Source organism: uncultured Reyranella sp., assembly GCF_945957355.1.
In the GTDB taxonomy this organism is placed as follows: Bacteria; Pseudomonadota; Alphaproteobacteria; order Reyranellales; family Reyranellaceae; genus Reyranella.
The window spans coordinates 1-55,514 of sequence record NZ_CAMFKM010000021.1 but is presented as its reverse complement, the minus strand read 5'-3'; the positions used below and the strand labels follow the sequence as shown (position 1 = coordinate 55,514).

At 67.6% G+C, this 55,514-nt stretch carries 54 protein-coding genes (1 of these 54 running past the window's edge); 19 read left to right on the top strand and 35 right to left on the bottom strand.

Annotated features, from left to right (window positions below):
• Nucleotides 1-248, bottom strand: the 5' end (the start) of a protein-coding gene (locus Q0Q48_RS24945; RefSeq protein WP_295144211.1) for a dienelactone hydrolase family protein. Its footprint begins 547 nt before the window's first position; 248 of the gene's 795 nt are visible here — the first part of the coding sequence; the start codon lies at nt 246-248; its stop codon lies beyond the left edge, outside the window.
• 63 nt (nt 249-311) lie between these two features.
• Here Q0Q48_RS24945 and Q0Q48_RS24940 point away from each other — a divergent pair, with 63 nt between their 5' ends.
• Nucleotides 312-1,019: a site-2 protease family protein gene (locus Q0Q48_RS24940; RefSeq protein WP_295144208.1), complete on the top strand. Its 708-nt coding sequence runs from the start codon at nt 312-314 to the stop codon at nt 1,017-1,019.
• Nucleotides 1,020-1,023: 4 nt separating this feature from the next.
• On the opposite strand, the gene Q0Q48_RS24935 is transcribed toward Q0Q48_RS24940, so the two are convergent.
• Nucleotides 1,024-2,772 carry a cation:proton antiporter gene (locus Q0Q48_RS24935; RefSeq protein ID WP_295144206.1) on the bottom strand — a complete coding sequence of 583 codons (1,749 nt, stop codon included), beginning with the start codon at nt 2,770-2,772 and terminating at the stop codon, nt 1,024-1,026.
• A 200-nt stretch (nt 2,773-2,972) separates the two neighbouring features.
• On the opposite strand from Q0Q48_RS24935, the gene Q0Q48_RS24930 reads away from it, so the two are divergent.
• Genes Q0Q48_RS24930 through Q0Q48_RS24920 form a run of 3 tightly spaced genes read left to right on the top strand, consistent with a single transcriptional unit; the run spans nt 2,973 to nt 4,710 of the window.
• Nucleotides 2,973-3,359, top strand: a complete 387-nt coding sequence (locus Q0Q48_RS24930) for a hypothetical protein (RefSeq protein ID WP_295144203.1) — start codon at nt 2,973-2,975, stop codon at nt 3,357-3,359.
• A gap of 56 nt (nt 3,360-3,415) precedes the next feature.
• On the top strand, nt 3,416-3,922 hold the full coding sequence (locus Q0Q48_RS24925) for a sigma-70 family RNA polymerase sigma factor (RefSeq protein WP_295144201.1): 507 nt from the start codon (nt 3,416-3,418) through the stop codon (nt 3,920-3,922).
• Nucleotides 3,919-4,710, top strand: a complete 792-nt coding sequence (locus Q0Q48_RS24920; protein WP_295144198.1) for an anti-sigma factor — start codon at nt 3,919-3,921, stop codon at nt 4,708-4,710. The genes Q0Q48_RS24925 and Q0Q48_RS24920 overlap by 4 nt, the downstream gene beginning before the upstream one ends.
• 60 nt (nt 4,711-4,770) lie before the next feature.
• Here the strand turns inward: Q0Q48_RS24920 and Q0Q48_RS24915 are convergent, their stop codons facing one another.
• From Q0Q48_RS24915 to zapE, 10 genes are all read right to left on the bottom strand, one after another.
• Nucleotides 4,771-5,037, bottom strand: coding sequence for a hypothetical protein (locus tag Q0Q48_RS24915; protein WP_295144195.1), 267 nt, complete (start codon nt 5,035-5,037; stop codon nt 4,771-4,773).
• 7 nt (nt 5,038-5,044) lie between these two features.
• Nucleotides 5,045-6,457 (bottom strand): dihydrolipoyl dehydrogenase, encoded by a 1,413-nt coding sequence (gene lpdA, locus Q0Q48_RS24910; protein ID WP_295144192.1) that lies wholly within the window; start codon nt 6,455-6,457, stop codon nt 5,045-5,047.
• Nucleotides 6,458-6,533: 76 nt separating this feature from the next.
• Nucleotides 6,534-7,769, bottom strand: a complete 1,236-nt coding sequence (gene odhB, locus Q0Q48_RS24905; protein ID WP_295144189.1) for a 2-oxoglutarate dehydrogenase complex dihydrolipoyllysine-residue succinyltransferase — start codon at nt 7,767-7,769, stop codon at nt 6,534-6,536.
• Between the two features lie 28 nt (nt 7,770-7,797).
• Nucleotides 7,798-10,710 (bottom strand): 2-oxoglutarate dehydrogenase E1 component, encoded by a 2,913-nt coding sequence (locus Q0Q48_RS24900; protein ID WP_295144186.1) that lies wholly within the window; start codon nt 10,708-10,710, stop codon nt 7,798-7,800.
• Nucleotides 10,711-10,775: 65 nt separating this feature from the next.
• Nucleotides 10,776-11,651 (bottom strand): succinate--CoA ligase subunit alpha, encoded by an 876-nt coding sequence (gene sucD / locus Q0Q48_RS24895; RefSeq protein WP_295144183.1) that lies wholly within the window; start codon nt 11,649-11,651, stop codon nt 10,776-10,778.
• Nucleotides 11,651-12,847 (bottom strand): ADP-forming succinate--CoA ligase subunit beta, encoded by a 1,197-nt coding sequence (gene sucC / locus Q0Q48_RS24890; protein WP_295144181.1) that lies wholly within the window; start codon nt 12,845-12,847, stop codon nt 11,651-11,653. The genes sucD and sucC overlap by 1 nt, the downstream gene beginning before the upstream one ends.
• A gap of 159 nt (nt 12,848-13,006) precedes the next feature.
• Nucleotides 13,007-13,972, bottom strand: coding sequence for a malate dehydrogenase (gene mdh, locus Q0Q48_RS24885; protein ID WP_295144179.1), 966 nt, complete (start codon nt 13,970-13,972; stop codon nt 13,007-13,009).
• 70 nt (nt 13,973-14,042) lie between these two features.
• Nucleotides 14,043-14,903 (bottom strand): alpha/beta hydrolase, encoded by an 861-nt coding sequence (locus Q0Q48_RS24880; RefSeq protein ID WP_295144177.1) that lies wholly within the window; start codon nt 14,901-14,903, stop codon nt 14,043-14,045.
• A 7-nt stretch (nt 14,904-14,910) separates the two neighbouring features.
• Complete coding sequence (locus Q0Q48_RS24875; RefSeq protein WP_295144175.1) at nt 14,911-15,801, bottom strand: dienelactone hydrolase family protein; 891 nt, start codon at nt 15,799-15,801, stop codon at nt 14,911-14,913.
• 73 nt (nt 15,802-15,874) lie between these two features.
• On the bottom strand, nt 15,875-17,035 hold the full coding sequence (zapE, locus tag Q0Q48_RS24870) for a cell division protein ZapE (protein WP_295144173.1): 1,161 nt from the start codon (nt 17,033-17,035) through the stop codon (nt 15,875-15,877).
• Between the two features lie 48 nt (nt 17,036-17,083).
• Here zapE and fmt point away from each other — a divergent pair, with 48 nt between their 5' ends.
• Complete coding sequence (gene fmt / locus Q0Q48_RS24865; protein WP_295144171.1) at nt 17,084-18,046, top strand: methionyl-tRNA formyltransferase; 963 nt, start codon at nt 17,084-17,086, stop codon at nt 18,044-18,046.
• 4 nt (nt 18,047-18,050) lie between these two features.
• The gene (gene truA, locus Q0Q48_RS24860; protein ID WP_295144169.1) at nt 18,051-18,839 is read left to right on the top strand and encodes a tRNA pseudouridine(38-40) synthase TruA; all 789 of its coding nucleotides are present in this window, start codon (nt 18,051-18,053) and stop codon (nt 18,837-18,839) included.
• Here the strand turns inward: truA and Q0Q48_RS24855 are convergent.
• The 5 genes from Q0Q48_RS24855 to Q0Q48_RS24835 all read right to left on the bottom strand — a co-directional run bounded on the left by Q0Q48_RS24855 (nt 18,789) and on the right by Q0Q48_RS24835 (nt 26,178).
• Nucleotides 18,789-19,343, bottom strand: coding sequence for a hypothetical protein (locus Q0Q48_RS24855; RefSeq protein ID WP_295144167.1), 555 nt, complete (start codon nt 19,341-19,343; stop codon nt 18,789-18,791). The two genes, truA and Q0Q48_RS24855, sit on opposite strands and share 51 nt — an antisense overlap.
• Nucleotides 19,344-19,377: 34 nt before the next feature.
• A complete protein-coding gene (dapE, locus tag Q0Q48_RS24850; protein WP_295144166.1) occupies nt 19,378-20,565 on the bottom strand; it encodes a succinyl-diaminopimelate desuccinylase in 1,188 nt (395 codons plus the stop codon).
• A 148-nt stretch (nt 20,566-20,713) separates the two neighbouring features.
• Nucleotides 20,714-24,370, bottom strand: coding sequence for an AAA family ATPase (locus tag Q0Q48_RS24845; RefSeq protein ID WP_295144165.1), 3,657 nt, complete (start codon nt 24,368-24,370; stop codon nt 20,714-20,716).
• A 34-nt stretch (nt 24,371-24,404) separates the two neighbouring features.
• A complete protein-coding gene (locus Q0Q48_RS24840) occupies nt 24,405-25,061 on the bottom strand; it encodes a DsbA family protein (RefSeq protein ID WP_295144163.1) in 657 nt (218 codons plus the stop codon).
• Nucleotides 25,062-25,116: 55 nt separating this feature from the next.
• A complete protein-coding gene (locus Q0Q48_RS24835) occupies nt 25,117-26,178 on the bottom strand; it encodes a DciA family protein (protein WP_295144162.1) in 1,062 nt (353 codons plus the stop codon).
• Between the two features lie 52 nt (nt 26,179-26,230).
• On the opposite strand from Q0Q48_RS24835, the gene mutY reads away from it, so the two are divergent.
• A complete protein-coding gene (gene mutY / locus Q0Q48_RS24830; RefSeq protein ID WP_295144160.1) occupies nt 26,231-27,280 on the top strand; it encodes an A/G-specific adenine glycosylase in 1,050 nt (349 codons plus the stop codon).
• A 247-nt stretch (nt 27,281-27,527) separates the two neighbouring features.
• Here the strand turns inward: mutY and Q0Q48_RS24825 are convergent, their stop codons facing one another.
• Entirely contained in the window at nt 27,528-28,640 is a 1,113-nt protein-coding gene (locus Q0Q48_RS24825) for a site-specific DNA-methyltransferase (protein ID WP_295144158.1), read from the bottom strand.
• A 129-nt stretch (nt 28,641-28,769) separates the two neighbouring features.
• On the bottom strand, nt 28,770-29,648 hold the full coding sequence (locus tag Q0Q48_RS24820) for an aldo/keto reductase family oxidoreductase (RefSeq protein ID WP_295144156.1): 879 nt from the start codon (nt 29,646-29,648) through the stop codon (nt 28,770-28,772).
• 94 nt (nt 29,649-29,742) lie between these two features.
• Between Q0Q48_RS24820 and Q0Q48_RS24815 the strand changes: the two genes are divergently transcribed.
• Nucleotides 29,743-30,639 carry a LysR family transcriptional regulator gene (locus Q0Q48_RS24815; RefSeq protein ID WP_295144155.1) on the top strand — a complete coding sequence of 299 codons (897 nt, stop codon included), beginning with the start codon at nt 29,743-29,745 and terminating at the stop codon, nt 30,637-30,639.
• Between the two features lie 173 nt (nt 30,640-30,812).
• On the top strand, nt 30,813-32,339 hold the full coding sequence (locus tag Q0Q48_RS24810; protein WP_295144154.1) for a GMC oxidoreductase: 1,527 nt from the start codon (nt 30,813-30,815) through the stop codon (nt 32,337-32,339).
• Here the strand turns inward: Q0Q48_RS24810 and Q0Q48_RS24805 are convergent.
• From Q0Q48_RS24805 to Q0Q48_RS24790, 4 genes are read right to left on the bottom strand one after another with little or no spacing between them, the layout of a single operon-like run.
• The gene (locus tag Q0Q48_RS24805; RefSeq protein ID WP_295144153.1) at nt 32,336-32,701 is read right to left on the bottom strand and encodes a hypothetical protein; all 366 of its coding nucleotides are present in this window, start codon (nt 32,699-32,701) and stop codon (nt 32,336-32,338) included. The genes Q0Q48_RS24810 and Q0Q48_RS24805 overlap by 4 nt on opposite strands.
• 17 nt (nt 32,702-32,718) lie before the next feature.
• Nucleotides 32,719-33,345, bottom strand: coding sequence for a glutathione S-transferase family protein (locus Q0Q48_RS24800; RefSeq protein WP_295144152.1), 627 nt, complete (start codon nt 33,343-33,345; stop codon nt 32,719-32,721).
• A gap of 16 nt (nt 33,346-33,361) precedes the next feature.
• Nucleotides 33,362-33,757 carry a VOC family protein gene (locus Q0Q48_RS24795; protein WP_295144151.1) on the bottom strand — a complete coding sequence of 132 codons (396 nt, stop codon included), beginning with the start codon at nt 33,755-33,757 and terminating at the stop codon, nt 33,362-33,364.
• Between the two features lie 3 nt (nt 33,758-33,760).
• The gene (locus Q0Q48_RS24790) at nt 33,761-34,369 is read right to left on the bottom strand and encodes a ribonuclease HII (protein WP_295144150.1); all 609 of its coding nucleotides are present in this window, start codon (nt 34,367-34,369) and stop codon (nt 33,761-33,763) included.
• Nucleotides 34,370-34,400: 31 nt separating this feature from the next.
• On the opposite strand from Q0Q48_RS24790, the gene Q0Q48_RS24785 reads away from it, so the two are divergent.
• Together Q0Q48_RS24785 and Q0Q48_RS24780 are read left to right on the top strand one after the other, a co-directional pair.
• Complete coding sequence (locus Q0Q48_RS24785; protein WP_295144149.1) at nt 34,401-34,943, top strand: nucleotidyltransferase family protein; 543 nt, start codon at nt 34,401-34,403, stop codon at nt 34,941-34,943.
• A 12-nt stretch (nt 34,944-34,955) separates the two neighbouring features.
• Nucleotides 34,956-35,870: an AEC family transporter gene (locus Q0Q48_RS24780; RefSeq protein ID WP_295144148.1), complete on the top strand. Its 915-nt coding sequence runs from the start codon at nt 34,956-34,958 to the stop codon at nt 35,868-35,870.
• 166 nt (nt 35,871-36,036) lie between these two features.
• On the opposite strand, the gene Q0Q48_RS24775 is transcribed toward Q0Q48_RS24780, so the two are convergent.
• Together Q0Q48_RS24775 and Q0Q48_RS24770 are read right to left on the bottom strand one after the other, a co-directional pair.
• Nucleotides 36,037-36,666, bottom strand: coding sequence for a glutathione S-transferase family protein (locus Q0Q48_RS24775; protein ID WP_295144147.1), 630 nt, complete (start codon nt 36,664-36,666; stop codon nt 36,037-36,039).
• Nucleotides 36,667-36,678: 12 nt separating this feature from the next.
• Nucleotides 36,679-37,812, bottom strand: a complete 1,134-nt coding sequence (locus Q0Q48_RS24770; protein ID WP_295144146.1) for a PA0069 family radical SAM protein — start codon at nt 37,810-37,812, stop codon at nt 36,679-36,681.
• A 91-nt stretch (nt 37,813-37,903) separates the two neighbouring features.
• Between Q0Q48_RS24770 and Q0Q48_RS24765 the strand changes: the two genes are divergently transcribed.
• The gene (locus tag Q0Q48_RS24765) at nt 37,904-38,371 is read left to right on the top strand and encodes a GNAT family N-acetyltransferase (RefSeq protein ID WP_295144145.1); all 468 of its coding nucleotides are present in this window, start codon (nt 37,904-37,906) and stop codon (nt 38,369-38,371) included.
• On the opposite strand, the gene Q0Q48_RS24760 is transcribed toward Q0Q48_RS24765, so the two are convergent.
• Together Q0Q48_RS24760 and moaB are read right to left on the bottom strand one after the other, a co-directional pair.
• Nucleotides 38,366-39,352, bottom strand: coding sequence for an aminoglycoside phosphotransferase family protein (locus tag Q0Q48_RS24760; protein WP_295144141.1), 987 nt, complete (start codon nt 39,350-39,352; stop codon nt 38,366-38,368). The two genes, Q0Q48_RS24765 and Q0Q48_RS24760, sit on opposite strands and share 6 nt — an antisense overlap.
• Nucleotides 39,353-39,480: 128 nt before the next feature.
• A complete protein-coding gene (moaB, locus tag Q0Q48_RS24755) occupies nt 39,481-40,029 on the bottom strand; it encodes a molybdenum cofactor biosynthesis protein B (protein WP_295144138.1) in 549 nt (182 codons plus the stop codon).
• Nucleotides 40,030-40,259: 230 nt separating this feature from the next.
• On the opposite strand from moaB, the gene Q0Q48_RS24750 reads away from it, so the two are divergent.
• Nucleotides 40,260-40,733 (top strand): cupin domain-containing protein, encoded by a 474-nt coding sequence (locus tag Q0Q48_RS24750; protein WP_295144135.1) that lies wholly within the window; start codon nt 40,260-40,262, stop codon nt 40,731-40,733.
• Nucleotides 40,734-40,816: 83 nt separating this feature from the next.
• On the opposite strand, the gene Q0Q48_RS24745 is transcribed toward Q0Q48_RS24750, so the two are convergent.
• The 6 genes from Q0Q48_RS24745 to Q0Q48_RS24720 form a co-directional block, all read right to left on the bottom strand.
• Nucleotides 40,817-42,304, bottom strand: a complete 1,488-nt coding sequence (locus Q0Q48_RS24745; protein ID WP_295144133.1) for a tripartite tricarboxylate transporter permease — start codon at nt 42,302-42,304, stop codon at nt 40,817-40,819.
• Between the two features lie 10 nt (nt 42,305-42,314).
• On the bottom strand, nt 42,315-42,803 hold the full coding sequence (locus Q0Q48_RS24740) for a tripartite tricarboxylate transporter TctB family protein (RefSeq protein WP_295144239.1): 489 nt from the start codon (nt 42,801-42,803) through the stop codon (nt 42,315-42,317).
• The gene (locus Q0Q48_RS24735; protein ID WP_295144130.1) at nt 42,803-43,771 is read right to left on the bottom strand and encodes a tripartite tricarboxylate transporter substrate binding protein; all 969 of its coding nucleotides are present in this window, start codon (nt 43,769-43,771) and stop codon (nt 42,803-42,805) included. Before Q0Q48_RS24735 ends, Q0Q48_RS24740 begins: the two co-directional genes overlap by 1 nt.
• A gap of 84 nt (nt 43,772-43,855) precedes the next feature.
• Nucleotides 43,856-44,479, bottom strand: coding sequence for a cysteine dioxygenase (locus Q0Q48_RS24730; RefSeq protein ID WP_295144128.1), 624 nt, complete (start codon nt 44,477-44,479; stop codon nt 43,856-43,858).
• Nucleotides 44,476-45,639 (bottom strand): CoA transferase, encoded by a 1,164-nt coding sequence (locus Q0Q48_RS24725; protein ID WP_295144126.1) that lies wholly within the window; start codon nt 45,637-45,639, stop codon nt 44,476-44,478. The genes Q0Q48_RS24730 and Q0Q48_RS24725 overlap by 4 nt, the downstream gene beginning before the upstream one ends.
• 2 nt (nt 45,640-45,641) lie before the next feature.
• On the bottom strand, nt 45,642-47,498 hold the full coding sequence (locus tag Q0Q48_RS24720; RefSeq protein WP_295144124.1) for a transglycosylase SLT domain-containing protein: 1,857 nt from the start codon (nt 47,496-47,498) through the stop codon (nt 45,642-45,644).
• 74 nt (nt 47,499-47,572) lie between these two features.
• Here Q0Q48_RS24720 and Q0Q48_RS24715 point away from each other — a divergent pair, with 74 nt between their 5' ends.
• The 6 genes from Q0Q48_RS24715 (at nt 47,573) to Q0Q48_RS24690 (ending at nt 52,396) form a co-directional block, all read left to right on the top strand.
• A complete protein-coding gene (locus tag Q0Q48_RS24715; protein WP_295144122.1) occupies nt 47,573-49,762 on the top strand; it encodes a rhodanese-like domain-containing protein in 2,190 nt (729 codons plus the stop codon).
• Nucleotides 49,763-49,915: 153 nt separating this feature from the next.
• On the top strand, nt 49,916-50,260 hold the full coding sequence (locus tag Q0Q48_RS24710) for an AtpZ/AtpI family protein (protein WP_295144120.1): 345 nt from the start codon (nt 49,916-49,918) through the stop codon (nt 50,258-50,260).
• A 17-nt stretch (nt 50,261-50,277) separates the two neighbouring features.
• Nucleotides 50,278-51,006: a F0F1 ATP synthase subunit A gene (locus Q0Q48_RS24705; protein WP_295144117.1), complete on the top strand. Its 729-nt coding sequence runs from the start codon at nt 50,278-50,280 to the stop codon at nt 51,004-51,006.
• Between the two features lie 60 nt (nt 51,007-51,066).
• On the top strand, nt 51,067-51,291 hold the full coding sequence (locus tag Q0Q48_RS24700; protein WP_020698011.1) for a F0F1 ATP synthase subunit C: 225 nt from the start codon (nt 51,067-51,069) through the stop codon (nt 51,289-51,291).
• Between the two features lie 8 nt (nt 51,292-51,299).
• On the top strand, nt 51,300-51,869 hold the full coding sequence (locus Q0Q48_RS24695; protein WP_295144110.1) for a hypothetical protein: 570 nt from the start codon (nt 51,300-51,302) through the stop codon (nt 51,867-51,869).
• Nucleotides 51,870-51,913: 44 nt separating this feature from the next.
• A complete protein-coding gene (locus Q0Q48_RS24690) occupies nt 51,914-52,396 on the top strand; it encodes a F0F1 ATP synthase subunit B (protein WP_295144107.1) in 483 nt (160 codons plus the stop codon).
• Between the two features lie 173 nt (nt 52,397-52,569).
• On the opposite strand, the gene gcvPB is transcribed toward Q0Q48_RS24690, so the two are convergent.
• Together gcvPB and gcvPA are read right to left on the bottom strand one after the other, a co-directional pair.
• Entirely contained in the window at nt 52,570-54,168 is a 1,599-nt protein-coding gene (gene gcvPB, locus Q0Q48_RS24685; RefSeq protein WP_295144104.1) for an aminomethyl-transferring glycine dehydrogenase subunit GcvPB, read from the bottom strand.
• Nucleotides 54,168-55,514, bottom strand: a 1,347-nt coding sequence (gene gcvPA, locus Q0Q48_RS24680; RefSeq protein WP_295144101.1) for an aminomethyl-transferring glycine dehydrogenase subunit GcvPA, incomplete at its 5' end; no start/stop codon positions are given. The genes gcvPA and gcvPB, both read right to left, overlap by 1 nt.

Genomic DNA, 55,514 nt, shown 5'->3' with positions numbered 1-55,514 from the left:
CGGCCGCAGACATCCTTGAGGCCGCGCGCCGAGAAACTGTCGACCACCAGTGCGGCATAGCCCCAGGAGGCAAGAAGTCCGGCCATGCGCGCCGTGTTCTGTCCCGGCCCGCCGCAGCCATGGAACAGCGCGACCGCCGGAACCGCCGCCGCGGCCTTGGCCGGACGAAACAGCTGCGCGGAAAGCTGGACGGTACGCCCGCCCTGCTCTACGGGAACGCGGACATTCTGCTGGGCCGATGCGGGCATTGCGCAGAGGAGAGCGAGCAGAACGATCAACCATGCCATCATCGCAGGACCGTAACCGATGCGATGAGAGAGACAACAGGTGGCTTCCCCGTGAACGACACGCTCTACACGATCTCCACCTGGGTCATCCCGGCCCTGCTGGCCATCACGCTGCATGAAGCGGCGCACGGCTTCGTCGCCCTGCGCTTCGGCGACAGGACGGCGTGGCAGCAGGGCCGCGTGACCTTGAATCCCTTCAAGCACATCGATCCGGTCGGCACGATCCTGCTGCCGGGGCTGCTGATCTTCATGCGTGCGCCGTTCCTGTTCGGCTATGCCAAGCCGGTGCCGGTGAACTTCCGGGCGCTGAACAATCCCAAACGCGACATGGTGTGGGTCGCCGCGGCCGGCCCGGCCACGAACATCCTCCTGGCCCTGGCGGCGGGCCTGCTGGCGCATCTCGCCGTTCTCCTGCCGCTGCCCGCCGCGAATTGGGCGATCCTCAACATCGAGAACGCGATCCTCATCAATGTCGTGCTGGCGCTCTTCAACATTATCCCGCTGCCGCCGCTGGACGGCGGGAGGGTCGCCGTCGGCCTGCTGCCCGACAGCCTGGCGCGGCCGTTCGCACGACTCGAGCCCTATGGCATGCCGATCCTGCTCGGCTTGATCTTCATCCTGCCCCTGATCGGCCGGCAGGTCGGCATGGACTTGAACGTCCTGGGCTGGGTCCTGGGTCAGCCGGTCGACTGGCTGGTCAACCTCGTCATCCGCCTGACCGGCAACGGCTGACGGCTCAGGTCCGAACGTCGTCCTGCAGGGCCGGCGCGTCCGTCTGCGGCGGCGCGATGTTCATCGCCTGCCGCTCCTCGGCGATGCTGGCGACGGCGGCGCGGACGCCGGGGTGGCGTGCCATGAACTGGTTGAAGTCACGCCGGTCGAGCACGAGGAACTGGCAGAAGTCGACCGCAATCACGTCGGCGGTGCGTCGTTCGCCGGTCAGTAGCGCCATCTCGCCGAAATAGGCGCCGGGCTCAAGGCGGATGACCCGGTCCGCGACATGCACTTCGACGGCGCCCGACGAGATGAAGTACATGCCGTCGGCCCGGTCGCCGCGACGGATGACACGGTCGCCCGGCGAGGCCGATTTCGGCCGGAACATCAGCAGCAGCGATTCCTGGTCCTGCCGCTCGACGAGCTGCAGCATCGGAAACAGTTCGAGCAGGCTGTTCAGCTTGAGGTCCTGGGCCTTCGACCGCTCTTCCTGGCGGGCCTTGATGATCGCAAGCTGACGTCCCAACGCCTCGTAGTGACGCTGGCCGTAGAAGGCGGCCCCGGCCGGCCGGGCGAGCCGCTTCTGCAGCATTCCGACGGCATGGAAGACCAGCGGGTTCAGCATGATCGAGAAGAGCGCGCCTCCGACGACCAGATCCCGGCCCTCGTTCGGCACCAGACCGGCCGAGATGCCCAGCGCGATCAGGATGAAGGAGAATTCGCCGATCTGCGCCAGGCTGGCCGACACCATGAGGCCGGTGCCGACCGGATAGCGCAGCAGCATGATGATGGCGAAGGCGATCAGCGACTTGCCGAAGATGATCAGCGCCAGCACCGACAGGACCGCACCGGGCGAGCGGTAGAGGATCGTCGGATCGAACAGCATGCCGACCGAGACGAAGAACAGCACCGAGAAGGCATCCTGCAACGGCAGCGAATCGGCAGCCGCCTTGTGGCTGAACGAGGATTCGCTCAGCACGACGCCCGCGAAGAAGGCGCCGAGCGCGAAGGAGACGCCGAATATGTGCGCCGAGCCGTAGGCGATACCGAGCGCCACGGCGAGGACCGACAGCGTGAACAGTTCGCGCGAGCCGGTGCGGGCAACGCGCGCGAGCATCCACGGCACCACCTTGGGCCCGATCAGGATGGCGATGACGGCGAAGGCCGCCACCTTGGACAGGGTGACCGCGAGCTCCAGCGCGATCGGCATGCCCGACGGCTCGTGGCCCTGGAGCGGCTTGCCGCCCAGCACTTCGGCGAAGGCCGGCAGCAGCACCAGCGCCAGCACCATCGCGAGATCCTCGACGATCAGCCAGCCCACGGCGACCCGCCCGTTGGGACTGTCGACCATGTTGCGCTCTTCCAGCGCCTTCAGCAGCACGACCGTACTGGCAACGGACAGGCTGAGGCCGACCACGAGGCCGGTCCCGAAGCTCCAGCCCCAGAGCGAGCACATGCCGATGCCCAGCAGGGTTGCCAGCACGATCTGCCCGATGGCGCCCGGGATGGCGATGCCTTTGACGGCCAGGAGGTCCGAGGCGGAGAAATGCAGGCCGACACCGAACATCAGCAGGATCACGCCCACTTCGGCGAGCTGGGCCGAGAGCCCGGCGTCAGCCACGAAGCCCGGCGTATAGGGGCCGATCAGGATGCCCGCCACGAGATAACCGACCAGCGGCGGGAGGCGCAGCCGGTCGGCGACGTAGCCGAAGCCGAACGCGAGAACGAAGCCGATGGCGATGGTGGAGATCAGTGCCGCTTCGTGATGCACGCGCAAAGCCCGTCGGTCGTTAAGGAGGAGCTCTGATTCTAGAGGGACGCGACAGGATTTGCACTTCTTGTGAAGTGCACGCCCTCTCCGCAGGCGCAGGTCGCGTGCGACGGCGTGAGAAATATCCAGACCCGTGCGGAATAATTCCGCCGGCGCGGCGTCTCTCTTCCTGCAGACCAACAGCTGCATGGAGCCAGAGAATGCTGAAGTCGATCCTCACCACCGCCGCCACCCTGGCGGTTCTCGCCGCCGGTAGCGCCTTCGCCGCCGAGCCCGCCTCCGCGACCCCGCCCACGATGAAGAACGGCATGTTCGTCACCGCCAGCGGCATGACGCTCTACACGTTCGACAAGGACGCGACGCCGGGCAAGTCGGTGTGCAACGGCCCGTGCGCCACCAACTGGCCGCCCGCCCTCGTCGCCGACGGCGCCAAGGCCTCGGGCGACTGGACGATCATCACCCGCGACGACGGGCTGAAGCAGTGGGCCTACAAGGGCAAGCCGGTCTACGCCTTTGCGAAGGACACCAAGGCCGGCGACAAGACGGGCGACGGCTTCCTGAACGGCGCCTGGCACATCGCCAAGTAACGACGGAGTGAATGGCGCCGGTCCCGGCCGGCGCCCTCCTCCTATAGAGTGATGCGATGGCCGATGCGGAAGCCCTGCTCGAACCGCTGATCCCGGCGTTGCGGCGCTACGCCTACGCGCTGGTGCGCGATCACGATGCGGCCGACGACCTGGTGCAGGACACGCTGGAACGCGCGCTGTCGCGCTGGACCCTGCGCCGGCGCGACGGCGACCTCAGGGCCTGGCTCTTCACCATCCAGCGCAATCTCCATGTCTCGGCGCTGCGGCAGAACCGGCGGCGCGGACCGCATGTCGAACTCGACGAGCAGACGACACCGAGGACCGCCGCCACGCAGGAGAGCGGCGCCGAAGTGCAGGACATCCTGGCGGCGCTCGACCAGTTGCCGGAAGAGCAGAAGTCGCTGCTGCTGCTGGTCGGCGTCGAGGATTTTTCATACGACGAGGCAGCGAGGATCATGGGCGTGCCGGCCGGCACGGTGATGTCGCGGCTGTCGCGCGGCCGGCAGCGGCTGCGCGCGCTGCTGGACACCGGTCGCGCCACGCTCCTGCGGAGAGTGAAATGACGGACAAGGCGTTTTCGATCGACGAGGACGAGTTGCAGGCGTTCGTCGACGGGCGACTGGACGGCGATCGACACGCCGCCGTCGAGGCGCATCTGGCCGCCTATCCCGAACTCGCCGAGCGCATCGCGCTGGAGCGCCGGCAGCGCGCCATGCTGCGCAGCCGCCTCGACGCCAAGTTCGCCGAGCCCATCCCGGCTCATCTACGGATCGCCACCTTGCGGGCCGCTCGACGCACTTTCTGGGCGCGCGGCTGGACCAGTGCCGCCGCTGCAGTCGCCCTCTTCGTGGCCGGCGCGACGGCCGGCTGGTTCGCCAACGCGATCGCCCCCGGGCCCGCACCCCTGTCGCCCGCACCGACCGCCAGCGTGGCGCAGGGCGCGCACGCCGCCTACCGCACGTTCGTGGTCGAAGTCGCCCATCCGGTCGAGGTCGGCGTGCAGCAGGAAGCGCACCTGCTGCAATGGCTCTCCAAGCGCCTCGGGCGCAAACTCGCCGCACCCGACCTCTCGCCTTTTGGCTACAGGCTCATGGGCGGCCGCCTGCTGCCAGGCGGCAACGGCGCTGCGGCCCAACTCATGTACGACGACGCCAGCGGCCGGCGGCTGACCATCTACGTGCGTGCCGCCGACGGCACGGAAACCGCCTTCCGGTTCCAGAAGGAGGGAGAGGCCGCGACCTTCGCCTGGATCGACCAGGGCTTCGGCTTCGCCGTGACGGCGACGGCAACCCGCGAGGAGCTGCTTCCGATCGCCGAGGCGGTCTATCGCGGCTTCGAAGGGAAGAGTTAGCCTTGGAGCGCGCCACTCCAGTGGCGCCCATGATTGCGCCACTGGAGTGGCGCGCTCCAACTACTTCGACGGGTCGGTGTGATCTTCGAACTTCTTGAGGTGGCGCGGCGCCCATTTGTGGTCGCGCGCCTTGACGATCCATTCGTCGAGCTTGGGCCAGCGGCGGCGCGCCGCCGTCACCCATCTGCGGCCGGTCTCGAATTCGGTGGCCAGAAGGTAGAGGGCGAGCACGAAGAAGATCCATCCCTGGAGGATCGGGATGAAGCCGCCCACCACCGACATCACGAGGCAGGCGGCGATCGCAAGCGCCATGAGGGGCTGGCGCATGGCGGGGCTAGAGATGGATCGGCTTGTCCCAAGCGGCAAGCGCGGCTTCCTTCAGCGCCTCGTTGACCGTGGGATGGGCGTGGCAGACGCGGCCGATATCCTCGGCCGAAGCGGAGAATTCCATTGCCATCGCGGCTTCCGCGATCATCGTTCCGGCCTCGGCGCCGAAGATGTGGACACCCAGCACCTTGTCGCTCGCCTTGTCGGCCAGAACCTTCACGAAACCCTCCGTGGCGCCATTCGCGCGGCTGCGCGGGTCGGCGGTGAACGGATACTTGCCGACCTTGTAGGCAACGCCGGCTGCCTTGAGTTGTTCCTCGGTCTTGCCCACCCAGGCCACCTCGGGCTGGGTGTAGATGATCGACGGCACGAGATCCCAGTTCACGTGGCCCTTCTGGCCCGCGAGGGTCTCCACGCAGGCGACGCCGTCCTCGCTTGCCTTGTGCGCCAGCATCGGTCCGTCGATCACGTCGCCGATCGCGTAGATGCCCGGAACGGAGGTCTGGAAATGGCCGTCGACGGCGATGCGGCCGCGTTCGGTCATCTGGACGCCGACCTTGTCGAGGCCGAGGCCCGCGACATAGGGCCGGCGGCCGATCGAGACCAGCACGACGTCGGCCTCGAGCGTCTCGGCATCGCCGCCTTTCGCGGGCTCCACCGTGAGCGTGACGCCCGCACCGGTCGTCTCGGCCTTGGTGACCTTGGCGCCGAGCTTGAACTTCAGGCCCTGCTTGGCGAGCGTGCGCTGCAGGAACTTGGTGACCTCGTCGTCGACGCCCGGCGTGATGCGGTCGAGGAACTCGACCACCGTCACCTCGGCGCCGAGACGGCGCCACACCGAACCGAGTTCGAGGCCGATGATGCCGGCCCCGACCACGACCAGGCGCTTCGGCACTTCCGAGAGTTCCAGCGCGCCCGTCGAGGAGACGATCTTCTTCTCGTCGATGGTCACGCCGGGCAGCGGCATCACTTCCGAGCCGGTGGCGATCAGGATGTTCTTCGCGGCCAGCGTTTCCTTGACCGCGCCGTCGTCGCCCAGCACCGCCACCGAACCCGGCGCCTCGATGCGGCCCGCGCCGGTGTATGAAGCGATCTTGTTCTTCTTGAAGAGGAAGGCGATGCCCTTGGTGGTGGCCTCGACGACCTCGCCCTTGCGCTTCATGAGCTGGGCGAAGTCGAGCTTCGGCGCCGCCACCACGACGCCGTGCGCGGCGAGATCGTGACCCGCTTCCTCGAACAGGTGCGAGGACTGGAGGAGCGCCTTCGACGGAATGCAGCCGACGTTGAGGCAGGTGCCGCCAAGGGTCGCGCGTTTCTCGACGACGGCGACCTTGAGCCCGAGCTGCGACGCGCGGATCGCGGCGACGTAGCCGCCGGGGCCGGCGCCGATCACGACCAGATCGAAGGATTCGTTTGCCATGTCTTCAACCCTCATGGCCGGGGGCGCGTTCATGACGCGCGACGGAAGTCGCGCGCCCCCGGCAATACCCTACCAATCAGACGCCGAGCAGCAGACGCTCGGGATCCTCGATGCATTCCTTGACCTTGACCAGGAACAGCACGGCCTCGCGGCCGTCGATGATGCGATGGTCGTAGGACAGTGCGAGGTACATCATCGGCCGCGCCTTGATCTCGCCGCCGACCACCATGGGCCGCTGCTGGATCTTGTGCATGCCCAGGATGCCCGACTGCGGCGGGTTCAGGATCGGCGTCGACATCAGCGAGCCGTAGACGCCGCCGTTCGAGATCGTGAAGGTGCCGCCCGTCAGGTCGGCGATCGACAGTTTGCCGTCGCGCGCCTTGCGGCCGAGATCGCCGATGCCCTTTTCGATGCCCGCGAAGTCCAGCGCGTCGGCATCGCGCAGCACCGGCACGACAAGGCCCTGCGGCGAGCCGACGGCGACACCGATGTCATAGTAGTTCTTGTAGACGATCTCCTCGCCCTCGATCTCGGCATTGACCGCCGGCAGCTCCTTGAGCCCCGCGATGCAGGCCTTCACGAAGAACGACATGAAGCCCAGCCGCGCACCGTGCTTCTTCTCGAAATCGTCCTTCAGCCGCTCGCGCAGCGCCATGACCGCGGTCATGTCCACCTCGTTGAAGGTGGTGAGCATGGCGGCGGTGTTCTGCGCGTCCTTGAGGCGGTTGGCGATGGTGCGGCGCAGCCGCGTCATCTTCACCCGCTCCTCGCGGTCGGCCTTCGCGCGCGGGCCGGACGGCGCGGCGGGCCTGGCGGCCGGCGCGGCAGCGGCCGGGATCGACGACAGTGCTGCCAGCACGTCTTCCTTGGTCGCGCGGCCGTCCTTGCCGGTCGGCTGGATGGCCGTGGCGGGCACGCCCTTCTCCTCGGCCAGCTTGCGCGCGGCAGGACCCGAAGCGGCGAGATTGGCGCCCGCAGGAGCCGCGGCCGGCGCCGGTGCGGGAGCAGCAGCAGGCGCGGGAGCCGGCTTCGGCGCGGCCGGCGCGACAGCCTTCGGTGCGGCTGCACCGGCACCGCCCGCCTCGATGTGGCAGAGCACGCCGCCCACCTGGACCGACGCGCCCTCCTCCACGGCGAGACCGGCGATGGTGCCGGCGACGCTGGCATTCACTTCGACGGTGACCTTGTCCGTTTCGAGCTCGCACAGGGGCTGGTCGACGGCGACCGTGTCGCCCGCCTTCACCAGCCACTTGGCGACGGTTGCCTCGGTGACCGATTCACCCAGAGCCGGAACCTTGATCTCGACGGCCATGACTACTCTTCCTCTTTTCTACCCGCGCTCAACCGACAGTGAGGGCGCGGTCGACCAGATCGGCCTGTTCCTTGAGATGATTGCGCGCCGAGCCGGTGGCGGGCGACGCGGCTTCCATGCGACCGACATAGATCGGCCTCCTGGCTTTGCCCTCGATGCTCGCCAGCGCGCGCTCGATGCGGCGGTCGACGAAATGCCAGGCGCCCATGTTCTCGGGCTCCTCCTGGCACCATACGACCTCGGCATTGGGATACTGTGAAAGCCTGACGCCGAGCCGCGTGAACGGGAACGGATAGAGCTGCTCGATGCGCAGGATGGCGATGTCGTCGATCTTGCGCTTGCGGCGCTCGGCGACGAGGTCGAAGTAGACCTTGCCCGAGCACAGCACGACGCGGCGCACCCTGGCGCCGTCGACGAGCTGGTCGGTCTCGGCGAGGATGCGGCGGAACGAGCTGCCCGGTCCGAAATCGGCCAGCGTCGAGACGCAATCCTTGTGACGCAGCAGCGACTTCGGCGTCATCACCACCAGCGGCTTGCGGAAGGTCCGGCGCATCTGCCGGCGCAGCGCGTGGAAGTAGTTGGCCGGAGTGGTCGGATTGATGACCTGCCAGTTGTCCTCGGCGGAAAGCTGGAGATAGCGTTCGAGACGCGCGGAGCTGTGCTCCGGCCCCTGGCCCTCGTAGCCGTGCGGCAGCAGCATCACCAGGCCCGACATGCGCAGCCACTTGCTCTCGGCCGAGCAGATGAACTGGTCGATGATGACCTGCGCGCCGTTGGCGAAGTCGCCGAACTGGGCTTCCCACAGGACCAGCGCGTTGGGTTCGGCCAGCGAGTAGCCGTACTCGAAGCCCAGCACGCCCGCCTCGTTCAGCGGGCTGTCGATCACCTCGTAGCGCGCCTGCCCTTCCGCGACATGGTTGAGCGGGACGTACTTGGCTTCGGTCAACTGGTCGACCAGCACCGAATGGCGTTGCGAGAAGGTACCTCGGCCGGAATCCTGGCCGCTGAGACGCACCGGCGTGCCTTCCGCGAGCAGCGTGCCGAAGGCCAGCGCCTCGCCGGTCGCCCAGTCGATGTTCTCGCCGGTATCGATCGTCTTCCGCTTCTCCTGAAGCTGTCGCACGATCTTGCGGTTGAGCTCGAAGTTCTTCGGCGCCTCGGAGATCGCCCGGCCGACGGCCTTCAGCCTGTCGAGCTCGACGGCGGTGACGCCCTTGCGATCCTCCTCGCCCGGCGCAACGGTGATGCCCGCCCACTTGCCTTCCAGCCAGTCGGCCTTGTTCGGCTTGTAGTTGGCCGCTGCCTCCAGCGCCTTGTCGAGCTTCTCGCGCAGGGCGTTGTCCATGGCGGCCACCTCGTCGGCCGTCACCACGCCCTCGGCCTCGAGCTTCGCCGCGTAGATCTCCTTAACCGAACGGTGCCCGCCGATCTCCTTGTACATCAGCGGCTGGGTGAACATCGGCTCGTCACCCTCGTTGTGACCGTGCCGGCGATAGCAGAACATGTCGATGACGATGTCGCGCTTGAAGTGCTGGCGGAACTCGGTCGCGATGCGCGCGACATGGACCACCGCCTCGGGGTCGTCGCCGTTCACGTGCAGGATCGGCGCCTGCACGATCTTGGCGACTTCCGTGCAATAGGGGCCGGAGCGCGACTCGGTCGGCAGGGTGGTGAAGCCGATCTGGTTGTTCACGATGAAATGGATGGTGCCGCCGATGCGGTAGCCCGCGAGATCCGACAGGTCGAGGCTCTCGGCCACCAGGCCCTGCCCTGCGAAGGCCGCGTCGCCGTGCATCAGGATGCACATGACCTGGCTGCGGTCGGTGTCGCCGCGCTGGTCTTCCTTGGCGCGCGCCTTGCCCAGGATGACCGGGTTCACCGCCTCGAGATGCGACGGGTTGGGCGACAGCGAGAGATGGATCACGTTGCCGTCGAACTCGCGATCGGCGGAGGCGCCGAGATGGTACTTCACGTCGCCCGAGCCGCGCATTTCCTCGGGCTGCGAGGAGCGGCCCTGGAACTCGGAGAAGAGCGCGGTGTAGCTCTTGTGCATGACGTGCACGAGCGTGTTCAGGCGGCCGCGATGCGGCATGCCGAGCATCACCTCCTTCACGCCGAGCTGGCCGCCACGCTTCAGGATCTGCTCGATGCCGGGGATCAGCGATTCGCCGCCGTCGAGGCCGAAGCGCTTGGTGCCGACGAACTTAACGTGCAGGTAGCGCTCGAGGCCCTCGGCCTCGCCGACCCTCTCGAGAATTCTCTTGCGGCCGATGACGGTGAACTCGGTCTGGTTCTCGATATGCTCGATGCGCTCCTGGATCCACGCCTTCTGGTCGGGATCGGAGATGTGCATGAACTCGACGCCGATCTTGCCGCAATAGGTCTTGCGCAGGCGCTCCATGATCTGGCGCAGCGTCGCGGATTCACCCAGCGCCAGCGAGCCGAAGATCAGGATGGGACGGTCCCAGTCTGCGTCGGTGAAGCCGTAGGTCGCGGGATCGAGTTCGCGATGCGGCGCCTGGCGCACGAGGCCGAGCGGATCGAGATCGGCCTCGAGGTGGCCGCGGATGCGGTAGGCGCGGATCATCATCAGCGCCCGCGCCGTGTCCTGGGCGGCGGCGCGGATCTCTTCCTGGGTCTTGCCCGCGAGCGCGGGGGCGGCGGGCGCCGCCTCGGTGGCGGTCTTGCCGCCCTTCACGTTGCGGTTGGCCGCGGCCGGGATGGCGTCGGGGTCGACCGCGCCGATCACCCGGGCGCCGTTGGGCGCCCAGGAGGCGCCGCGCACCTCCGCCAGAACGTCACCCTTCTGCTCGGCGAGCGCGCCGAAGAAGGTCTGCCATTCGCCATCGACCGAATTGGGGTCGGTGAGGAACCGCGCGTAGAGCTCCTCGATGAATGGCGCGTTGGCGCCGAACAGGAACGACGTCTGTTCTGCTCTCATGGCCCGATACTCCCTGGCCTGTCCTTGCTGGCCGCCCGGCAGAGGCCAGGCGGCAATCCCGCTTGTCAGCCCTTCATGGCCTTAAGCATTTCCTCGCCCAAAGCCGCGGGTGACTCCGCAACCCTGATGCCGGCCTCGCGCATGGCCGCGACCTTGAACTCCGCGGTGTCGTTGCCGCCGGAGATGACCGCACCGGCATGGCCCATGCGGCGGCCCGGAGGCGCCGTCCGACCGGCGATGAAACCGACGACCGGCTTCTTCGTTCCGGACGCCTTGAGGAATTCCGCACCCTTGACCTCGGCGTCGCCGCCGATCTCGCCGATCATCACGATGCCCTCGGTCTCGGGATCGCGGATGAACATGTCGAGGCACTCGATGAAGTTCGTGCCGTTCACCGGGTCGCCGCCGATGCCGATGCAGGTCGTCTGGCCGAGGCCCGCCGCCGTGGTCTGTGCGACGGCTTCGTAGGTGAGCGTGCCGGAGCGCGAGACGATGCCGATCTTGCCGCGCTTGTGGATGTGGCCCGGCATGATGCCGATCTTGCACTCGCCCGGCGTGATGACGCCGGGGCAGTTCGGGCCGATCAGCCGCGACTTGGAAGCGGTGAGCGCACGCTTCACCTTGACCATGTCGACCACCGGGATGCCCTCGGTGATACAGACGATCAGCGGGATCTCGGCGTCGATCGCCTCGAGGATCGAGTCGGCCGCAAAGGGCGGCGGCACGTAGATCACCGACGCGTTGCAGCCTGTCTTCTCGACAGCCTCGGCGACGGTGTCGAACACCGGCAGGTCGAGATGCTTGGTTCCGCCTTTGCCCGGCGTCACGCCGCCCACCATCTTGGTGCCGTAGGCGATCGCCTGCTCGGAGTGGAAGGTGCCCTGCGAGCCGGTGATGCCCTGGCAGATGACCTTGGTGTTCTTGTCGACCAGGACGGCCATCAGTTGTTCTCCTTGACGGCCTTGACGATCTTTTCGGCGGCGTCCGCGAGGTTCTCCGCCGAGGTGATCTTGAGGCCCGATTCCTTGAGGATCTTCTTGCCGAGTTCGACGTTCGTGCCTTCCAGCCGGACGACCAGCGGCACGTGCAGGTTGACCTCGCGCGCCGCGGCCACGACGCCTTCGGCGATCACGTCGCAGCGCATGATGCCGCCGAAGATGTTGACCAGGATGCCCTCGACGTTGGGATCCTTGAGGATGATCTTGAACGCCGCCGTCACCCGCTCCTTGGTGGCGCCGCCACCGACGTCGAGGAAGTTGGCGGGCTCCGATCCGTAGAGCTTGATGATGTCCATGGTGGCCATCGCGAGGCCCGCGCCGTTCACCATGCAGCCGATCTGGCCATCGAGCTTCACGTAGTTCAGCGCGTACTTGGCGGCCTCGGTCTCGGCCGGATCCTCCTCGTCGATATCGCGCAGTTCCTCGATGTCCTTGTGACGGTAGAGCGCGTTGTCGTCGAAGTTCATCTTGGCATCGAGGGCCACGATGTCGCCGGCGCCGGTCACGACCAGCGGGTTGATTTCGATCAGCGAGGCGTCGAGATCGACATAGGCGCGGTAGAGGTTGCCGAGCAGCGTCGTGAAGGTGCCGACCTGCTTGCCCGTGAGGCCGAGCGCGAACGCGATCTTGCGCCCCTGATAGGCCTGGTAGCCGGCCGCCGGGTCGATCGCCTGGGTCACGATCTTCTCGGGCGTCTCGTGCGCCACGGTCTCGATGTCCATGCCGCCCTCGGTCGAGGCGACGACGGCGATGCGGCCGACGGCACGATCCACCAGCATCGAGAGATACAGCTCGCGTTTGATGTCGCAGCCATCCTCGATGTAGAGGCGCTGCACGGTGCGACCAGCCGGGCCGGTCTGCTTCGTCACGAGATCCTGGCCCAGCATCGCGGCCGCCTGCGCGCCGACATCGTCGACCGACTTGGCGATGCGGACGCCGCCCTTGCCGCCCGGATCGGCCTTGAAGTGACCCTTGCCGCGCCCGCCGGCATGGATCTGCGCCTTCACCACCGTGACGGGGCCACCCAGTTTGCGGGCGACATCCATCGCCTCGTCTTTGGTGTAAGCGACGCCACCCTTCAAAATCGGGATGGCGAATTTGGCCAGGAGGGCCTTGGCCTGATACTCGTGGATATTCATGGGATCCTATCGTTCGGGACGGCGCGCAAGAAACGCGGTCCCTCAGTTTTCAAACGCAACTGACCAAGGGATGCGGCACTTTATGAGCGCCGCAGTCCCTTGGCAACGATGGACTGATGAACGTTTGGGGTCGCTCGACTAAAGTCGAAAGACCCTACTTTACGAACGGCCAACGATCTTGTTGGTAGCGTCGATCAGCGACTGCACGGCGGCGACCGACTTGTCGAACATCGCCTTTTCCTCGGCGTTGAATTCGACCTCGACGATGCGCTCGACACCCTTGGCGCCGATCACGACCGGCACGCCGATGTAGAGGCCCTTCACGCCGTACTCGCCGTTCAGCTTCGCCGCGCAGGGGATCATGCGCTTCTTGTCCTTGAGGTAGGACTCGGCCATGGCGATGGCCGACGCGGCCGGGGCGTAGAAGGCCGAGCCGGTCTTGAGATGGGCCACGATCTCGGCGCCGCCGTCACGGGTGCGCTGGACGATCTGCTCGAGGCGCTCCCTGGTGGTCCAGCCCATGTCGACCAGATCGTGCAGCGAAATGCCGCCCACCGTCGAGTAGCGCAGCAGCGGCACCATCGTGTCGCCGTGGCCGCCCAGCACGAAGGCCGTGACGTCCTCGACCGAGACGTTGAATTCCTCGGCCAGGAACAGGCGGAAGCGGGCGCTGTCGAGCACGCCGGCCATGCCGACGACCTTCTCGGGCGCGAAGCCGGTGACTTCCTGCATCAGGCCGACCATGGCGTCGAGCGGATTGGTGATGACGATGACGAAGGCGTTCGGGGCGTGCTGCTTGATGCCCTTGCCGACCGAATCGATGACCTTGGCATTGATGCCGACCAGGTCGTCGCGGGTCATGCCGGGCTTGCGCGGTACGCCGGCGGTGACGATCACGACGTCCGCGCCCTCGATGTCCTTGTAGTCCGAGGAGCCGCTGTACTTGGTGTCGAAGCCCTCGACCGGGCTGAGCTGTGCGATGTCGAGCGCCTTGCCCTTGGCAGTGCCCTCGGCAGCGGGAATGTCGAACAGGACGACGTCGCCCAGTTCCTTCTGGCCGGCGAGCAGCGCGAGCGTGCCGCCAATCTGTCCGGCGCCGATCAGCGCGATCTTCTTGCGAGCCATGCGAAAAACTCCCGTTCTTAAAAGCGCCGCGTGGTAGCGCGATTCGCCGGAGGCAGCAAGGCAGACGGGTTCAGACGGGGTGTTTCGCCAGGTGCGCCAGCAGCAGGTCGGTCGCCTTCGCCGGTGCCTGGTCCATCACGAAATGGCCGACACCCGGCAGCACTTCCATCGCGAACGAGGGCTTCACGAACTCCGTCGTGCCATAAGCGGCGTCCGGCCCCACCGTCGCATCGGCGTCGCCCCAGATGTAGAGCGTCGGCACGGTGATGGTGCCGATATCGGCCGCCAGCCCCTTGTTGGAGCGGTACCAAGCCAGGGCTGCTTCCAATGCCTCGGGATTGCCGAGCACGGAGAGATGTTCGTCGAGCGCCTCTGACGGCACGCCCTGGCCGAACAGCCCGTCGCGCAGGCGCTTGGCATTGTCCGCCAGGAGAAGCTTGCCGGTCTCCGGTTCGAGGAAGGCGCGATGATGACGCGAGCGATGCTTCTGGTCGCCGTCCTCCTTGAGCAGCGCCTGCCGGAACGACTGTGGATGCGGGCGTGAGAGAATCGTGAGCGAGGCGAGGCGTTCGGGATGGGCGCCGGCGACGCCCCATGAAACCTGACCGCCCCAATCGTGCCCGACGAGATGGAAGCGCTTGCCGTCGTAACCGGCCGCCGCCGCGATCTCGATCGCGTCGGTGATCAGCTTCTCGAACGCGTAGTTCGAGAGATCAGCCGGATCGGGACGCGCCCCCGGGGAATAGCCGCGCTGGTCGGGCGCCACGGCGCGGTAGCCGTGCGCCGCCAGCTCCGGCAGGGCGGCGCGCCAGCTATGCCTCGATTCGGGAAACCCGTGCAGCATCAGCACGAGCGGCCCGCCGACCGGGCCTGCGACATCCGTGGTGAATGCCAGGCCCGATCGGGTCTTGAGATTTATCGTCTCGGCCATGAGCCGATCAGACACCGTTGGCTTTGAACCAGGCAAGCGCCTTCTTCCACGCATCCTCCGCCTGCTCCTTGCGGAAGGACGGGCGGTAGTCGGCGTTGAAGCCGTGCGGCGTGTCCGGATAGGTGTCGATCTGCGACTTCTGGGCGGCCGGGCTGCCGGCCTTCAGTGCCGCGCGCATCTTGTCGACGCTTTCGTTCGGGATGCCGGTGTCGGCGCCGCCATAGAGGCCGAGCACCGGTGCCTTGAGATCCTTGGCGATGTCGATCGGATGCTTGGGGGTCATCGGCGTCGAATCGCCGACGACGCGGCCGTACCAGGCCACCCCCGCCTTGAGCGCTGCGCTGTGGGCGGCATAGAGCCAGACGATGCGGCCGCCCCAGCAGAAGCCGGTGATGCCAAGCTTCGCCACGTCGGCCTTGCCCTCGCCCTTGGCGAAGCCGACGGTCGCGTCGAGGTCGCCCATGACCTGCTCGTCCGGCACCTTCGAGACGATCTCGCGCAGCAGCGCCTGCATGTCGCTGACCGCCTTGGCATCGCCCTGGCGGAAGTAGAGTTCCGGCGCGATGGCGTAGTAGCCGGCCTTGGCGAAGCGGCGGCAGAGATCGGCGATGTGCGCGTGCACGCCGAAAATCTCCTGTACGACGAGAATCGTGGCGAACGCCTGGCCCGTCGCCGGCATGGCTCGATAGGCGTCCATCTCCTTGCCGTCCCGGGTCTTCACCTTGACGACGCCGGCGGTGAGGCCGTCCGCCGGCGTGGTGATCATCGTCTGCGCCTGAACCGGCTGCACCGACAAAGCGAAGGTGGTGCCGAGCGCCGCGCCCGTCGCCGTCGCCTTCAACGCATTGCGCCGCGACAGTCCCTGCTCGTTCAGGGAAATCATGCGATCGCCGTCCATGTCCTGCCTCCCGAATAACCTCTGAAAAACGGTGCAGAGCCTATGCTGCAGGCCGAATGGCCAACAATCACAATTAGGCGATGTGCTCGAGGTTCAGATACTCAGGGCTCTGCATTTCCATGAGACGCGAAACGGTGCGCTGGAACTCGAAGGAACCGTCGCCTTCGGGATAGAGACCACCCGGATTTGTCGCCGCCGAGCAGATGAACTTCACCTTCCTCTCGTAGAAGGTGTCGATCATCGTCACGAAGCGAACCGCCTTGTCCCGACTGTCCGGTCCCATCCTCGGGATCTCGGCCACGATGACCGTGTGGAAATGGTCGGCGATGCACAGGAAATCCGCCGCGCCCATCGGCCTGGCGCACCAGTCCATGAAATGCGCCATGGCGACACCGGGTGCCGCACGCGGCACATCAACATCGCGGCCTTGCGTGCGCAACACGCGCGGCTCGCCGTCGGAGCCGTTGGCCAAGGCGCGGAATGCCTCGTCGAGCTTCTTGGTCGCCCAGGCGCCGAGCGGCGTCAGGTAGAGGTCGAGCTCGCGCAGCCGGCCCATCCGGTAGTCCTGCGCACCGCCCAGCTCCAGCACTTCGAGCCGTTGCTTCACCAGTTCGATGAACGGCAGGAAGCGGTCGCGCTGGAGGCCGTTCTTGTAGAGATCGTCGGGCGCACGATTGGAGGTGGCGATCACGGTGATCCCCTCCTCGAACAGCGTCTCGAACAGGCGACCCAGGATCATCGCATCGGCGATGTTGGTGACCTGGAATTCGTCGAAGCAGAGCAGCCGCGTCTCAGCCGCGATCTCCCGGGCGATCGGCACGATCGTGTCGGATTCCGGCGGTGCGCCCCTGGCCGCGAGTTCCTCCCGGCGACGATGCAGCCGGGCCTGCACCTCGAGCATGAATTCGTGGAAGTGGACGCGGCGCTTCTTGGCCACCGGCGCGTCGGCGAAGAACAGGTCCATGAGCATGGACTTGCCGCGGCCGACCGAGCCCCAGATATAGAGGCCGTGCGGTCCCTCCGGCGGCTTGGGTGCATGGCCGAAGCCGAGACGGGCCAGGAATCCCGTCTTGACCGGCTGTGCGGCAGCCATCGCCGCCAGTTGGTCGTGGATCGCCTGCAATCGCAGGACGACTTTTTCCTGCACGGGATCGGCGTGGATCTCGCCTGCGGCGCGGCGCGCGGCAAGGTTGGCGAGCGGACCCTTGCCGGTCGAGGGGGGACTGGACTCCATTGCGGCATACCTAGCTCACCACCGCGCGGCTGCCTATAAGGTGCGGCGATGAAGATTGCGTTCCTCGGCACTTCCGCCTTCGCCGTGCCGGCCCTCCGCGCCCTGGTCGAGGCCGGCCATGACGTCGCTTGCGTCTATACGCGGGCGCCCAAGCCTGCCGGCCGCGGCCAGCAGGAGCGCAAGACGCCGGTGCATCAGCTGGCCGACGAGCTCGGCCTGCCGGTCCGCACGCCACGCACCCTGAAAACTGACGAGGAAGCCCAGGCCTTCAAGGCGCTCGACCTCGATGCCGCCGTGGTCGTCTCCTACGGGCACATCCTGCCCAGGAGCTTCCTCGATGCGCCGGTGCTGGGCTGCATCAACATCCACGGCTCGCTGCTGCCGCGCTGGCGTGGCGCCGCACCGATCCATCGCGCCATCCTGGCCGGCGACGCCGAGACGGGTGTCACCACCATGCGCATGGACGAAGGCCTCGACACCGGCCCGATGCTGCTGGCCGAAAGCACGCCGATCTCTGCCGCCGACACCGCCGAGAGCGTGCACGACCGGCTGGCCGATCTCGGCGCGCGGCTGATCGTGTCGACTCTCGACGGGCTGCTGCGGCGGAGCATCGAGGCGGTCGTCCAGCCGGCGGAGGGCGTCACCTATGCCCACAAGCTCGGCAAGGAAGAAGGCATGCTCGACTGGCGCCGGCCGGCCGCCGAGCTGGAGCGCAAGGTACGGGCTTTCCATCCCTGGCCCGGCACGTCTTTCGAAGCGCCGAAAGATGGCGGCGTCGAACGCATCAAGGTGCTGGCGGCGGCACTCACCCTGGCCGGCGGGGCCCCGGGCAGCGTGACCATCGCGCGCGACGGGTTTCCGGTCGTGACCTGCGGGGTCGGCGGACTGAAGCTCCTCAGGCTGCAGCGGCCCGGCAAGTCGGCACAATCGGCGGACGCCTTTCTGCGTGGCTTCTCGCTGGAAGCCGGCACCGTGCTGGCACCGCCGGCCATCCTGTCCTTGCCGACCTGAGATCGTGCCGCGCTACAAGCTCACCATCGAATATGACGGCGAGCCGTTCGTCGGCTGGCAGCGCCAGCCGAACGGACCGTCCGTCCAGGCCGCGCTCGAAGAGGCGGTGTTCGCCTTCACCGGCGAGCGCCCGCCGGTGCAGGCCGCCGGCCGCACCGATACCGGCGTGCATGCGCGCGGCCAGGTCGTGCATCTCGACCTGTCGAAAGAGCGGCCGGTCGAGACCATCCGCTCGGCGATCAACTTCCACCTGAAGCCGCAGCCGGTGTCGGTGCTCGTCGCGGAGCTCGCGCCGCCGGGTTTCCATGCGCGCTTCTCCGCGACGTGGCGGCGCTACCGCTACCGGATCATCAACCGGCGCGCGCCGCCCGCGCTCGATCGCGGCCAGCTCTGGCACGTGCCGGGCTCGCTCGACGTCGACCTGATGGCTGACGCGGCGACCGTGCTGGTCGGCCGGCACGACTTCAACAGCTTCCGTTCGACCGCCTGCCAGTCGCCCTCGGCCCTCAAGACGCTCGACCTGTTGAAGGTCACGCGCCACGGCGAGGAGATCCACGTCGATGTCGGCTCGCGCTCCTTCCTGCACAACCAGGTGCGCATCATGGTCGGAACGCTGCATCTCGTCGGACGCGGCCAGTGGACCCGCGGCGATGTCGAAGCAGCGCTCGCCGCCCGCGACCGCGCAAGCGCCGGCCCGACGGCGCCGCCGCACGGGCTCTGCCTGATGGAGGTGCTCTACGCGCTAGGCGCCGATCGCAACGGCGACGCCGAGGTAGCGATCGACGATCAGTGAAAGGAAGAGCGACGGCACCCAGTTGACGATCAGCAGGAGCCCCGCGATCGGCCAGGTGACGCCGAGCACGATCCGCGTCGTGACCAGGAACCAGTAGAAGAAGAGCGCCTGCAGGCCGACGCGGATCAACTCGCCGGGCAGCGGCGGCAGGACGATCGCCACCACCACGCCGATCACAGCCACGATCATCGCCGGCAGATTGACCCAGTTCAGCGCCGCGATGTAGCGCGGATACAGGCCGAGCCAGTTCCGACGCCGCGCGATCTCGTAGAACAGGACGGGGAACAGGGTCCATTCGACGACATAGCGCAACGCCTCGACCAGCACGATCTCGAGTTCGTCGGCCATGGCGGTCACGCCCGCATACCGGATCAACATGAGCGCGGCATGCAGCGGCGCGACCAGGATCATCACCTGGAAGGACCGCACGCAGGCTTCCCGCGTATTGTCGAAGTAGGACGGCGCCGCAGGGTCGCGTTTCAGGAGCCCGAGCGCACCCTGCATTCCCCGGGCGATTTCACCAGTGCCGAGCACGTCCTCAGGCCGCGAAGTAACGGTCGAGCACCGTTTCGTAGACCCGGGCCAGCGTCTTGAGGTCGGCAACGGCGCTCTTCTCGTCGACCTTGTGCATGCTCTCGCCGACCAGCCCGAATTCGAGGACAGGGCAGTAGCTGCGGATGAACCGCGCATCCGATGTGCCGCCGGTGGTCGAAAGCTCGACTTCCACACCGGCGACGTCGCGGATGGCGCCGGCGACGAGGTCGCTGAGCGGCCCCGGTGGCGTATAGAAGGATTCGCCCGAGACCTGGACGCTGTATTCGACGGTGCCGTTGCCGCCCAGCGCCTCGTTGGCGCGCTCGATGCGCTCCTTGAGGTGGGCGAACAGCGTCTTCGAGGTCCAGAGATCGTTGAACCGGGTATTGAAACGCGCCTTGGCGGTGCCCGGCGCGATGTTGGTCGCCGCATTGCCGACATCGACGGTCGTGAACTGCAGCGACGTCGGCTGGAAATGCGTGCTGCCCTTGTCGATCGGCTCGCGCACCAGCGCCTCGATGATCGCCGAGAGCCGATGGACGGCATTGTCGAGCCGCTCGGGGTACGCCACGTGCCCCTGCACGCCGCGCACGACCAGATCGACGGTCATGCTGCCGCGCCTGCCGATCTTCATCATGTCGCCGAAGCGCTTCGTGCTGGTGGGTTCGCCGACGACGCAGGCATCGATCGTCTCGCCGCGCTCGGCCAGCCGTTGGAGCATCTTCACGGTGCCGTTGACCGCGGGCCCCTCCTCGTCACCGGTGATCAACAGGCTGATCGAGCCGCCGAAGTCCCGGCCCCGCCGGCTGAGGAAACGCGCCGCGGCGTCGGTGAAGGCCGCGATGGCGCCCTTCATGTCGGCGGCGCCGCGGCCGAACAGGTAGCCGCCGGACAGTTCGGCGGCGAACGGCCCGATCGTCCAGGACGAGAGATCGCCCACCGGCACGACGTCGGAATGGCCGGCAAAGCAGAAGTGCTTCCCGCCGGTGCCGATACGGGCATAGAGGTTGGCGACGTCGTCGGTCCCGGCCTCGGTGAAATCCATGCGCTCGCATTTGAAGCCGAGCGGCGACAGTGTCTGTTCCAGCAGTTGCAGGGCACCGGCTTCGCGCGGCGTCACGCTCTCGCAGCGGACGAGCGTGCGCGTCAGTTCGATGACATCCGTGATGGTGGAGCTGAGCGTATCGGGCATGGGCCGGACACTACAGGCCCGCTCCTGCCCTGAGAAGGGCGGCCCCGGAAAGCAGGGCAAAGAAAAGGGCGCCGTCAGGCCAGCCGGCGCCCAGTTTTTTGAGAGGAAGATAGTCTTGCTTGTTTAGGTTGAACTCTGTCGGGTGGCGCTAGGCCACCATGCGATCGGCCTCCTGCAGGTTGACCGAGACCAGCTGTGAAACGCCGCGCTCGGCCATGGTCACGCCGTAGAGGCGGTCCATGCGCGCCATCGTGACGCGATGGTGGGTGATGATCAGGAAGCGCGTGTCGGTGCGGCCGGCGATGTCGTTCACCAGACCGCAGAAACGCTCCACGTTCAGGTCGTCCAGCGGCGCGTCCACCTCGTCCAGAACGCAGATCGGCGCCGGGTTCGTCATGAACACTGCGAACAGCAGCGACAGTGCCGTCAGCGCCTGCTCGCCGCCCGACAGCAGCGACATGACCTGCAGCTTCTTGCCCGGCGGGCTGGCATGGATCTCGAGGCCTGCCTCCAGCGGATCCTCCGACTCGGTGAGCCGCAGCTCGGCCTTGCCGCCACCGAACAGCTTGGTGAAGAGCTGCTGGAAGTGGCCGCTCACCTGCTCGAAGGCGGCGAGGAACCGCTCGCGGCCCTCGCGATTCAGGCTCTGGATGCCCTGACGCAGGCGGCCGATGGCGGCGATCAGGTCGTCGCGCTCGGTCGTCATGCCGGTGATCTGCTGCTCGAGTTCGTTGGCTTCTTCCTCGGCGCGCAGGTTGACCGCGCCCATCGTCTCGCGCTCGTGCACCAGACGCTCGAGCTTGTGCTCGGCCTTGTCGAGTTCCGGCAGCTCTTCCAGCGACTGGACCTCGGCCAGCGCCATCACGCCGTCGGGCTCGCAGCGCAGGCGCTCGACGATGCGCTCGACCACAGCCTCGCGATCCTTGGTGGCCTGCTCGACCTGACCCTCTCGGCGGACGCGCATCTCGCGCGCATTGCCCATCTCGGTCTCGGCCTGGCGCAGCGCCTTGTCGGCCTCGGACAGACGCGTCTCGCCGATCGCCAGACGGTCGGCCGCTTCCTGGCGGTTGAACTCGGCCTTCTCGATCTCCTCGCCGAGCACCATGCGCTTCTCTTCGATCTCGGCCGGCTTGGCGGCGAGTTCGGCGATGGCGGCCGCGGTCTGCTCGCGGCGGGCGTCGAGTTCGACGATCTGACCGTCGGCCTCGCGCAGTCGCTTGCTCCAGCCTTCATGGTCCTGCGCGATCTGCGCCAGACGCTCGACCCGCATCTTCGACTCGCGGGCAAGACGGTCGCACTGGCCCTCGGCCTCGACCAGCGCCGCCCGCAGCTCGGCGATGCGCACGCGCAGCGCGCCAGCCTCGGCGCGGTCGGCCTGCGTGTCGGAGATCGACGACAGGCGCGCCTCGCGGAAGGTGCGGCGCATCTCGACCTCGGCGATGTCGCCCAGCACTTCGGCGACCACCGTCTCGATGCCGGCGAGGCGGGTGCGCAGCTGGTCGGTGCGACGGGCAATCTCGACGTGACGGTCGCGGGCCTGGGTGGCGAGGCGCTCGGCGGTGCCGATGGCCGCCTGGGCGGCGCGCTCGGCAACCCGGGTCGCTTCGCCGGCCTCCTGGGTCTTGCGGCGTGCGGCGTCGGCCACGCTGCGCTCATGGGCGCGGGCCTGATCGACGCAGGTCTTCTCGGCATCGCGGGCGGCGGCGAGCCAGGTCTTCTCGGCATCGACGCGCGCCTGTTCGATCGTCTGCTCGGCGACGACGCCGTCGATCTGATGGCGGATCTCGGCCAGTCGGTTGCGCTGGCTCAGCCGCACGGCAGCGGTCGACGGTGCGCCGGCGCGCATCGTGTAGCCGTCCCAGCGCCAGACGGCGCCCTCGCGGGTGACGAGCTGCTGGCCGGGCTTGAGGGCGGCCTGCAGGGCCGCACCGGTCTCGTCGTTGGCCACGATGCCGATGAAGGCGAGGCGCCGCGCCAGTTCCGGCAAGGCACCGACATGCGCACCGAGCGGCGTCGCGCCTTCAGGCAGGGCCGGCGTCTCGGCCATCGTCTCGAGCGGCAGCCAGTGAACCGGCGCGCCACGATCCGACGAAGCTTCCAGTTCGTCGCCGAAAGCGGCACCCAGGGCCTTCTCGAAGCCCGGCTCGACGTTCAGCGCGTCGAGCAGCGGCGGCCACAGCGAGTCGGCGGCCGACTTCAGCGCGGCGGCGACGCCCGCTTCCTCGGCGCGCAGCTTGGTCAGGCGTGCGTTGGTCTTCTGCAGCGCCTCGACGGCGATGGCGTGGCTTGCCTCCGCAGCCTGTCGCTCGGCCGCGCGGGCCTTTTCCATATCGAGGCGTTCCGCTTCAGCCCTGGCGACCGCCTGGCGCGCGGCATCGGATTCGTAGCGCTCGGCCTCGCGCGCGGCTTCGATCGCCTCCTGGCCGCTGAAACGCGCTTCTTCCAGCGCGGCGCGGGCGGCTTCGAGTTCTGCCTCTACCTCAGGAAGGGCCGGCAGGTTGGACAGTTCGCTCTCAAGCTGTTGCTGCTGCGCCGTGACCTCGTCGCGGCGCGACGACAGGCGGCGCAGGCGATCCTGCAACTCCGCGATCTCACGCGAAACGCTCTGGCGCAATGCCTCGTCGTCGGCGATCTGGCGGGTCAGCCGATCGAGTTCGACCTCGGCCACGCCAGTCTCGCTGCGCGCGGTGTCGCGCGCCTCCTCGGCGGCGATGGCACGGTCTTCTTCGCCGAAACGCTCCTCTTCCAGCCGTTCGCGCTGGCCGCCGAGGTCGGCGATGGCGGCTTCGGCGTCGTTCTTGCGACCCTGCTCGCGCGCCAAATCCTGCTCGGTCTGCTGCAGCCGCCTCTCGGCCTCGAACTGCGCGGCGGCGACACGCTCGGCCTCCGCGGTCAGCGCATCGTGGGCAACGCGCAGGCGCTGCAACCCCGCAGCGGCGGCGGCTTCGTCATTGCGCAGCGGCGGCAGCGCCGTCGCGGCTTCGGCCTGCGCGGTGGTGGCGAGGCCGACCAGTCGGGTCAGGTCGGCGACCTGGGCCTCGGCTTCCTTCAGGCGCTCGGCCGACTCGGCCAGATCGCGCTCGGCATTGGCAAGCCTCAGCGCCAGCACCGCGGCCTCGGCGCGGCGGATATGGTCGGACAGGTTGCGATAGCGGCTGGCCTGGCGGGCCTGGCGCTTCAGCCCCTTGTGCTGCTCTTCCAGCGCGACGAGCACGTCCTGCACGCGGGCGAGGTTCTGCTCGGCGGCGCGCAGCCGCAGCTCGGCCTCGTGGCGGCGGGAATAGAGACCGGTGATCCCGGCCGCCTCGTCGATGACCGAGCGGCGATCGGCCGGCTTGGCGTTTATGAGCGTGCCGATGCGGCCCTGGCTGACCAGTGCCGTCGAACGGGAACCGGTCGCGGCGTCGGCGAACAGCGTCTGCACGTCACGGGCGCGGATTTCCTTGCCGTTCACCGAATAGGCCGAGCCGTGGCCGCGCTCGATGCGGCGCACGACGTCGAGCTGGTCGGTGTCGTTCACCATGGCCGGCGCGGTGCGGGTCTTGTTGTCCAGAGACAGCATCACCTCGGCGATGTTGCGCGCCGGCCGCTGCCCGGAGCCGGCGAAGATGACGTCCTCCATCTCGGAGCCGCGCATCTGCTTGGCGGAGGTCTCGCCCATCACCCACTTCAGCGCCTCGACGAGGTTCGACTTGCCGCAGCCGTTCGGCCCCACGATCCCGGTCATGCCGGGCTCGATCACGAGCTCCGTCGGGTCGACGAAGGACTTGAAGCCGGAGAGCCGGAGCTTGTCGAACTGGACCATTACACCACGCCTGTCTGGGTTCTTGCCGGTTTGCTTACTTGGCGAGCTTGGAGAAAACGCCGTCGAGTTCGTCGACGGAGCGGGACCCGCGATAGAGCTGGCCGTTGATAAACAGGGTCGGCGTCGAGTTGACGCCCATCGCCTCGCCGCCCTGGTAGTCCTTGATCACCGCATTGCTCATCGCGTCGTTGGCGAGGCAGGCCTTGATCTCGTTCTCGCCCATGCCGGCGATGCGCAGCGGCTTGGCGAGTTCGGCCAGCGGATCGGCCGCCGTGGCCCACTGCGGCTGGCCGCGGAAGATGATGTCCACCACGCCGAAATACTTGTCGTTGCCGGCGCATTCCGCGATCTGCGCCGCCTTGGCGGCGATCTGATCGAGCGGGAAGTCGCGATAGACCAGCTTCACCTTGCCGGTATCGATCCACTTCTTCTTGATCTCGGGCAGGATCTGGGTGTGGAAATGTGCACAGTGCGAGCAGGTCAGGGAGGCATACTCGATGACCGTGATCGGCGCCTTCGGGTCGCCCAGCACATGATCGCCGGCCTGTACGCTCTCCAGGGCCGCCTTGTTGGGGGCGGAAACGGCCGCAACCGGCGGCGGGGACGAGGGCGCGCGGGCGCCGAAATACACGCCGGCCGCAATCGCTGCCACCGCCACGACTCCGCCGGCGACGATCAAGATATTCCGCATTTTCCTCTGTCCTCTCCACTACATCTTGGGAATTCCGCCTGTGGGGAGTCAAACGTTAACGGCCCACCTGACGTAAAATCGCTGCGATGGCGTCGATTCCGCCCGGATTGCCGTAGCCCTGCTCGTTGATGAACACGGTCGGGGTGGAATTGACGCCCAGCGCCTGGCCCGACTGCACGTCGGCGATCACTTTGTCCAAAAGCCGGTCGTTGGCGACGCAGGCCTGGGCCTGGGCCTCGCTGACCCCCTGCCCGACCAGAACGGTCATCAGCTCAGCCGCCGGGTCGGACGCCGTCAGCCACTGGACCTGCGTCCGGAACAACGTGTCGACCGCGGCAAAGAACCCCTCCGGGCCGGCGCATTCGGCCAGCAGGCTGGCGCGCGTCGCGAGCGCGTCCGATGGGAAGTGGCGATGCACCAGCTTCAGCTTGCCGGTGTCGATCCAGTCGCGCCGCAGGGCCGGCATGACCGCATTGTTGAAAGTGGCGCAGTGCGGACAGGTGAAGGAGGCGTAGTCGATCAGCACGTTGGGGGCGTCGGGACGGCCGAGGACGTGATCGCCGGGCAACGGATCGAGGAACCTGGCCGGCGATCGCGATTGGGCCCGCAGATCGTCCGCGACACACAGCGCCCCCAGGCCGCCCAGCAGGACGCCACGGCGCCCGGCGGTGATGCGGGCCCCCAGTCGGGTCAGCGCAGCGCGCAGGTCTGGATCCTCGACGGCCGCCGTGCGGCTGGCCACCGCCTGCTCGACGACGGGATCGGGACGCGGCGTCCTGGGGGCCGGGCGCGGTGCCGAGATCACCCCCTGCACGATCCGCACGTCGTCGATCACCTTGTGCCCGAAATAGGCATTCACCCGTTCCACGATCTGGCCGCTCCTGTGCTGGACCTCTAGGGCTGCGGCGCCCGAAACCTTCAGCCGCAACGCCTTGCCGGCACGCGCTCCGCGGCCGGCCAGCAGCGCGTCGGGCCGCGTGGTGCGCGCAAGCTCCGGCCCGACGACCGCCGGCCAGTCGGCCTTCAGTCGCACGAGGGACGCGCCGCGGCCTTTCGCCATGCCGGACGTGAGCTTCTGGGCCAGACCGCCGATCGCACGGAAGCCGTTTTCGCGCATGGACCCTTTCAAACTCCGCTCCGTATGGTAGGCCACGCTCCCTCGACTGACCATGACACACGCCGACCGACTCCTCGCCTGGTATGATCGACATCGTCGCACCCTCCCCTGGCGCGCAGCCCCGGGAGAGCGCACGCCGCCTTACCGTGTCTGGCTGTCGGAGATCATGCTGCAGCAGACCACCGTCGCCACGGTGGGCGAATATTTCCGCCGCTTCGTCGAGCGCTGGCCCACCGTCGAGGCGCTGGCCGAAGCGCCGCTCGACGACGTGCTCTCGGCGTGGGCCGGCCTCGGCTACTACGCTCGCGCCCGCAACCTGCACGCCTGCGCCCAGGCCGTCGCCAACGACCATGACGGCCGCTTCCCGGAAGAGGAGGCGGGCCTGCTCGCCCTGCCCGGCATCGGCCGCTACACGGCGGCGGCGATCCAGGCCATCGCCTTCGACCGTCCCGCCTCGGCGGTCGACGGCAACGTCGAGCGGGTGATCGCCCGCCTCTACGCCATCGAGACGCCGCTGCCCGACGCCAAGCCCGACATCCAGGTCCGCGCCGCGCGGCTGGTACCGCAGCAGCGCGCCGGCGATTACGCCCAGGCGATGATGGATCTCGGCGCCACCGTCTGCATCCCGCGCAACCCGCGCTGCGTCATCTGCCCGCTGATGCAGGGCTGCAAGGGCCGCAAGCAAGGCATCGCCGAGGAGCTGCCGCGACGCGCGCCGAAGGCCGAGAAGCCGACCCGCCGCGGCCTCGCCTTCGTGCTGCTGCGCAAGGACGGGGCCGTCCTGCTGCGCAAGCGGCCGGCCAAGGGCCTGCTGGGCGGCATGGACGAGGTGCCGTCGAGCGCGTGGCGCGAGGGACCCTTCGTCGAAGCGGCGGCGCTCGCCGAAGCCCCGGTCCCGGCGCGCTGGAGCGTGATGGACGGGCTCGTGCGTCACACCTTCACGCACTTCCACCTGGAACTCACCATCGCGCGCGCCATCGCCACGACCGGCCGGCTTGCCGCGCTGGCCCCCGGCACCAGCTGGTCGGCGCTCGACAAACTGGACGAACGGGCCCTGCCGACGGTCATGCGCAAGGTGATCGAGCACGCCGTGAAGGCCTAGAGTCTTTCCGAGTACGATCGAATCACCAACACCAACCTCATGCTGAGGAGCGCTCCGACGGAGCGCGTCTCGAAGCATGGGCACGAGCACCCCGTCTGTTGCCGATCCTTCGAGACGCGGCCGGTGGCCGCTCCTCAGGATGAGGGGGTGCGGTACTGCACTACCGCAACGCCGGAATCGCCTTTCCCGATTCGTTCGTTTCGTTTGTTTCGTTTGAACGCCGGAAATCCGGCTTTTCGACAGCCGGCTAGAGCCCGGCGCGGACCTGCTGGCGGAGATGGTCGATCGGCAGGCGGGCACCCGCGACATCGACGTGCCAGAAGGTCCAGCCGTTGCAGGCGGGCGCCCCCTGCACCGCCGCCCCCACCTGATGGATCGAGCCGCGATGCTCGCCCAGTGCGTTGGCGGCCGACAGCGAGCCGTCGGCCCGCACCCGCGCATGCAGGCGGCCGCTGGGATCGCTCAGCAGCGCACCGGGCTGCACCAGCCCCGCCTCGATCAGCACGCCGAAGGGCACGCGCGGCTCGGCCCGCTTGCTGGGCTTGGGCGTCACGTCCTCGCGCGCCAGCGGCTCGATCTCGGCGATGCGCTTGCGGGCGATGGCGGCGTAGTCGGGATCCCGCTCGAGGCCGATGAAGCGCCGGCCGAGGCGGCGTGCGACCGCGCCGGTCGTGCCGGTGCCGAAGAACGGGTCGAGGATGACGTCGCCCGGGTTGGACGCCGCCATGATGCAGCGGAACAGCAGCGCCTCGGGCTTCTGTGTCGGATGGGCCTTCTTGCCGTCCTCGCCCTTCAGCCGCTCGCCGCCGGTGCACAACGGCAGCAGCCAGTCGGAGCGCATCTGGGTGCCCTCGTTCAGCTCCTTCATCGAATCGTAGTTGAAGGTGTATTTCTTGTTGGCGCGATCGCGGGCCGCCCAGATCAGCGTCTCGTGGGCATTGGTGAAGCGCTTGCCGCGGAAGTTCGGCATCGGGTTCGACTTGCGCCAGACGATGTCGTTCAGCAGCCAGAAGCCCTGGTCCTGCAGCGCCGTGCCGATGCGGAAGATGTTGTGGTAGCTGCCGATCACCCACAGCGTGCCGCCGGGCTTCAGCGCCCGCCGCGCCGCCTTCAGCCAGGCGTTGGTGAACTTGTCGTAGAGCGCGAAGCTCGTCCCGGCGGAATCGGAGGCCTCTCCGAACTTGTCCCAGTCGTCGTCGACCGCGTCGACCTTGCTGTTGTCGGGACGCAGCAGGTCGCCGCCCAGCTGGAGATTGTAGGGCGGGTCGGCGAAGACCATGTCGACGGAAGCTTCGGGCAGGGCCCGCATCAGTTCGATGCAGTCGCCGACGAGCACGCGATCAAGTTTATCCACAGGCATCGGTGGAACATGAGTCCACAGCGATTTCCGGTCAAGAATCTAATTGAATCAATTGCTTAGCCACTAGATCGAGTCGGGAAATCCCCACCCGACCACTATAGCTGGGACGGCCGCGGTCGCCGCCGTTCGTCACCCCTCGGCGGCGATGCCGATTGCGTCGAGTCGCCGGACCGCGGCGTCTGGAAGTTCGAGCGAGCCAGCCCGCAGATTCTCGTGCAGATGCGCGACGGAAGAAGTGCCGGGGATCAGGAGGATGTTGGGCGCGCGACGCAGCAGCCAGGCGAGCGCCACCTGCTTCGGCGTCGCCGCCAGTTCCCCCGCCACGTCCGACAGGATCGAGGACTGCAGCGGCGTGAAGCCGCCCAGCGGGAAGAAGGGCACGTAGGCGATGCCCAGCGTCGCGAGCTCGTCGATCAGGGCATCGTCGGCGCGATGGACGACGTTGTAGTGATTTTGCACGCAGACGATCTCGGCGATGCCGCGCGCCTCGGCGACCTGCGCCGCGGTGGCGTTGCTGACGCCGAGATGGCGGATCAACCCCTGCCGCTGCAGCTCCGCCAGCGCGGTGAAAGGCGCCTCGATCGACCCTTCGGCCGGCCCGTGCTCGTTTCCCATGATCACCCGGAAATTGACGACGTCGAGCACCGGAACGCCGAGATTGCGCAGGTTGTCGTGGACCGCGCGCGTGAGATCGGCTGCGGTGAAGGCCGGGTTCCACGAGGCGTCGTCGCCGCGCACGGCGCCGACCTTGGTCACGATCACCAGCCCGTCCGGATAGGGATGCAGCGCCTCGCGTATGAGCTGGTTGGTGATGTGGGGACCGTAGAAGTCGCTGGTGTCGATGTGATCGACGCCGCAGGCCACCGCCTCGCGCAGCACGGCGAGTGCGGCCGCGCGATCCCGCGGCGGACCGAAGACTCCCGGCCCGGCGAGCTGCATCGCCCCATACCCCAGGCGATTTACGGATCGATTGCCGAGGCGGAAGGCGCCGGAGGGGGCTTGGGTCATGAGAACTCTCCTGTGGGGACCGCCGACATATGGACCTTGTCTCTCTGAGCGATAATCCTGCCCAATCGCAACGGCCTGTGCGAAATTACGCACAATGGCGATGGACGACCTGAACGATCTCTCCGCTTTCGCTTCCGTCGCCCAGGCCGGCGGATTCCGGGAGGCGGCACGGCTGGGCCGCGTGTCGGCGTCGAGTCTCAGCGAGGCCGTGCGGCGGGTGGAGGCCAGGCTCGGCGTGCGCCTGCTCAATCGGACGACGCGCAGCGTCGCCCCGACCGAAGCGGGCGCCCGACTCCTCGAGCGACTGACGCCGGCGCTGGGCGAAGTCGAGGCGGCGCTGGACGTCGTGAACAGCTTTCGCGACCGGCCGGTCGGAACGCTACGCCTCAACGTGCCGGGCGTGGCGGCGCGTCTGGTGCTGCCCCCGATCGTGGCACCGTTCCTGAAGGCCTACCCTGACATCCGCCTGGAGGTCGTCGTCGAGGACAGCTTCGTCGATGTGCTGACGGCCGGCTGCGACGCCGGGATCCGCTACGACGAACGGCTCGAGCAGGACATGATCGCAGTCCCGATCGGCCCGCACGTCCAGCGCTTCGCCACGGCCGCCTCCCCCGACTATATCGCCGCGCGCGGCCGGCCGCAGCATCCGCGCGATCTGCTGACGCACGCCTGCCTGCGCGGCCAGTTCGCCAGCGGCGCGTCGCCGCCCTGGGAATTCGAGCGCGATGGCGAAATAGTGAGGGTCGACCCCACCGGACCGCTGGTGGTGCGGATCGGCGCCGCGGCGGACCTCGCGGTCAGCGCCGGCATCGCCGGCCTCGGCATCGTCCACCTCTTCGAAGAATGGCTGCGCCCGCATCTCGACAGCGGTGCCCTCGAACCCGTGCTCATGCCCTGGTGGCAGAGCTTCCCGGGCCCCTTCCTCTACTATCCCGGCCGCCGCCACCTGCCCGCACCGCTGCGCGCCTTCGTCGATTTCATCAAGACTTGAACATAGGATTGCCGCGGCGCGGGGACTTTCTTGGGGGCGGGATGAACGGGACACGATCCCTTGTAGACAGTGACGGCAGGGGCGGACTGAAGCGCCGTGAAGCGCTTGGCGCGGCGATGGCCGGGGGCGTTGCACTTGCCGGTCTTTCGTCGCCGGCGAGGGCGGCCAGCGGCGTGCGTAGCCTGACGTCGTCCGAACAACTCCGCGCGACCTATGATCATGTGGTCGTGGGCGCGGGATCGGCGGGCTGCGTGCTGGCGCATCGACTCGCGCGGGCGGGGCGGCGCGTGCTGCTGATCGAAGCGGGCTTGCGCGCCGACCTGCCGGCCGTCACGGCCCCACCGGCTTGGCCCAGCCTCCAGGAGAGCGCGCTGGACTGGCGATACATGACGACGCCGCAGCCCGGGCTGGGCGGTCGCGCGATCACGTGTCCGCGCGGCAAGGCGGTGGGCGGATCGAGCATCATCAATGCGCTGGCCTACCAGCGCGGCCATGCGGCGGCCTACGACCGCTGGCCGGCGGGCTGGCGTCACGCCGACCTGCTGCCCTACTTCAGGCGCGCCGAGACCTTCTCGGGCGGCGCCAATGCCTGGCGCGGCGGCGACGGCCCCCTGCACGTCCTGTCGCTGGCCGACGTCACGGACCGCACGCCGGTCGCGGAGGCCTTCATGGCGGCGGCGCAGCAAGCGGGCTTCCCGGTGACGCCCGACCTCGGCGGCGAAGTCACGGTCGGCGTCGGCTGGAACCAGCTCAGCATCGAGGGCCACAGTCGCGACGATGCCGCGACGGCCTATCTCGACAGTCTCGAGAGCGGTCCCGCCGGGGCACCGGTCGACCTGCTCGCCGGCACCGAAGTGCTCGGCCTCGAAATCGAGCGCGGCCGGTGCATCGGCGTGCGCCTGGCCGGATGGGTCGTGCGGCCCGAGGGCGACGTGCTGCTCTGCGCCGGGGCTATCGATTCGCCACGCCTGCTGATGCTGTCGGGCATCGGCCCGGCCGACGAGCTGCGCGCACTGGGCATCGCGAGCGCCGCCGACCTGCCCGATGTCGGCCGCCATCTGGAGGATCACCCGCTGCTGGCCGGCGTGGCCTACCAGGCGCGCCGCCCGGTCCCGCCCTCGCACTACAATCACTGCGACTCGCTCCTCTACGTGCCGCACGCGACCGCCGGCCGGAGCCCCGACATCCTCGTCATGTGCCTGTCGGTGCCGTTCGTGCGCCCGACCGTCGGTCCTCTCGCCGCGCCAGCCTACGTCCTCGTGCCCTGCCACCTGCAGCCGCGCAGCCGCGGCAGCGTGAGGCTCGCCTCGAGCGATCCGCGGGCGGCGGCGATCATCGATCCGAACTACCTGGGCGACTCCGACGATCTCGCGGTGCTGGCGAAGGGCGTCGAGATCGCGCGCGAGATCGGCGCGGCGAAAGCCTTCGACGACTGGCGCGCGAAGGAGGTCTATCCCGGACCGGCCTGGACGACGGAAGCCGGCCGCACCGACTTCATCCGCCGGGCGACGGATTCGTTCCACCATCCCGTCGGCACTTGCCGCATCGGTGCCGTCGTCGACGAGGCCTTGCGCGTAAAAGGCGTCGCGGGATTGCGCGTCATCGACGCCTCGGTCCTGCCCGGCCTGCCCGCGGCGATGATCAACGCGGCCGTGACCGCAGTCGCCGAGAAGGCGAGCGACCTGGTGCTGGCGGGCTAGGCGCGACTGCGCCGCAACAGCAGCGCCACGATCACCCCGCCCAGCACCGAGGCGAGGACCATCAGCGCGAAGAAGCCCACGGCGCCCCAGATCGCAACGGTCATCGCCTTGTGGCCGGCTTCATCGACCTTCCGGTCGACCATTGCCCGCAGTTCACCGACCTGCGCCGTCATCTCGTCCCGCAGCGCCTTGAGTTCCGGCCCCATCGCACGGGCCCTCTCCGCCGCGGACTCCTTGCTCTTCTCGATCGCTTCCCGTGGAGACGGCGGCGTCTGGACCTGCGCCTGCTGGGCGACGACCGACGATACGCTGGCTACCGTGAGGCCCAGTACGAGCATCAGTGACGTGACGAGTCTGGACATGACGCGACCTCCCTCTTTCAGGCAGTTTCCTCGGCGATCGCCTTCTTGACGCCCGGCCGCTCCGACATACGTCGGCGGTGATCGACCACGCGGGGGATGCGCGCCGGATCGACGCCGTCCTTCTCCAGCCACTGGGCGAGCGTGAAGAGATAGGGGTCGCAGATCGTGTACTGGTCGCCCATCACCCACGGGCCCTTCAGCATCTCGCGCTCGATCATCTCGAAGGCGCCGCCGACCGATTCCGGCACCTTGCGCTGCATGGCGGCGATCGCCGCCGCATCGTCGGCATCGACCCAGCGATGACCGCGCATGCGATGGGCGTGCGCCACGTGGAGGTGCGAACAGAGATAGGAATTGAACGACTGGATCTGCGCGAAGAAGAACGGATCGTCCATCGGCGCGAGCCGCGCCTTCGGGAAGCGCTGCGCGACATAGACCAGCATCGCCGGCGTCTCGGTGAGGATGCCCTCGTCGGTCACCAGCGCCGGCACGCGGCCCTTGGGATTGATCTTCAGGTATTCGGGCGACGTCTGCTGCGCCGTGGCGAAGTCGATGCGTACTGTCGAATAGTCGGCGCCGACCTCCTCCAGCACGATGTGCGTGGCGAGCGAGCAGGTACTGGCCGTGTAATAGAGCTTGAGCATGATGGGTCTCCTGCCGTCAGACTTCGGCGTAGATCTCGATGACGTTGCCTTCGGGGTCGCGGAAGAAGAGCGCGCGATGGCCCCAGGCCGGGATGTCGCGCGGCGGGCCCATGAGGTCGACGCCGGCGGCCGCCAACTCGGCCTGGATCTCGTCGATCTCGGGCGGGGCGACCCTGAAGGCGAGTTGCACCGAGGCCGAGCCCGCAGGCGCACCCGACCCGTCCCGGAAGGCGCCGTCGAGACTGCGCGGCCGCAGGCAGAGCAGGCCCGACCCGACATGGAAGCTCACCCAGCGCGGCGTCTCGCGCTCGATCCGGAACTTCATCACGTCGAGATAGAACTGCCGCGCGCGGGCCATGTCCTCGCAGAGCAGGACCACGTAGTCGATGTTGCGGATCGAGCCGAGGCCCATGCCTCATACCAGCCGCGTGACGGGCGCGAAGCTGCGCCGGTGGTGTGGCGTGGGCCCCAGCAGCGACAGCGCTTCGAGATGCTGCTGGCTGCCATAGCCGCGATTGGTCTCCCAGCCATAGCCGGGATAGGTCCGCGCGAGCGCGTGCATGTAGCGGTCGCGCGTCACCTTGGCGAAGATCGAGGCGGCGGCGATCGAGTAGGAATGCGCATCGCCGCCGACGATGGTCTCGGCGCGGCATCCCAGTTGTGGCGGCACGCGGTTGCCGTCGATCAGTACGACCTCGGGCTGCTCGGTCAGCGCCTGCACGGCGCGGCGCATGGCGAGATATGTGGCCTGAAGGATGTTGACCCTGTCGATTTCCTCGACGCTGGCCTCGGCCACCGCGAACTGCACGACGCCCGAGGCGATCATGGCCTCATAGGCTTCTTCGCGCTGTTCGAGAGTGAGCTTCTTGGAATCGTCGATCATGCGCAGCAGCTTGCGTGCCGCCCGCGCGCGGTCGATCACGGCCGCCGCCGCATAGACGGGTCCAGCCAAAGGCCCGCGCCCGGCCTCGTCGACGCCGGCAACACGTCCTTCGCAACGCAGTTCGAATCGAAAGCTCGGCATTATCCCCATCGAGGCCGGCTAGACTGAGCCCATGTCCCTCGTCGCCCGCATCATCGCAGAAGACGCCATCGCGATGGAACAGCTTCGTGCGGTCCGCGAACTCGATCTGCCAGACTGGTGCATTGCCGCGGGATTCGTGCGCAATCGCGTCTGGGACCATCTGCACGGCATCGTGCCGGCGCGTCTGCCTGTGGATATCGACGTCATCTATTTCGACGCGGGCGACGTTTCGCGCGAGAGCGAGGCAGAATTCGAGAGACGGCTCGACGGGCTGCTCCCCGGCCAGCCCTGGCAGGTGCGCAACCAGGCGCGCATGCATGTCTGGAAGGAGCTGCCGCCGCATCGCGACACCGCGGACGCGATGATCCACTGGCTGGAGTCGGTGACAGGGATCGGCGTGCGCCTCGAAGCCTGCGACACGCTCACCGTCATCGCGCCGCTCGGCACCGACGATCTCCTGAACCTGCGCTGCCGTCCGACCCCGTACGGCCGCACGCGCCGTCATGAGTACGACGCCCGTGTCGAGGCCAAGCGCTGGCGCGAACTGTGGCCCAAGGTCGAGTTTCTCGATTAGACTCCCGCTCCGATGATCGCTGCTTTCCTGCCTCTGGCCGCCATCGCCTTCCTGGGCGCCCTGCTCCGACACTTCATTCCCGGCATGGAGCAGACGCGCCAGTCGATGAATAAGCTGGTGCTCTACGTCTTCCTGCCGGCGCTGGTGTTCCGCACGGTCATGGACGGCACGATCAGCCGCCTGTTCTTCGAAATCCCCGCTTTGGCCGCGATCGGCACGCTGTCCTGCCTCGTCGTGGGCTTCCTGGTGTTCCACTTCCTGCCGATCCCCGGCCCGACCAAGGGCGCGATGATGTTGGGCGCGGCGTTCGGCAACGTCACCTATCTCGGCCTGCCGGTGCTGCTGGGCGTCTTTCCCGGCCAGGCCGACCAGGTCTCCGAGGTCTCGGTCCTGTTCGAGGTCACCAAGTCCTCGCTCAACCTGACGATCGGGGCCATGATCGCCATCGCCTATGGCAGCCAGGAGCCGATCACCTTCCGCCGCACCGCGCTCGAGGCGCTGAAGCTGCCGCCGATCTGGGCGCTCGTCGTCGCGGTCCTGTGGAAGCTCTCGGGCATTCCCTGCCCGGCGATGGTCATGGATGCGGCGTCGATCCTCGCCGTGGCGGTGAGCGGCATCATGATGCTGTCGCTCGGTATGGCGCTGCGCTTCTCGGCCACGAAGCTGATGGCGCTCGCACTTCCGGTCGCCGCCATCAAGCTCGCCTTCGCGCCGCTGGTGGTCTCCAGCGCCGTGGGCCCGTTTGGACTGACGGGCGTCTATGCCAATGCCGCCATCCTCGAAGCGGCAATGCCCAGCCAGCTCCTGTCCTTCATCATCGCCGGCAAGTTCAAGCTCGACGAGGAGACGCTGGCCTTCGTCATCATGGTCGACACGGTGCTGGCCTTCGTGACCCTGCCGCTCGTGCGGACGCTGCTCCTGTCGTGACGACCTGAATCATTGGAGCGCGCAACTCCAGTTGCGCTCAAGCTCTGTCGACAGGCAAGACATGAGCGCAACTGGAGTTGCGCGCTCCGTTGAGGCTGCTTGCCAACTCGGCCTGAACGCTTCTCGCCTGGAAAAGCTTCATCTGCCGTGCGTCGCGCCTGCCTCGTCAGCTCGACGGGGCCAGGGAGGCCATGATCTTCGCCCCCTGTTCCTGTGCCCGCAGCGCTGCCGGCCGTCCGACATGGCGCTCGGCATACTCCTCGAACACCGGCCGCTTCTCGATGCCGCCGAACATCATGCCCCAGTGCAGGAACGACGCCATGTAGAGATCGGCCGCGGTGAAGTGGTCGGCGGCAATGGTCGGGCGCTCCGCAACCGCCTGGGCCACGGTCTCAAGGGTGCGGTCATAGGAGCCGTAGCCGAACATCACCTGCAGCTTGGTGTCGGGACTCCAGCCGGCGGCCTTGTTGGCCAGGGCCGGCTCGCCGCAACCGGCGACGAAGAACAGCCAGCGATAGTAGGCGCCACGCTCGGCAGGCGGCGGCGCGAGCTTCGCCTCGGGAAAGAGGTCGGCGAGATAGCAGAGGATGGCGGCGCTCTCCGTGACGACCGTCTTGCCGTGGCGCAGCGCCGGCACCTTGCCCATCGGATTGATGGCGAGATACTCGGGCGACTTCATGTCGGGCCCGAATTGCTTCACCTCGAGCCGGTAGGGACAGCCGATCTCCTCCAGCATCCAGTGGATCATCGCTCCGCGCGACTGCGGATGGGTAAACAGGATCAGTTCGTCGGCCATGGTTCCACTCCTCTAGAACAATCTCATCTGCCTTGCGTCGCGCCGGGCATCGACCAATGCCGTGCGGGCGGCGGCGGGCACGGCGAAGCGCATCGTATCGAGGCGGTAGCGGACCCTGTTGAGCTCGAGGCGCTTCACCGCCGCCGCGAACCGCTTGCTCAAAAGCTGCGCGATCGGACCCTCGCCCCTCATGCGCGTGCCGAACTCCGCCTTGTAGAGCTCACCGCCGCGGATCTGGCGGATCAGCGACAGGACTCGATCGGCGCGGTCGGGCCGGTTGGCGCGCAACCACTCCTCGAACAGCTCCTTGATCTCGAGCGGCAGGCGCAGGGCCGTGTAGCCCGCGCGCGTGGCGCCTGCTGCGGCGGCCGCATCGAGAATGGACTCCATCTCGTGATCGTTGAGGCCGGGGATCATCGGCGCCGTCATCACGCCCACCGGAATGCCGGCCGACGCCAGTTCGCGGATCGCGTCGAGCCTGCGATGCGGTGCCGAGGCGCGCGGCTCCATGGTGCGTGCGAGGTCGCGGTCGAGCGTGGTCACCGACAGGAACACTTCGGCCAGGTTGCGTTTGGCCATGTCGCCCAGGATGTCGATGTCGCGCGTGATCAGGTGGTTCTTGGTGACGATCCCGACAGGATTGTTGAAGTCGCTGAGCACGCGCAGGATCTGCCGCGTGATCTTGAGGTCGCGTTCGACCGGCTGGTAGGGATCGGTGTTGGTGCCCATCGCCACCACGTCGCAGCGATATTTCGGCGAGGCGAGCTCGGCGGTCAGAAGCGCCGCGGCTTCCGGCTTGAACAGGATCCTGGTCTCGAAATCGAGGCCGGGCGACAGGCCGAGATAGGCATGGGTCGGCCGCGCGAAGCAGTAGATGCAGCCATGCTCGCAGCCACGATAGGGATTGATCGAACGATCGAACGGCACGTCCGGCGAGCTGTTGCGCGCGATGATGGTGCGGGTGGCGTCCTTCGTCAGCGTGGTGCGCAGCGGCGGCAGCTCGTCCTCGATGTCCCAGCCGTCGTTGGTGCGGATGCGCTTCTCGTCGTCGTAGCGGCTCGACGCGTTGCTGAGCGCGCCCCGTCCGTTGTGCTGCGGCTCGGCGATCTGGTCGTCCGGATAGAGCGGCGGGATGGGCTCTTTCATGGGTCGACTCTTAGAACAAAAAGGGAACGAGTCAAGCCACTGTCTCTGGGGGTTCATTGTCTCCGGATAGGACCACCCCTAGAGAGGGACCATGATCGCCATCGAGTTACGCCCTGCCCGCCCCGAAGACACTGACTTCCTGCACAGCCTGTCGCCGCGCCTGTCCGGCGTGCCCGGCCCCGCCTGGCATGACCTGGCCGCCATGGAAGGCTTCCAGGACCGCTACATGAAGGCGACCTTTGCTGCCGTCGATCCCACCGCGCAGACGCTCGTCGCCTGGTCGGCCGACGGCCAGCGCCTCGGTTACATCCACATGCGCCCGTTCAAGGACGGGGTGACCGACGAGCCCTGCGGCTATGTCTCGCTGCTGGCGCTCAGCGAGGAGGCCGAGGGCCAGGGCATCGCTCACCTGATGATGCAGGCGGCCGAGACCTGGGCGCGCGCGCAGGGCTACCGCTTCCTGTGCCTCGACGTGTTCGCCGACAATCGCCGCGCCGTGGAATTCTACGAGCGCCGCGGCTTCCAGACCGAGACGCTGCGCATGGTGAAGCCGCTATAACCACTCGGCGCGGATCGCGCGGATCGTCTCGCGTTTGAACGAGAGCGCGATCCGCGAGCGCAGATGGTCCCTCATCGCAGGCGACAGGCCGGCGTCGCTCCATTGCGAGGGATCGGATGGATCGCGCGGCGCTTCCGTCTGAACTTTCCAGCGCGCCATGAACATCGTCGTGCGCAGCCAGGTGAGGCGGCGCATCGGCTGCAGCCACGGTTGCAGTTCAGCGGCGCGTATCTTGCCGATCCTCTTGAGATAGGACTCGTAGAAGCCTTCCACCTCGGCGAGGGAGAGAACCTTGCCGACATCGGGATGCCACACGGTCGACGTCGGCAAGGTCGCGTGCGCGAGGTCGATCGCCGGCGAGCCGACATGGACCTTTTCCAGATCGACAAACCAGGCGATGCCGGCGCGATCGACGATGAAGTTGCCGGGATGGGTGTCGGCCAGGGCGATCGACAGCGGCTGCGGGCGATCCACCAGCGTCTTCGCCATCGTGCGCATGAGTTCGAGCTCTTCGACGATCTCGGCGCGTGCGCCAGGGTCCGCGACGGCCTTATCGAGGAAACGTCGGACGCCCTCCTCCACGACATCGAGCGTCGTACGGAACGGATTGTTCTGATGCGGGATCCGGGCGCCCGCGCCGGGCAGCGGCAGCGAATGGAGGCGCGCCAGCGTGTCGGCCATCGCGTCGAGTTCGTCCGGCAGCCGCGGCGCCCGTCCCTCGATGAAATCGACGATCAGCGCACCGCCGGGCAGGCCGGGCCGCGGCTCGATCACCTCGTGAAGTCTCGGCGTGCGCCCGGCAGGTGCGAGGTGGCGAAAGGCTTCGGCCTGCTGATGCAGTCGCGCGCCCGCCGTCGGATCGTCCTCGTAGGCATAGGCGATGCGCGCGAGCCGCCCGTCCTTCAGACGAACATGTCCGTGCGCCGTTCCCGTCGCCGGCAGCGCCTCGCCCTCGCGAATCTCATCGAGCATATCAGCCATGACAGCCCTCACCCTGAGGAGGCCGCATAGCGGCCGTCTCGAAGGGTGGGAACGAGCACCGTATGTGTGGCCCATCCTTCGAGACGCGTGCCTGCGGCACGCTCCTCAGGATGAGGGAAATTGGAACCTCAGCCACTGCGTGGCAGCTTGCCTTCGTTGAGGCGCGGCATCAGCTCGGCGAAGTTGCAGGGACGGAAGCGGATGTCGAGCTGCTGGCGCAGGATGTCGTCCCAGCCGTCCTTGCAGGCGCCGGTCGAGCCCGGCAGCGCGAAGATGTAGGTCGCGTTGGCGACGCCCGCGGTGGCGCGGCTCTGCATGGTCGAGGTGCCGATCTTCTGGAAGCTGATCCAGCGGAAGGTCTCGCCGAAGCCTTCGATCTTCTTCTCGAACAGGGCTTCGAGCGCCTCCGGAGTCACGTCGCGACCGGTGACGCCGGTGCCGCCGGTCGAGATCACGACCTCGACGCGCGGATCGTCGATCCACTTCTGCACCTGGGCGCGGATCAGCGCGATGTCGTCGGTGACGATGGCGCGGTCGGCCAGGACATGGCCGTCGCGCGCGATGCGTTCGACCAGCGTGTCGCCCGACTTGTCGGTCTCGAGCGTGCGCGTGTCGGAAACCGTGAGAACGGCGATGTTCACCGGCTTGAAGGGCTTGGTTTCGTCGATGCGGGTCATGGCTTCACTATACCTCAGGGGTCGGCAATCTGGATGTTCGCGCGGCAGGCGCCGCCGGAGAAGGTCGCCGAAGGATTTTTCCTTTCAGGACCCGAAAGGCATCAGGACTTTCCATTGACTCTCCACGATGGGGATTTAGTCATCTCCCCTCTGGAAATCAGCCGCACAATCCTTTCATTGCTTCCGAAGCACCGCCCCACGGAAGCTGACATTCAAAGCTTGGAGACACAATGACCGGCCCCACCGACTGGAAGCATGACGGCGTGCGGGTCATTCCCGCCGGATCGCTCGACACCAACACCGCCCAGACCCCGGGCATGAACCGGGCCGCGGCCATCAATTTCGCCCGCGTCGGCGCCCAGAAGCTGTGGGCCGGCACGGTGACCATCCATGCCCACGCCAAGACCGGCGCCCATCATCACGGGCACCTGGAGAGCGTGATCTACGTCGTGAAGGGCCGCGCCCGCATGCGCTGGGGCGAGCAACTCCAGTTCGTCGCCGAGGCCGGCCCCGGCGACTTCATCTACGTGCCGCCCTACGTGCCGCACCAGGAGATCAACGCCTCGGACACCGAGCCGCTGGAATGCGTGCTGGTCCGCTCCGACAACGAGGCGGTCGCCATCAACATCGACATCACCCCGGCCGAGAAGGTCGAGGAAGTGTATTGGGTCGACCCGACACATCCTCATCCTCACAAGCATTAGCTTGTGAGGATGGGCGGGCGGCAGCGCATTCATATGCGCGAGAGCCCGCTCCGTGCAGAACAGACAAGAATTCGAAGGCGGCCCTAACCGGCCGCCTTCTTCTTCTTCTTCGGCCACAGTCCCGCCAGCAGCAGCAGGACCGCGACGATCGCAAAGCCCGTCGAGAGGGTGCTGTGGAAGAAGATCGTCGGATCGCCGTCGGAGATCGCCAGCGCCTGGCGCACCGAGCGCTCGAAGATCGGGCCCAGCACGTAGGCCAGGATGACGATGCCCAAGTCGAAGCCGTGGCGGCGCAGGCCGTAGCCGATGAACCCGAAGATCACGGCGATCACCACGTCGGCCGGATTGCCGTTCGACGAATAGACGCCGATCAGGCAGACCGCGAGGATCATCGGCGTGAGATAGGCGCGCGGGATGTCTAGGATGCGCACGAACAGGCCGATCAGCGGCAGGTTCAGGATCAGCAGCATCACGTTGCCGATATACATGCTGGCCACGACGCCCCAGAAGATCTCGGGCTGGCGCTCCAGTATGGTCGGGCCCGGCGTGACGCCGTGGATGATGAAGGCGCCGAGCAGCAGCGCCGTCACCGCGTTCGCGGGGATGCCCATGCAGAGCAGCGGCACGAAGGCGCCGGCGGTGCCGGCATTGTTGGCCGATTCCGGCCCGGCCAGTCCCTCGACGGCGCCCTTGCCGAATTCCTCGGGATGCTTCGAGAGCTTGCGCTCCATGCCGTAGGACAGGAACGAGGCCAGCACCGCGCCGCCGCCGGGCAGCAGTCCCACCAGGAAGCCCATAAACGTGCCACGCACGACGGGGCCCACCGACCGTCTCGCCTCCTCGCGCGAAGGCATGAAGCCCAGCAGGTGCGAGGGCGGCGGCAGGACCTTCATGTCGTCGGGCTTTTGGCGCGCCATGAACAGCACCTCGGAGAGACCAAACAGGCCGATCGCCAACGGCACGAGGTTCACGCCGTCGCCCAGCGCCAGGATGCCGAAGGTGAGACGCGGTGTCATGTTGAGCGGGTCGCTGCCGATCGTGCCGAGCAGCAGGCCAAAGGCCGCCATCAGCAGCGCCCGCGGCAGCGAGCCGCTCGACATGTAGGTGACCATGGTGAGGCCCGCGAGCATCAGCATGGCGTACTCGGCGGGCCCGAACTTGATGACCAGCTCGGCGAGCGGCGGCGACAGGAAGGAGATGCCGATGACGCCCACCGTGCCCGCGAAGAACGAGCCCAGTCCGGCGATGCCAAGGGCGGAGCCGGCGCGGCCCCTGCGCGCCATCTCATAGCCGTCGAGGCAGGTCACGACCGAGGAGGCCTCGCCCGGGATGCGCATCAGCACCGAGGTCACCGTGCCGCCATAGGCCACGCCGTAATAGATGCCCGAGAGCATGATGATGGCCGAGGTCACGTCCATCTTGAACGTGATCGGCAGCAGGATGGCGATGGTGGTGAGCGGCCCCAGTCCCGGCAGGATGCCTACGACGGTGCCGAGGAAGGCGCCGACGAAGCAGTAGAACAGGTTGTCGAGAGTCAGCGTGGTGGCGAAGCCACCCAGCAGCGCTTCCATGCTCCGGGCCTCAGCGAACGTAGGTGTAGAAGGTGCGCTCGATCGGCCCTTCCGGCAGATCGACGCGCAGCAGCCAGCCGAAGCAGACGAGGCCGACGACGGCACAGGCGATGCCGTAGCCGATCGCGGAGAACCACGAGCGGCGTTCGGCGAAGCGCATGATGACGACGGTCACCGCCACTGTCGTGACGACGAAGCCGGCATACATCGCGCCCAGCGCGAACACCGCGAAGGTGGCGATATAGATCGCGAAGGTGCGGTTCGACTCCCTCGTCGCCTCCACGTCGTCGGTGTCGCCGCCCTCGGTCTCGCCGGCCTGTCCCGGGAAGAACAGGACGACGAGGGCGAGCGCCACGCAGATGCCGGCCATGAGTTGCGGGAAGAAGCCGGGGCCGGGGCCGTCGAAGCCCCAGCTGTCCAGCTCCAGCGCCTTCCAGAGGCCGACCAGCGCCGCGGCCAGCAGGCCGAGCGTGGCGATCCGCGTGCCGCCGAGCTGCATCACGCCGGCTTCTTGGCCATGCCGGTTTCCTTGAGGATCGGGACGAGCTCGGTCTCGATCTTCTTCAGGAGCGCGCCGTACTCCTTGCCGTCGCGATAGATCGGCTGGATGCCGAGCTTGGCGATCTGGCTGGTCACCGATTCGTCCTTCATGACGTCGGCCAGCGCCTTGCTCATGCGCTCCTGGATGGCCGGATCGACGCCCTTGGGAAAGGCATAACCGAACGGCCCGTTGCTCACGGCATCGTAGCCGAGCTCGCGCAGCGTCTTCACGTCGGGATAGTCGGGCCAGCGCGCCTCGGCCGCGGACGCGAGGAAGCGCAGCTTGCCGGCCTCGATCTGCGGCCGCATCTCGGCGACTGTCTGGATGACCGCGTCGACATGTCCCCCGATCGCCGCCGTCACCGATTCGACTCCGCCCGGGAACACGACCCAGCGGAACTTCGCGCCGCTCAGCTTGGCGAGCTGGAACATCGCCACGACGTTGGTGACGTTGTTGGAGCTGTAGGTGAGCTGCTTCTGCTTGCCCTGGCTGACGAGATCCTCGATCGACTTGATCGGACCGTCGGCCCGCGCGCCGATGCCGTAGCGCAGCGCTGCGACCTGGCCGATGATGTCGAACGCCGTCCACGGATTGTAGGGGACGTTCATCATGTTCGGGATGGCAACGTGGCTCGAGATCGCCACCAGGCCGATCGTGTGGCCGTCCGGCGCCGACTGGGCGAGCGTCGTCGGTCCCAGCGCGCCCGCGCCACCCACCACGTTCTTCACGATGACGGTCGCGTTCAGCCGCTTCTCGAGCGCCTGCGCGATGATGCGCGCGGTGAGGTCGGTCGAGGCGCCCGGGGCATTGGGGTTGATCAGCGAGATCTCGCGGGCCGGCCACTTGGTGGACTGGGCGATGGCTGGCGCGGCGACCGAAACGGCCGCCAGCGCGGTTCCGCCCTTCAGCAAAGCTCTACGTTGCATCCTGTCTGCCTCCCCTTTTTGTGGGGCAGGACAGTGCTTGTGCAGCTGCCGGCCGGTCAAGACGGCCGTACCGGTACGCGAACCTCAGGAGGCGGCGCGGACCTCGGCCGAGCGATCCCAGATGTTGGGCTGCTCGCGGTTGGTGTAGCCCGACACGAAGAGGTTGGGCTGGCCCGTCTTCACGTCGAAGGTGTGACGACGCACCGCGCCGATGTTGCCGCCATACACGTGAATGCTGATCGACCCGCGGTCGTCGAGCGCGTTGGTGACCTGATGGATGTCGCCCTTCGGATTGCGCGGCGCCGGCACCAGCACCTCGACGTCGCCCGGTTCCAGCTTGGCGAGCTCGCCCGGCACCAGCACGCCGGTCTCGGGATCGCGCGTGAAGGCAAGCGAGGTCTCGGAGCCGCGCAGCATGCCGACCAGGCCCCACATCTCGTGGTCGTGCACTGGCGTGTTGGCCCTCGGCGCCCAGACGAAGCTCACGACGCAGAAGCGCTCGAACGGATCGCACCACAGGAGGTTCTGCGCATAACCGTGCGCCGGCACCCGGGCCGCCTGTTCGGGCAGCCAGTCGTCGTGCTTCACCAGCTCGCCCAGGAGCTTCGCGCCCACCTCGACGACGGCGTTCTCATCCTTGTCCTGCCAGGCACCGCCCGTGAGAGAAGTCATGTCGCCGATGAAGCGACGCAGGCGATCGATACTCATTTCGCGGCCTTTTGCTGGAAGGTGGTTCCGAAGACGTCCGCGGTGTCGGCGCCGAGCGCCGGCGGATCGCGTCGCTTCGAGATGTCGGTGGCGGAGATCCGGACCGGGCTGCCGAAAGTCTTCGTCTTCACCCCCGAGGGCAGTTCCATCTCCTCGACCCAGCCCATGTGCGCAACCTGCGGGTCGGCGAGGATCTGGCTGTAGGTATTGATGCGGCCCTGCGGGACGCCGGCCTTTTCGAAGGCCGCCAGCCAGTGATCGACACCCTGCCTGGCAAACTCGACTTCGAGCAGGTCCTTGAGCACCACCTGGTTGGCGGCGCGCGACTGGGTCGTGGCAAAACGCTCGTCTGCCAGCAGGTCGGGGCGGCCGACGACCTTGGTGACGGCTTCCCAAAGCTTGTTGTTGCCGGCGGCGATGACGAAGTGGCCGTCGGCCGCCTTGAAGGCCTGGTAGGGCGCGTTGCGCGGATGGGCCGAGCCCAGCTTCCTGGGGTCGCGCCCGGTGCCGAAGAATTCACTGGTCTGCAGCGCGGCCATGCCGAGGCTGCAGCCCAGCATCGAGGCGTCGATATGCGCGCCCGCCCCACCGCCCGCGACGCGGCGCAGGACCGACACCACGGTGAGTGCGGCATAGAGGCCGGTGCCGACGTCGGAAACAGGCACACCGCATTTCACCGGTGCGCCGTCGGGCTCGCCGGTGACGCTCATGATACCGCTCATCGCCTGCACCGTGACGTCGAAGCCGCCCTCGCCCGAGCGCGGACCGCTCTGTCCGAAGGCGGAGATCGAGCAGTAGACGAGGCCGGGCTTCTCGGCACGGAAGGATTCGTAGCCGAGGCCGAGACGGTCCATCACGCCCGGCCGGTTGTTCTCCAGCACGACGTCGGCCGACAGGATGAGCTGGCGTGCCGCCTGCTTCTGGGCCGGGTCCTTGAGATCGAGCACGACCGAACGCTTGTTGCGGTTGATCGAGGCGAAGTTCTCGCTGTAGCCCCCCTCGGAACCTTCTGTGATCGGCGGCCACTGCCGCATCATGTCGCCTTCCGGCGGTTCGACCTTGATCACCTCGGCGCCGAGATCGGCCAGCAGCATTCCACAATAGGGACCGGCCAGGACCTGGCAGAACTCGACGATGCGTACACCTGAAAGCGGCAACATGCTCAGCGGGTTCCATCCTGTGGGGTGTAGCGGGGCCAGTCGTGCGAAGCGATCTGGTCGAGCGACGGCGTCGGCTGTCCCAGGCGAACCTGATAGATCCAGTAGTTGGTCAGCACGCGCTGCACGAAGTCGCGCGTCTCGTGGAGCGGGATCAGCTGGATATAAAGAAGCGGATCCTGCGAGGCGTTCAGGGAATTGTCCCAGCGCATGACGTTGCCCGGCCCGCCATTGTAGCCGGCGGTGGTGCGCACGAGATTGCCGTCGGTCTCGCTCAGCAGCATCGAGATATAGGCCTGCCCGAGCGACATGTTGACCGACGGATCCCACGGATTGGCGCCCGCCGTCTCCGGCGCATAGCGCGCCGAAACGGCGCGGGCGGTCGCCGGCATGAGCTGCATCAGGCCCATGGCGCCGACCACGGAGCGCGCCTTGGGATTGAACGCCGACTCCTGCCGCATGAAGGCATAGACCAGCGCACGGTCGACGATCGCGCCGCTGGACGGCTGCCACGGCGGGATCGGGTACATGCCGCCGTCATAGCCCTTGATATTGTGCCGCTGGTCCCAGTTGGCGTTGCCGACCTTTACCGCCAGGGCCGGCAGTTCCGCCTTCAGCGCCAGCGCCATCACCGCCTCGACGTAGCGCGGATCGTTGTCGATCGACGCGGCAAACAGCTCGCGCTCCGCGGCCGTCGTGGCGCCGAGCTGCAGCAGCGCCAGCGCGCGCCTGGCCGCGCGGTCGTTGCGCAGCAGGTCGGCGCGGCGCCGGTCGAGTAGCGGCACCTCGAAGTCGGGCTGGATCTGCATGCCCAGCGCCTTCTGGGCGACGAGGCCATAGAAGGTGCTGCCGTGCAGCGCGGCCCGCTTCAGGTAGGGCGCATACTTCTGCGGGTTGCCGGCCAGCAGGTTGGCGCGGGCGGCCCAGAAAGAACCGGCCGACAGGGTCCAGGACGACGCCCGGTCCGGCGAGGCATCGGCCACCAGTTCGAAGCGCCGGGCCGCTTCCGCCATGTCGCCCCGGGTGAAGGCCGTCATGGCGGCGGTCCAGTTGGCGTCGGGCGGCATGCTGGCCTCGACCGGAACCTGCACGCCGCGCTGCGGATCGGCCTCGAGCTGGCGGGTGCGCAGGCGGCCGCGCCACAGCTCGACCTCCTGCGGCCCCAGGATCTCGGTCGATGACTTGCGATCGAGCAGGACGAAAGCGGCGTTGAAGCCGCCATCGTCGGCCATGCTCTGAAGACGCGAGCGCAACTCGGCCGCGCGGCCACCATCGGCGCCGTTCACGGTGCGGGCGGCCGCGAAGTTGGGCGAGCCCTGTGTGAAACCGACGAAGGTGGCGGGCGTCAGTTCCGCGCCGCCTGCCGGACGGCGCGCCAGCGCCAGACGGTAGATCGCGGGCGCGTCGGGATTGTCGTTGTAGTCCTGCAGCCAGGCGGCAAGCTGCTCGTAGCGGGCGGGATAATTCGGGCTGAGCAGGCGCTGGGCGCCGACATAGCCCATCAGGGTCTTGTCCGAGAGCTGCCGGATCTCGTCGTCGGCCTGGGCCCACGCCCCTGCCTGCTGCGCCTGGAAGATGCGCCGGTAGCGGTCGCGCGTTTCGTTGTCCAGAACGGTCGGCAGGTCGGCCACGACCGCGCGCTCGTCGAGTTCGACCACCGGCGGCGGCGGCACATAGACCGGGGCGCGCGCGACGGGGCGTGCGGACGGCCGGGCGGCGGGCCGCGTCACGGCGGCCTTGGTCGTCGCAGGCTTGGTCGCCTGCGTCTGCACGGGCTTCTTGGCGGTCTGCGCCGGGACCGGGCCCGAGACCGCCATCAGGGCGGCCGCTCCGATCAGGACGGCGGGAAGGGTTGTTCGCATGGCGCACCGTAGTTTGACTCTGGCTGGGGCGACAAGACCCGGTGCGGCTATACTGCAGGAAACGGAGGACCGGAATGAACCTGCATCAAGAGCGTGCCGCGGCCGTGCGGCGTCTGATCGACGAGGCCCGCGCCATCGAGAAGCAGGGCGTCAATTACGCCAATCTCGACAGGATCGGCGGGCTTCTGTCTTCGCTGGCCCGCCGCGCCGAGCTCTTTCCGCAGGCGGAATTCCCGCTGGGCGCCGACGGCGGGATCTACCGCCTCAGCGAGGATCCCGACCATCGCTTCGCGCTCTATGCTTCGGCCGGAGGCCCCGGCAAGAAGGTGCCGCCGCACAATCACACGACCTGGGCCATCATCGCCGGCGTCCACGGCGCCGAGCGCAACGTGGTCTACGACCGGCTGGACAACGGTGCCCAGGACGGTGTCGTGCAGCTGCGCGAGGCGCCCTCGAAGGAGAAGACGCTGAAGCGCGGCGACGTGATCGCTTTCCTGCCCGACGACTTCCACCACATCGAGACGCCGGTCGACTCGGGCAACGCGCTGCACCTTCATTTCTACGGCCTCAGCCTCGAGCATCTGCCCGGCCGGGTAACCGTGGACCTGAAGACCGGCACCGCCAAACGCTTCATGGCGAAGGCGAAGATCCTGACGCCGCTGCTCACCGTGCAGCAGGTCAAGGAGATGCTGAACACCGGCGAGGTCTTCGCGTTCTCCGACGTGCGCGAGGAAGGCGAGTTCTCGACCCAGGGCCATCCCCTGTTCGCCACGCCGCTCCCCCTCTCCCGCCTGGAGCCGCGGGCGCTCGCCCTGCTGCCCGATCCGAACACGCGCATCGTGCTGATGGACGACGGCGAAGAGGGCCAGGCCGGCCGCGCCAATCGGGCCGCCGCCAAGCTGTCGGGGCTGGGCTACACCAACCTCGCGGTCATGGCCGGCGGCCTGAAAGCCTGGCGCGACGCGGGTTTTGAAGTGTTCACCGGCGTCAACGTGCCCAGCAAGGCGTTCGGCGAGGTCGTCGAGCACGGCAACGACACGCCGCGCATCGACGCCGCGGACGTCCAGAAGCTGATCGACGCCAAGGCCGACATGGTGATCCTGGATTCGCGGCCGCTGCCGGAATTCACCAACATGTCGATCCCCGGCGGCATCGACTGCCCCGGCGCCGAGCTGGTCTATCGCGTGAAGGATTTCGTGACGCGCCCCGAGACGCTGGTCGTGGTCAATTGCGCCGGCCGCACCCGCTCGATCATCGGCGCGCAGTCGCTGATCAACGCCGGCCTGCCCAACAAAGTGATGGCGCTGAAGAACGGCACGATGGGCTGGCATCTGGCCGGCCTCAAGGTGGCGCGCGGCGAGACGAAGAGCTTCGGCCCTCAGGGACCGGAGGCAGCGAAGTTCGCGCAGGCCGCCGCCGCGAGCATCGCCGGGAAGATGGGGATCCGGAAAATCGACAAAGCCGGCCTCGCCGCCCTCGAGAAGAAGGGCGGGCCGCTCTACCGCCTCGACGTGCGCGATCCCGCCGAATATGCGCAGGGCCATCTCGCGGGCTTCCGCCATGCCGCCGGCGGCCAGCTCGTGCAGGCGACCGACCAGTATGTCGGCGCGCGCAACGCCACCATCGTGCTGCACGACAATGACGGCGTGCGGGCCACCATGACGGCGCACTGGCTGCTGCAGATGGGTTGGAAGGAGACCTACGTCCTCGACCACAAGCCGGCCGCCGGCGAGCTCACGACCGCGGCCGAGCCGCGCTATCCCGCCGGCTTCGCGGTGCCGAAGGCCGCCGCGGTGAACGCCGCGGACCTGCAGAAGTCACTGGCGACCACTCTGGTCGTCGATCTCGACACCAGCCTCAAGTATCGCGACGGCCATGTGCCGGGCGCCTGGTTCGCGGTGCGCGCAAATCTCGCAGGCACACTGCCGGAAATGCTGGCCAAGCAGACCGGCGCCACGCGGATCGTCATCTCGGCTCCGGATGCGGAGCTTGGCGCCCTGGCAGCGGCCGAGGTTGCCGATCTGGCTGGCGCGCTGCCGGTCTTCGTTTTGACAGGCGGCACCAGGGCGTGGCGGGAAGCCGGCCTCGAACTCGAGACCGGCCACGTCCGGATGGCCGACCCGCCGACCGACGTCTGGTACCGGCCCTACGACTTCAAAGAGGATGTCGAGGCGGCCATGCGGCAGTATCTGGACTGGGAGGTCGATCTCGTCCCGCAGGTCGAGCGCGACGGCGATGCCCGATTCTCGGTCCTGAAGCGCTGAAATCTGTGAAACTGCTGGGATTTCCGGCCTTGTCACATCGTCGCGCGCGCTTGACACAATTTGGCCCTGACAATAGGTTCCGGCGCGTTTTTCATCACGGCCGCATTCATTGGATGGGACCGTGGCGGAAAGCCCGGAGCGGAGCATCCGGTTATGGCTGAGGACGATCGGAAATCGACCCCTGACGAGCTGGATCGGCGCCTTAAAGGTGTCCGGCAGGCCTACCAGGCGGGAACGGGTCGGTCGTCGAGACCCGCAACGCGCGGCGCCGGAGGCGAAAAGCTGGGCGTCGGCATGCGGATCGCAGTCGAACTGGTGGCGGGCGTCGTTGCGGGGGCCTTTCTCGGCCTGATGGCTGATCAGTGGTTGGGTACGAAGCCCTGGCTGCTGATCGTGGGGTTCGTACTGGGGTGCTGTGCGGCGTTCTTGAACGTCTACCGGGTTGCGCAGGCTGAAGAGCGGCGCAGCAAGGCAGCCCAGGATGAAAAGAAGAGCTGATTTGGGGATAGAGTAACGTGGCCAGCCCGCTCGAGCAGTTTGCTATCCAGGACCTAACCGCCCCGATGTTCACCATCGGCGGCCATCACATCGCCGTCACCAACTCCGCCGTCTTCATGATGGGCGCCGTGGTCCTCTCGTCGGGACTGCTCCTGGCGGGTGCAGGCAAGGGCGCGATGATCCCGGGCCGCATCCAGGCGATGGCCGAACTCTTCTACGAGTTCATCGCCAACATGATCCGGGACAATGTCGGCAGCGCCGGCAAGAAGTTCTTCCCGTTCATCTTCTCTCTCTTCATCTTCACGCTGTTCGGCAACATCCTCGGGATGCTCCCCTACGGCTACACCTTCACGTCCCAGATCGCCGTCACCTTCTTCATGGCGATGGTGGTGTTCCTCGGCGTGACGCTGATCGGCCTGTTCAAGCACGGCCTGCACTTCTTCTCCCTGTTCTTCCCGCACGGCGCGCCGCTGTTCACCGCGCCGATCCTGATCCCGATCGAGCTGGTCTCCTATCTCAGCCGCCCGATCAGCCTGTCGGTCCGACTGTTCGCCAACATGACGGTCGGCCACGTGCTGCTGAAGGTCCTGGCGGGCTTCGTCATCGCGCTCGGCTTCTTCGGTGTCGTGCCGCTGGTGGTTCTGGTCGCGATCACGGCGCTGGAGCTGCTGGTCGCGCTGCTGCAGGCCTACATCTTCACGATCCTCTGCTGCATCTACCTGAACGACGCGCTGCATCTGCACTAGTCGCCGCGCCCGTACCCATCGATCCATCACGTCAAAGCCAAGAGAAAACAGGAGATAGAAATGGACGCTTCAGCCGCCAAGTTCATCGGTGCGGGCCTCGCTGCCATCGGCATGATCGGCGCCGGCATCGGCGTGGGCAACGTGTGGGCGAGCTACATCACGGCCCTGTCGCGCAACCCGGCCTCGAAGGCGGAAATCGGCGCCAACATCTGGATCGGCTTCGCCGTCACCGAGGCCATCGCGCTGTTCGCGCTGATCGTCGCGCTGATCGCCCTCTTCGCCTGAGTTCGATCGTGCCCGTTCAGGCACTCCGGACTTCGGTCGCCGCGGCAGCCCTGATCGGGCTGCCGTTTGCCGCGCAGGCGGCCGGCATGCCGCAGTTCGATCTCACGAAGTTCCCCACCCAGATCTTCTGGCTGGTGGTCTGCTTTGCCGTTCTTTACTTCCTCATGGCCAAGGCCGTCCTGCCGAAGATCGGCAAGACGATCGAAAGCCGCGAGCACAAGATCCAGGCGGACCTCGACGCGGCCCAGAAGGCCAACGATGCGGCCCGTGCCGCGGGTGTCGAGCAGGACAAGGCGCTCGCCGAAGCGCGCGGCCAGGCCTCCGGCCTGATCCGCGAGGCCTCGGAGGCCGCTGCGGCCCAGACCTCGGCCAAGTTGCACGAAGTCAGCGACCGGCTGGGTGCCGAGATCGTCGCCGCCGAAAAGCGGATCGGCGAGCAGCGCACGCAGACCCTCGCCGGCCTCGGCACCATGTCGACGGAAATCGCCACGGCGGTGCTGGGCAAGCTGGTGGGATCCTCCGATCCCGCGCAGGTCGCCCGTGCCGTCGATGAGGCAGCAAAGGCAGGCAAGCCATGATCGGTACCGCATGGGCAGCCGATGCTCACGGCCACAGTGGAGGCTTGTTCTCCGATCCGACGTTCTGGGTCGCCGTTGCCTTCTTCCTGTTCCTGGCGATTGCCGGCAAGCAGATCGTCAAGGGGCTGACCAAGCTCCTCGACGACCGCACCGCCCTCATCGCGCGCACGCTCGGCGAAGCCGAGAAGCTGCGCAACGAGGCGCAGAAGGCGCGTGACGATGCCCAGAAGAGCCTGGCCGACTCCGCCAGGCTCGCCCAGGAGATCGTGGCCCAGGCCAAGCAGGAGGCCGTGCGCCTCACGCAGCACGCGGCCGAGGAGCGCGAGGCGCTGATCGCCCGCCGCGAGCAGCAGGCCAAGGACCGCATCGCCCAGGCGGAGGCCCAGGCCTCGCGGGAAGTGCGCAACATGGCCGTCGACGTGGCGCTCGCCGCCACCCGCACCCTGCTCAAGGAGCAGGTCGGCGCCGGCCGCACGCAGGCGATGATCGACGACGCCATCGCCGAACTGCCGCGCCGTCTGCACTGACTTTTCGAAAATAGGGATCGCCCGCAAAAAACAAGAGCGGGCAACCTGGTGCCCCCGCCGCAAGGCGGGGGCTTTTTCTTGCCCAATCGGACCGTCGGTCCGATTGGGCAATCCTGAGCGCAGCGAAGGATCCTTCGGCCTACGGCCTCAGGATGACAGGCGCTTCGCGCCTGTCACTCCGCCGCCTGCTTCACCGGGTCGGTGCCCGGCGGATTGTTCGACGGCTTCCAGCGCAGGACCGGCTTGCGGGCCGCCAGCGTCTCGTCGAGACGGCGGCGCGGCGCGTAGAGCGGAGCGGCCTTGAAGTCGTCGGCCGCGGTGCCCGTCTTGGCCTTCGCCGTGAGCGAGCGCAGCGCGCCGATGAACTGGTCGAGGTCTTCCTTGGCCACGCTCTCGGTCGGTTCGATCAGCATCGCGCCATGCACCACCAGCGGGAAGTACATGGTCATCGGGTGATAGCCCTCGTCGATCATCGCCTTGGCGAAGTCGAGGGTGCTGACGCCCGTGTCCTTGAGGAAGCTGTCGTCGAACAGCGCCTCGTGCATGCACGGTCCTTCGAAGGCCGGGCTCATGACGTCCTTGAGCGCGGCCATCACGTAGTTGGCGTTGAGGACGGCGTCCTCGGCGACCTGCTTCAGCCCGTCGGCGCCGTGGCTCATGATGTAGGCCAGCGCCCGTGAGAACATGCCCATCTGGCCGTGGAAGGCCTTGAGTCGACCGAGCGGCAGGCCGTCGACTTTCGCGCCGTCCTCGGCGATCTGCCACGTGTCGCCATTCTTCACGATCCACGGATAGGGCGCGTAGGGCGCCAGCGCCGCCGACAGCACCACCGGACCGGCACCCGGACCGCCACCGCCATGCGGCGTCGAGAAGGTCTTGTGCAGGTTGATGTGCATGCAGTCGACGCCGAGATCGCCCGGCCGCACCCGGCCGACGATCGCGTTGAAGTTGGCGCCGTCGCAGTAGAAGTAGCCGCCCGCCTCGTGCACGGCCTTGGAGATCTCGACGATCTCGCTCTCGAACAGGCCGCAGGTGTTGGGGTTGGTCAGCATGATCGCCGCCACGTCGGGCCCCAGCGCCGCCTTGAGCGCCGCGAGGTCGACGCGGCCGCGGTCGTTGGCCGGGATCGGCTTCACGACGAAGCCCAGCGCCGCCGCCGTCGCGGGATTGGTGCCGTGCGCCGATTCGGGCGCCAGCACGGTCCGGCGCTGGGCGCGCTCGCCCTTGGCCTCGAGGGCCGCGGCGATCGCCATCATGCCGCACATCTCGCCATGCGCGCCGGCGGCCGGCGACATCGCCACGGCCGGCATGCCGGTGAGGGTCTTCAGCCAGTGCGCCAGGCTGTCGATCAGTTCCAGCGCGCCCTGCACGGTCGAGACCGGCTGCAGCGGGTGGAGATCGCCGATGCCCGGCAGGCGCGCGACCTTCTCGTTGATGCGGGGATTGTGCTTCATCGTGCACGAGCCCAGCGGATAGACGCCCATGTCGATGGCGTAGTTCTTCTGGCTGAGGCGCGTGTAGTGCTGCACCACCTGCGGCTCCGACAGGCCGGGCAGGCCGATCGCGCCCTTGCGGCGCACGCCGTTCAGCCGGTCTTTGACTTTCGGCGGCTCGGGCAGGTCGACGCCGCAGCGTCCGGCCTGGCCCATCTCGAAGATCAGCGGCTCCTCGATCTGGAGCGCGCGGTTGCCGGTGAAGGTGCCGTGCGAGTTGGCCGAGCCTGAGCCGATGCTCCCGGCGCGTCCCTGGCTTCGGTCGAGCGACTGTACCATCACAGCACCTCCTTCAGCGCGGCAACGAGCGGGTCCATGCCCGCCTCGGTCGCCGTTTCGGTCGCCGCCAGCAGCAGCAGGTTCGCGACCGAGGGATCGTTGGGAATCAGGCGCGACACCGGCAGGCCGCCCAGGATGCGCTTGGCCGCCAGCGCCTCGACGACCTCGGCCGCGGGCTTCGGCAGCTTCACGGTGAACTCGTTGAAGAAGCTGTCGTTCAGCACGGTCACACCGGGCACCGCCGCGAGCCTGTCGGCAAGCTGCGAAGCCTTGGCGTGATTGAGTTCGGCCAGCCGCGTGAAGCCCGCCTCGCCCAGCAGGGTGAGATGCACCGTGAAGGCCAGCGCGCAGAGGCCGGCATTGGTGCAGATGTTGGACGTCGCCTTCTCGCGGCGGATGTGCTGCTCGCGCGTCGACAGCGTCAGCACGAAGCCGCGCTTGCCGTCGGCATCGACGGTCTCGCCGACGAGGCGGCCCGGCATCTGGCGCATGTACTTGTCGCGGGTCGCGAACAGGCCGACGTAAGGACCGCCGAAACCCAGCCCGTTCCCGATCGACTGGCCCTCGCAGACCACGATGTCGGCACCCATCTCGCCCGGCGGCATCAGCAGGCCCAGCGACACGACTTCCGTCACGACGACGATCAGCAGCGCGCCGGCGGCGTGGCAGGCTTCCGCGAGCTTGGTGAAGTCGCGGATATGGCCGAAGAAGCTCGGGTTCTGCACGACGACGCAGGACGTGTCGCGATCCACCGCAGCGATCAGGTCTTCCAAGCCCTCGGCGTCAGTCTTCGAGAAGTTCGCCGTGAAGCCTTCCCACTTGGCCGTGGTCTCGATGATGCTGCGATACTGCGGATGGAGCCCGCCCGAGATCAGCGCCTTGTGGCGGCGCGTGATGCGGTTGGCCATCAGCACGGCTTCGGTCGTGCCGGTCGACCCGTCGTACATCGAGGCGTTCGCGACCTCCATGCCGGTGAGCAGGGTCACCTGCGTCTGGAACTCGAACAGGTACTGCAGGGTCCCTTGCGTGATCTCCGGCTGGTACGGCGTGTACGAGGTCAGGAACTCGCCGCGCTGGATCATGTAGTCGACGGTCGCCGGCACATGATGGCGGTAGGCGCCGGCGCCGATGAAGAACGGCGACGAGGCGGGCGACAGGTTCTTGGCCGCGAAGCCCTGGAAGGCGCGCTCGACCTCGAGTTCGCCCTGGTGATCGGGCAGGCCGCCGACCTTGGCCGCCAGCCGCGCCGATGCCGGCACGTCCCGGAACAGCTCGTCGACCGACTTGGCGCCGATCACGCTCAGCATCTCGCGGCGATCGGCGTCGGTGAGAGGGAGATAACGCAT

Excerpts from the sequence above, each read along its gene's own strand:
- Q0Q48_RS24740 (WP_295144239.1), bottom strand. The coding sequence starts at position 42,803 with ATGCAGCTCGGCGGCACGCGGATCGCCACGCTCGGCCTGCTGGCCGCG.
- sucC (WP_295144181.1), bottom strand. The coding sequence starts at position 12,847 with ATGAATATCCACGAGTATCAGGCCAAGGCCCTCCTGGCCAAATTCGCC.
- moaB (WP_295144138.1), bottom strand. The coding sequence starts at position 40,029 with ATGACCCGCATCGACGAAACCAAGCCCTTCAAGCCGGTGAACATCGCC.
- odhB (WP_295144189.1), bottom strand. The coding sequence starts at position 7,769 with ATGGCCGTCGAGATCAAGGTTCCGGCTCTGGGTGAATCGGTCACCGAG.
- Q0Q48_RS24750 (WP_295144135.1), top strand. The coding sequence starts at position 40,260 with ATGACCGGCCCCACCGACTGGAAGCATGACGGCGTGCGGGTCATTCCC.
- Q0Q48_RS24880 (WP_295144177.1), bottom strand. The coding sequence starts at position 14,903 with ATGGCCGAGACGATAAATCTCAAGACCCGATCGGGCCTGGCATTCACC.
- Q0Q48_RS24845 (WP_295144165.1), bottom strand. The coding sequence starts at position 24,370 with ATGGTCCAGTTCGACAAGCTCCGGCTCTCCGGCTTCAAGTCCTTCGTC.
- Q0Q48_RS24735 (WP_295144130.1), bottom strand. The coding sequence starts at position 43,771 with ATGCAACGTAGAGCTTTGCTGAAGGGCGGAACCGCGCTGGCGGCCGTT.
- Q0Q48_RS24855 (WP_295144167.1), bottom strand. The coding sequence starts at position 19,343 with ATGCAGGGTGCGCTCGGGCTCCTGAAACGCGACCCTGCGGCGCCGTCC.
- Q0Q48_RS24820 (WP_295144156.1), bottom strand. The coding sequence starts at position 29,648 with ATGACCCAAGCCCCCTCCGGCGCCTTCCGCCTCGGCAATCGATCCGTA.
- Q0Q48_RS24730 (WP_295144128.1), bottom strand. The coding sequence starts at position 44,479 with ATGAGTATCGATCGCCTGCGTCGCTTCATCGGCGACATGACTTCTCTC.
- Q0Q48_RS24780 (WP_295144148.1), top strand. The coding sequence starts at position 34,956 with ATGATCGCTGCTTTCCTGCCTCTGGCCGCCATCGCCTTCCTGGGCGCC.
- zapE (WP_295144173.1), bottom strand. The coding sequence starts at position 17,035 with ATGGAGTCCAGTCCCCCCTCGACCGGCAAGGGTCCGCTCGCCAACCTT.
- Q0Q48_RS24840 (WP_295144163.1), bottom strand. The coding sequence starts at position 25,061 with ATGCGGAATATCTTGATCGTCGCCGGCGGAGTCGTGGCGGTGGCAGCG.
- Q0Q48_RS24715 (WP_295144122.1), top strand. The coding sequence starts at position 47,573 with ATGAACCTGCATCAAGAGCGTGCCGCGGCCGTGCGGCGTCTGATCGAC.
- Q0Q48_RS24800 (WP_295144152.1), bottom strand. The coding sequence starts at position 33,345 with ATGCTCAAGCTCTATTACACGGCCAGTACCTGCTCGCTCGCCACGCAC.
- mutY (WP_295144160.1), top strand. The coding sequence starts at position 26,231 with ATGACACACGCCGACCGACTCCTCGCCTGGTATGATCGACATCGTCGC.
- Q0Q48_RS24725 (WP_295144126.1), bottom strand. The coding sequence starts at position 45,639 with ATGTTGCCGCTTTCAGGTGTACGCATCGTCGAGTTCTGCCAGGTCCTG.
- sucD (WP_295144183.1), bottom strand. The coding sequence starts at position 11,651 with ATGGCCGTCCTGGTCGACAAGAACACCAAGGTCATCTGCCAGGGCATC.
- Q0Q48_RS24720 (WP_295144124.1), bottom strand. The coding sequence starts at position 47,498 with ATGCGAACAACCCTTCCCGCCGTCCTGATCGGAGCGGCCGCCCTGATG.
- Q0Q48_RS24875 (WP_295144175.1), bottom strand. The coding sequence starts at position 15,801 with ATGGACGGCGATCGCATGATTTCCCTGAACGAGCAGGGACTGTCGCGG.
- Q0Q48_RS24795 (WP_295144151.1), bottom strand. The coding sequence starts at position 33,757 with ATGGGCCTCGGCTCGATCCGCAACATCGACTACGTGGTCCTGCTCTGC.
- Q0Q48_RS24825 (WP_295144158.1), bottom strand. The coding sequence starts at position 28,640 with ATGCCTGTGGATAAACTTGATCGCGTGCTCGTCGGCGACTGCATCGAA.
- dapE (WP_295144166.1), bottom strand. The coding sequence starts at position 20,565 with ATGCCCGATACGCTCAGCTCCACCATCACGGATGTCATCGAACTGACG.
- Q0Q48_RS24940 (WP_295144208.1), top strand. The coding sequence starts at position 312 with ATGAGAGAGACAACAGGTGGCTTCCCCGTGAACGACACGCTCTACACG.
- Q0Q48_RS24805 (WP_295144153.1), bottom strand. The coding sequence starts at position 32,701 with ATGTCCAGACTCGTCACGTCACTGATGCTCGTACTGGGCCTCACGGTA.
- Q0Q48_RS24915 (WP_295144195.1), bottom strand. The coding sequence starts at position 5,037 with ATGCGCCAGCCCCTCATGGCGCTTGCGATCGCCGCCTGCCTCGTGATG.
- mdh (WP_295144179.1), bottom strand. The coding sequence starts at position 13,972 with ATGGCTCGCAAGAAGATCGCGCTGATCGGCGCCGGACAGATTGGCGGC.
- Q0Q48_RS24920 (WP_295144198.1), top strand. The coding sequence starts at position 3,919 with ATGACGGACAAGGCGTTTTCGATCGACGAGGACGAGTTGCAGGCGTTC.
- Q0Q48_RS24745 (WP_295144133.1), bottom strand. The coding sequence starts at position 42,304 with ATGGAAGCGCTGCTGGGTGGCTTCGCCACCACGCTGACTCTCGACAAC.
- gcvPB (WP_295144104.1), bottom strand. The coding sequence starts at position 54,168 with ATGGTACAGTCGCTCGACCGAAGCCAGGGACGCGCCGGGAGCATCGGC.
- Q0Q48_RS24900 (WP_295144186.1), bottom strand. The coding sequence starts at position 10,710 with ATGAGAGCAGAACAGACGTCGTTCCTGTTCGGCGCCAACGCGCCATTC.
- Q0Q48_RS24835 (WP_295144162.1), bottom strand. The coding sequence starts at position 26,178 with ATGCGCGAAAACGGCTTCCGTGCGATCGGCGGTCTGGCCCAGAAGCTC.
- fmt (WP_295144171.1), top strand. The coding sequence starts at position 17,084 with ATGAAGATTGCGTTCCTCGGCACTTCCGCCTTCGCCGTGCCGGCCCTC.
- Q0Q48_RS24765 (WP_295144145.1), top strand. The coding sequence starts at position 37,904 with ATGATCGCCATCGAGTTACGCCCTGCCCGCCCCGAAGACACTGACTTC.
- Q0Q48_RS24760 (WP_295144141.1), bottom strand. The coding sequence starts at position 39,352 with ATGGCTGATATGCTCGATGAGATTCGCGAGGGCGAGGCGCTGCCGGCG.
- Q0Q48_RS24700 (WP_020698011.1), top strand. The coding sequence starts at position 51,067 with ATGGACGCTTCAGCCGCCAAGTTCATCGGTGCGGGCCTCGCTGCCATC.
- Q0Q48_RS24790 (WP_295144150.1), bottom strand. The coding sequence starts at position 34,369 with ATGCCGAGCTTTCGATTCGAACTGCGTTGCGAAGGACGTGTTGCCGGC.
- Q0Q48_RS24775 (WP_295144147.1), bottom strand. The coding sequence starts at position 36,666 with ATGGCCGACGAACTGATCCTGTTTACCCATCCGCAGTCGCGCGGAGCG.
- Q0Q48_RS24785 (WP_295144149.1), top strand. The coding sequence starts at position 34,401 with ATGTCCCTCGTCGCCCGCATCATCGCAGAAGACGCCATCGCGATGGAA.
- Q0Q48_RS24925 (WP_295144201.1), top strand. The coding sequence starts at position 3,416 with ATGGCCGATGCGGAAGCCCTGCTCGAACCGCTGATCCCGGCGTTGCGG.
- Q0Q48_RS24770 (WP_295144146.1), bottom strand. The coding sequence starts at position 37,812 with ATGAAAGAGCCCATCCCGCCGCTCTATCCGGACGACCAGATCGCCGAG.
- lpdA (WP_295144192.1), bottom strand. The coding sequence starts at position 6,457 with ATGGCAAACGAATCCTTCGATCTGGTCGTGATCGGCGCCGGCCCCGGC.
- Q0Q48_RS24815 (WP_295144155.1), top strand. The coding sequence starts at position 29,743 with ATGGCGATGGACGACCTGAACGATCTCTCCGCTTTCGCTTCCGTCGCC.
- Q0Q48_RS24930 (WP_295144203.1), top strand. The coding sequence starts at position 2,973 with ATGCTGAAGTCGATCCTCACCACCGCCGCCACCCTGGCGGTTCTCGCC.
- Q0Q48_RS24710 (WP_295144120.1), top strand. The coding sequence starts at position 49,916 with ATGGCTGAGGACGATCGGAAATCGACCCCTGACGAGCTGGATCGGCGC.